Raw genomic sequence first — 57,466 nt, 5'->3', positions numbered from 1 at the left:
GTGGAACAAGATATTGTTCTCAAAGTTCAGATCAAAACTGCGCCGGTCCATGTTTGCTGAACCGATTAGCGTCATTTCGCCATCAATCGTCAATGTTTTCGCATGCAGCAGGCCGCCGACGTATTCGTGAATGCAGACGCCTGCACCCAGCAGTTCGGCATAGTAGCTACGGCTTGCGGCCCCCACGAACCAACTGTCATTGCGAGCCGGAAGCACGATGGTTGTCGGGATGCCCCGACGGGCGCTGGCACACAACGCGGCTTGCATGGCGTCATCAGGCACGTAATAAGGCGTTGTTATCACCAGTTCGCGCCGGGCGCTGAACATTAATGTGGCAAAAAGCTCTGGCGTTGCAGAGTAGTGGTTTTCGGGCCCAGTCCCTATCACCTGGGCCACGAAACCTGGCTCTGGCTGCGGCATGGGCTGATGTGCCAGTTCGCGAAAATCTTCATGGGTAGAGATTAGCCAATCGGTGAGAAAAAGCTGCTGATTCTGCCGGGCAATCGGGCCTTCAAAGCGGATTACCGCATCAACCCATGGGGCGTATTTTGCTTTGACCGCAAACTCAGGATCAGCGCAGTTCTGGCTTCCGCAATAAGTAATATGGTTGTCGATGACGACGATTTTGCGGTGGTTACGAACATCAACGCGCCCCTTCAAAATGCGAACCAGAATGTTGCCGATAAGTTGTGCGCGCGCCAGTTGCACGCCGGCACGGCTCATCGCCGACCAGTGTTCGCTACGGATAAAATCTCGTGACCCCAGGTCGTCAACGATGACGCGGCAGGTGACCCCACGTTTGGCCGCACGCACTATCGCGTCAACCACCTTGCGCCCGTTTGTGTCGGCTAGCCATATATAAAAAAGCAGGTGTACATGCTGCGTTGCCGCGTCAATATCTGCGACTAGGGCGTCAATCGTTGCGTTTGAATCATCCAGCAAATGGCCTTTATTGCCGCCAACGGGGGCAAAGCCACTGATCGACGCGCCTATCGCAAAACCCGGCCAAGCGTGTTCTGGAATAGTAGCGTCACGCGCGGCCGCATTGGCAGATAAGAACTGCGCAGAGTCAGGCCGCCTCTGCTGAATCCACGTGCCGGTTGGCCGAACTTCGCCCAACATCAAATACACCAATGCACCGAGGTAGGGCACGGCCATGATGAAAAGTATCCATGCTACGCGCGACGCCGGGTCGCGGTGCGGTCGCAGCAAAACGCGAACTGATAGCGCTGCGATGATGAAAAGGTGGACGATCAGCCACATGGTATTGCTCTCATTTCTGGTAGCGATGGGTTTACGGGGGATTACCCAATGACAAGGTGGCGTTCAGAGAGACTGGCACAGATAAGGCACGGGGTTGCTTGCACACTATTAGCCTAATTTCCCGGTTCGTTGGACGCTTACCGATTACGTCCGAGATCAACTTCTTGTTCCCGTCATAGGTTTCAACCTCATAATGCGTCTTGCTTCAAGAGGCTTTGGGGTCATCCTGTCAGTGAGGGGTACAGTATAGCTACTCCCCCATCATCTCAGAGTGCTGGCGCTGCGTTGAGCTATTCGGCACCAGTAATGGAAGCGTATGCTCACTAAGTAAGTCATATTGAGTGATGCTGACTGCAGCCGAGTTGGTCAGCCCACCGCTCACCCAATTTATCTGGAACAGTATCCATGCTTATCAATGCCGACTTCTCGCGCCGCGCCGTGGTGGCGCCTCATCAGTATCAATGGGTCGCCTCGCCCCAGCGTGGCGTGGAGCGCGTAATGCTGGACCGGGTGGGCGCAGAGCAAGCCCGGGCGACCAGCATTGTGCGATACGCACCTGATTCCTACTTCCCACGCCACGAACATCCAGGCGGTGAGGAGATTTTTGTGCTTTCGGGTACCTTCTCTGATGAAGATGGGGATTACCCGGCAGGCTGGTATCTACGCAATCCGCCTGGCTCGGGCCACCAACCTTTCAGCCGCGACGGCGCCATCATCTTCGTCAAGCTGCGGCAGATGGGGGTGCACGAACAGCAGCATGGCGTGCGCATCGACACCCGCGATCCAGCTGCCTGGCAATCTCAGGGCACCCGCGAGGTGTGTACGTTTTTTTCGGATGAGTTTGAACAGGTCTGTTTGCAACGTCTTGCGCCACATGAGATCCTGTTTGCTAAGCGGGTGGGCGGCGTTGAGCTGCTGGTGCTGGCGGGTGAGGTGGTAACGGACAAACAATCCTACGCCTATGGTAGCTGGATGCGCCTGCCTGCCTCCGAGTTGCCGGATATCACCGCTGGCGCCCAGGGTGCCACCGTCTATCTCAAGACCGGCCACCTGGGCGACGTCGTTGTGGAGGTCTAGCTATGCAGACCACAGGTGTCGCCATTGTGGGCGGCGGATTAAGCGGTCTTTACGCCGCCTGGTTGCTGGAGCGCCAGGGCATCCGGGATTATGTGCTGCTGGAAGCGCGTGATGCGCCCGGTGGCCGCATTGTATCGGTGTCTGCGTCGGGGCAACCCACCCCCGGCACGTCGGGGGCCATCGACCGATTCGACTTGGGGCCCACGTGGTTCTGGCCTGACTACCAGCGCGAGCTATACCGCCTTGTGGACGATCTTGGGCTTGAATGCTTCGAGCAGTTCGAGATAGGCGACATGATGATGGAACGCTCACCCGATGAGCCGCCCATGCGTACGCGCGGCTACGTAAATTCTCCAGCCTCCGTGCGCCTGATCGGCGGCATGGGTGCGCTGACCGACGCTCTGCGTCGCGCTCTGGGCCCGGAGCAGATATTCACCGGCCAGAAGGTGTCTCACTTGCGCCATACGGAGTCGCATGTTGAGCTGGACAGCATCGATGCCTTCGGCCACGTCACGACCTGGCGTGCCGAGCATGTGCTGCTGGCGCTGCCGCCGCGGCTGGCCGAGAACACCATTACGTTCGAACCTGCCTTGCCGCCGGTGCTGGCTCAGAAGTGGCGCGAGACGGCGACGTGGATGTCATCCCATGCCAAGTACATTGCCATCTATGAAACGCCGTTCTGGCGCGAACACGGCTTGTCCGGCGAGGCTCGCAGTGCACGCGGGCCACTGGGTGAGATCCACGACGCCTCCATGCCTGGCGGCAACGCGGCACTGTTCGGCTTTTTTGCCGTGCCGGCGAGCGTACGCAAGAACGTCGCCGATGTCGTTTTGCGCACGCATTGCCGCGCACAGCTGGCACGCCTGTTCGGGCTGCAGGCAGCTACGCCCCGTGCCGAGATTATCAAAGATTGGGCGCAGGATCCTTATACGGCCGCGGCCACCGATCTGAACGGGGCGAGCCATCATGCTCAAGCCCCCGTCGCCACGGCTGAGTCCGGTCCATGGCATAAACGCCTGACCGGCATCGCCAGCGAATGGTCGCCACAGTTTCCCGGCTACGTTGCCGGCGCTATTGAAGCTGCAGGCCTGGGTGTGCAGGCTCTGAAGTAACAGCTCTGGTCACGCGCCGCATACATGCGTACACTTCCTTACATGCTACGTATCCACAATCTCAGTAAGCGCTATCACGATCAATTAATATTTCAGGGGCTGACGCATAGGTTCTCCTCTGGGTGTATAGCGCTGTGCGAAGAAGACAGCACCGGCAAATCTAGTTTGCTGGGCATTATTGCGGGCGTTATCGCACCGGATGCCGGAGACGTCTGGGTCGATGGGCATTCGCTAACCCAAGCGCCACAACAAGCCAAAGCCCGCATAGCCTATGTGCCCAACGATTGCCTGGCGTTTCCTGCCCAGACGGGGCGTGAGTATCTCGAAAAAATAGCTGCAGAAAAAAACACAACACTCGACGATGCCGTGCTTGATCTGGCATACGAACTGGGGCTGGAACCGCATCTGGACAAGCGTTTCGAGCAGATGTCGACGGGCACGCGGCGCAAGGTTTTCCTGACCGCCGCTGCCTTGGGCGACCCGGCCGTCATTATTGCCGACGGCCCCAGCAACGGGCTAGACGCGCAGGCCCGCGCCGTATTGGCCGAGCAGTTTAAAACCTGGTCCCAAGATCGTATTGTGCTGTTTGCCAGCCACGATGCTGAGCTGGTACAGGCTTGCGGGGCAACGACAATGAATATTGCTGAACTGCGTTAAACGGCGGTGAAAGAGTAGCCTTGCGGCAGCTTTATGGAAAATGCCTGAGCAGATCGAGAGCACGTACGATGCTTTGAAGCGCCAATTCGGCAATGTGGGTCGTGTGTGGATCCTGTTCCAACAGATAATCATAGAGGCGAAGCAGATCGGACTCTGCATCCTCAGTAAAGCGGACTGAATAGCTTACTATACGCCGCGCTTTTCCTTGGCCTGTTTCAAACTTGACCACAGCTGATCCAGTACCGTGTCAGGCTCGACGTAACGCCCGGATTTATGCGACTTTTCACGTGACGCAAGGCCACGATTCAGAAACTCGGCTTGGTGTTTGCGCAATTCTATCTGGGCGCGGACGGAGTATTCGATTAGCTGGGGCAGGGTTTCGCCATCATACAACGCCTCTTCGGCATCGTGACGAAGCTGTGGGTCAACACCTAACGAAGGCAGTGTGGCAGTTTTCATTGCAAGCTCGTAAATGGAAATGTATTGCTTTTGCAAAGCATTTTGCTGAGTGGGTTCGGTTGTGGCAATGTTTGGAGGTTTACCAGGGTGGATGGCCAGATGCCAAGGCAAAGGGGCCGACCTCTCAGTCAGCCCCAAGTTATTAGCCTAACCGCCAAACTGGTTGATGTTGCACAATCAGGCAGCCGCTTACCGTGGGTCAGGCGTCATTCGCAGGTATGGCTTAAGTTCTTTGACGCCTTTTGGAAACATCTTTTTGGCATCGTCGGTGGAAACCGATGTGGAGATGGCGACGTCTTTGCTATGGCCTTCAACCCCCCAGTTTGCCGGTGTACCCACTTTGTGGTCATGCGTAAGCTGCAGCGCATCAAGCACACGTAGTATTTCATTGAAGTTACGGCCCACGCTCATCGGGTAGATGAGTATCAGGCTAATCTTTTTTTCGGGGGAAATCAGAAACACATTGCGCACAGTCTGGTTATCGACGGGCGTGCGTGTGGAGACATCTCCAGAGGCGCCGGCAGGCAGCATGTTATACAGCTTGGCAACCTTCAGGTCGACATCACCAATAATTGGATAATTGGGTGCCGTGCCTTGGGTTTCACCGATGTCTTGGGCCCATTTCTTGTGATCGGCTACAGAATCGACAGAAACGGCAAGAATCTTGGCGTTGCGTTTATCGTATTCTGCCTTTGTGCCAGCCATAAAGCCTAGCTCGGTGGTGCAGATCGGCGTGAAGTCTTTGGGGTGTGAAAACAATACACCCCAAGAGTTACCCAGCCATTTATGAAAACTGATTTTTCCTTCGGAGGTTTCGGCTTCGAAATCGGGTGCAATATCACCTATTCTTAACGACATGCTAACTACTCCTTTTGGTTATTAACAGCAAATTAGGTACTACTTTCCAACAGAGAAAACGATGTCTACTTCCGGCTATGTCTCCACGTATGACTCATCGAGACACCCGTAATAAGTGACTGTGCGTGCGATAAAGTCGACACCGTAGCGAATCACCCCTGCACGCCAGGAGGCCATCAAAAATTGTTCAAATGTGCGGTTTCCGGCCTTGTCCACGCGTAACGCCCTGATCAGTGCTGCTGGGTCAAATTGCGGTACATCAGCGGCACCGGATAACAATGGCGCGCCTTGAATGATCACCGGGCCTTTGACGGTCAGATATAAGCTTTGGCATGAGGGTAAGAACCACACGTTGCTTTGCACCCCTGCACGGCGAAGGGTCTCGGCCAAATACGGGAAACCGCCAACCTTGGGAAACGTGGCCATTGCTCGTTGCTCTGCCGCTTCCAGGTTTGCTATTGCCGTGCTCATTCAGTTGCCTCTAGAAAATGTGCCGCCATAAATTTGTTGCTTGCTTTGCGATTTAATCCACGGGAATGGTGCTGATACGATGAACATCCGCAAGCCTGCTTAACAAGCCGCGAAGCGTGGCTCGTTCGTCAGAACTCAGGGCGCCAAAAAAATGTTCATCATTTTGATTGGCAATCGCGGTGAGCTCAGGCAAAACCTGTACGCCTTTTGGTGTTAAAGCAAGATACCGAACGCGGTTGTCGCCGTCACTGGTCATGCGAGAGATCCATGCTTTCTCTTGCAGTTTGTCTAAAATTTTAGAGATTGCACCACGCGTTACACCCATGGCATCGGCAAGCTTGGCCGGGGTCATGTCTGCCCATCTTTGGATCTGATTTAGCGCGACCCATTCGGCTACTGAAACACTACGCTCTTGTAAGGCGCGAGCGAAGTTGCCCGATACATTGTTTGACACAAGCCGCAGCCAATACCCCAGGTGTATATCAAGCGTAGACGAGGACTGACCCGACGTTTTCTGACCGCACACAAAGCACCTTACCTGTTTGTTTCCATGGAAATCAATATAGTTTCTATGGAAACCTATGTCAAGGTACACGCGAGATTTGCATTGTTGCTATGACTCACTGGTTGACGGTTTCAGGCGAAATACGGATTGACGATGCGTGGATGATGGCTTCTACGTGGGTGAGAGTCGCTATAGATCAATCTCGGCTAAATCACGGTAGTACAAAATTATCGCGGTGGTATCCTGTAAAGGTAGATATACCGATGATGCCGTTGCCAGTAGTTTGGGCTAGCAGATCGAATATAACGGAGCGCGACATAATGAGTCGACACGGCAGGTACGGAGAAGGGTGGTGAACACCATGCCACAAGGCGCTCCTTTGCATGCTCAACCAGCCGTCTCACTTAGTGACGACACCCTGCTTGATTCTCTGCAACGTGCTGCGTTTGGTTATTTTTTGCAGGCGGTTAATCCGGTCAATGGGCTTATTGCCGACACCTCGCGTGAAAACTCCCCGTGCAGCATAGGTGTGGTCGGGTTTGCATTATCCGTCTACCCCATCGCCGTACAACGTGGCTGGATGTCTCGTGCCGACGCCATTGAACGCAGTGTCACCGTGCTAAGTTTTTTCCATGACAGTGATCAAAGTGGGAAGCCGCAGGCCACCGGTTACAAGGGTTTCTATTACCACTTTCTCGACATGCATAGCGGTACGCGCATGTGGAGCTCTGAGCTGTCGATGATTGACACAGCATTGCTGCTGGCTGGCGCGCTGACAGCGGCCAGCTTCTTCACCGAGCACACTGCCGAAGAAACCCGGGTGCGTAAGCTGGTCGACACGCTGTACAGGCGGGTCGACTGGTGTTGGGCGCAGGACGGCAAGCCGACGTTGCGACAAGGTTGGAAGCCTGAGTGCGGGTTTTTTCATTACGGTTGGGACGGTTACAACGAGGGCATCGTGTTGTATGTGCTGGCCTTGGGCTCGCCGACGCACCCCATTAACAGTGATCACTACGCGGCGTGGACGAAAACATACCAATGGGAAAACCTGTACGACATTGATTTTTTATACGCCGGGCCGCTATTTATTCACCAGTTTTCGCACGCTTGGCTCGACTTTCGCGGTATTCGCGATCAGTTCATGCGCGAGAAGAACTGTGATTATTTTGAGAATAGTCGGCGTGCAACACAAGTGCAGCGCGAATATACGCGACGCAATCCGCACAGTTTCCGGGGTTACGATGAAGATTGCTGGGGCCTGACGGCTTGTGATGGCCCTAGCCAGCAACAGCCTGAACTGGCGCACGAACGCCGCCGTTTGTTCGGTTATGCCGCGCGCGGCGTGCCATACGGCCCTGATGATGGCACGCTCAGCGGCTGGGCTGCGTTGGCATCGCTTCCGTTCGCACCCGAAGACGCTTTACGCTCAGCGCGGCGCATGCTGGCTCGCTATCCTGAGATGTTGCCCGCGGGGCAGTATGCCAGCAGCTTCAATCCAGGTTTGGCCAAGGCGGAACACGCCGCCTGGGTTTCGGCGGGCCACTATGGGCTCGACCAAGGCATTGTGCTGATGATGATTGAAAACTATCGCAGTGGACTCATTTGGCAACTGTTGCGGGGCTATCCCGCGATTCGCTCAGGTCTGCGCCGTGCAGGCTTTCGCGGTGGATGGTTATAGCGCATGCCTATCTGCGCAGCCTCTCTGGTTTCCGAACGTCTCACCGCCGCGCCGCCCGACGAGGCCGAGCGCGAGCGGCGCGCTCATGTACGCCCACCCGACTGGAAGAACCCGACACCGGCCACGCGCTATGACCTGGTGGTTATCGGCGGCGGCACGTCCGGGCTGGTGGCAGCCTATACGGCGGCGGCGCAAGGAGTGAAGGTCGCGTTGGTCGAACGCCGATTACTTGGCGGTAATTGCCTGAATACCGGCTGTGTGCCGTCTAAGGCACTCATTCGCAGCTCACGCTTGTACGCTGAAATGCGCGAGGCAGTCCAATTCGGCGTTGAGACACCAGCGAGCATCCCCGTCGACTTTGCCATGGTAATGCGACATATGCGAAAGGTTCGTGCTCGCTTAAGCCGCGGCAGCTCAGTGCAGGAGCTAGTGACGGCGGGTGTAGACGTCTTCTTTGGGCAGGCGCAATTTACCGGGCCCGCTGCACTGGAGGTGGAGGGGGCCGTGCTGCACTTTCGCAAGGCGGTTATCGCCACGGGTGCACGATCGGATGTGCCGTCGATTCCAGGCCTGGAAGCCGCAGGTTTTCTTACCAATGAGCACGTCTTCAATATTGTTGAGTTGCCGCCGCGACTGCTGGTAATAGGGGGTGGCCCCCTTGGTTGTGAAATGGCGCAAGCGTTCTGCCGTTTCGGCTCGCATACAACAATCGTGCAGCATTGGCCGCTGTTTCTGCCGAAAGAGGAGCGCGACGCGGCACAGATTTTGTCTGACGCGTTTTCTCGCGACGGCATCGAAGTGCGATTGAATACGGAAGTGGTCAGTGTGCGGGTGGAGGGCGGCCAGAAGCTGGTTGATCTGGTTAGTGACGACTACCACAGCACCATCGCGGTGGATGCGATTCTTACAGGCACCGGCCGTATGCCTAACGTCGAGGGCCTGAATTTGAAGGCGGCTGGTGTCAATTTTGATGATGATCGCGGCGTGCATGTCGATGATTTCATGCGCACGAGTAATCGCCAAATCTATGCCGCCGGCGATGTCTGTTTAGAGTATAAGTTTGACAATACAGCCGACGCCAGCGCACGCATCGCGGTGCATAACGCCTTACGTTTGAGCCGCCAGCGTTTCAGTAAATTGACCATACCCTGGTGCACCTACACCGATCCCGAGGTCGCCCATGTAGGCATGTATGTGCGCCAAGCGCGTGAGCGCGGCATTCCGGTAAAGACCTTTACTATTTTAATGCACGATGTTGATCGTGCAGTCGTCGACGGCGAAGAGGCGGGCTTTGTGAAAATTCATGTGCGCGAGGGCAGCGACGAGATTTTAGGCGCGGCGATTGTCGCTCGACATGCCGGCGAAATGATTAATGAGATTACCCTGGCGATGGTCGCCAATGTCGGTTTGCGCGGACTGAGCCGCGTGATGCATCCATACCCGACCCAGGCTGCGGCGATCACAAAGGCGGCGGATGCCTGCGAGCGTGCCTACTACCGACTGCCACTATGGGCACAGTTGCGACACTGGCTGCAGCGACGTTAATTGCTCGCTTGAGTGCGACTGCCCACGGGCGTGTAGTAAGCGCGCATCAAGTCATTAGCCAACCACCCGCCACGTCAAGAATCTGGCCAGTAACAAACCTGGCCTGATCCGAAGCGAAAAACATGCAGGCATCGGCCACTTCTTCGGGTGTGCCCAAGCGCTTAAGTGCCGTCACTTGTTTGACGGCATCGTTTGTTTCTTGCGATACGCTTTTTAATAGCGGCGTGTTGATTCTGCCGGGAGCCAGACCGTTGACGGTAATGTTGTACTCACCCAATTCAGCGGCCCAATGACGGGTGGCACCGATGAGTGCCGCCTTGGTGGCTGCGTAATGTGCTGCCACGATATCGCAGTACGCCTTTCCGGCAACCGACGACATGTTAATGATGCGGCCCTCTCGCTTTTGGATCATGCCTGGGGTGACCAGACGAGACATGTAAAAAACGCTGTTCAGGTTTACTGAAACAACCTTATCCCATTCTTCTGGTGGCATCTCCCATACTTTCAGAGCCCGACCATCATGCTTGGGCGAAATGCCGACATTATTTACCAAAATATCAATATCGCCCAATTTGTCTTTGATGGCGGCGTGGGCTGACTCGCACTCTGCAAAGTTTGCAACATTGGCGTTTACGTAAAAGACAGTATGGCCTGCTGCACTCAGCTCGTCCTGGAATTTTTTGCCGGCTTCAGCGTTCAGGTCTACCAGACCTACGCGCGCACCCTCGGCCACCAAGGCGTGAACAATGGCCGAACCTATGCCGCCTACTGCCCCGGTAACCAAGGCAACTTTATTGGCCAGCCTCATATAGCGTCCTTGATCTTCAGTGCGATTTTGCCAATGTGACGGCTGCTTTCCATGAGGTCATGGGCCTTGCTCACTTCGTTCATGGGGAAGACGGTATGAATGATCGGTGTGCACCGACCTTTTTCCATTAATGGCACCACCTGTTCGCTCAAGGCTTTAGCGATTTCTCCTTTGTCTTCATCGCTGCGTGGACGTAGCGTCGAACCCGTAAACGTCAAACGCTTGATCATTACAGGCAGGGCATCGATCTGCGTTTTGCTACCTTCAAGAAAAGCAATTTGAACCAGGCGGCCGTTGAGTGCCAGGCTATGAATGTTTCGGTTGATGTAGTCGCCGCCCACCATATCCAGAATGACGTCCATGCCATAGCCGTCGGTCATTTCTCGTACCACTTCCTTGAAATCTTGCTCTTTGTACAAAATGGTGTGTGCCGCGCCGGCTTTCTTGCAGGCCTCGGCTTTTTCACTGTTACCAACCGTGGTCCATACTTCGGCACCAAAAGCGTTAGCAAGCTGGATGGCAGTTAAGCCAATGCCGCTTGAGCCACCATGAACCAGAAACTTTTCGTCTTTGCGCAAGCTGCCACGTTCGAACAGGTTGGTCCAGACCGTGAAGTAATTTTCAGGGATGCAGGCAGCGCTCAGCATGTCCAGACCTTTTGGGATGGGCAGGCAGTGACGCTCATCGGCCAGGCAGTACTCCGCATAACCGCCGCCAGGGGTCAGGGCGCAGACTTCATCGCCTACCTTGCGGTCATGTACGTCGGGGCCAACGGCGGTGATTACGCCAGAAACTTCCAGGCCTAAATAGGGCGATGCACCGGGTGGGGGTGGATACATCCCCGAGCGTTGCAAGATATCAGGGCGGTTTACTCCGGCGTAATGCACTTGGATCAGAACTTGCCTGCCTGCAGGCGCAAGCATGTTCTGTTCTTTAATTTGCATGCAATCAGATGCACCACCATTGCCATGATCAATAAATTTAAATGTAGACGACATGTTTTTCTCGGTTAACGAATAATTAATGGCCCAGATAGGCTTTCTTGATATGGGCATTGCCCAGAAGCTCTGCACCTGTGCCGGTCATGACGATGGCACCGTTTTCAAGTACATAACCTCGGTCAGCCAAACGCAGCGTTTTGAATACGTTTTGCTCAACGAGCAGAACCGTTACGCCGTGGTTGGTGATGTCGCGCACAATATCGAACATCTGCTGCACCAGTATGGGTGACAGACCCAGAGAGGGCTCATCGAACATCAGCAGTTTGGGGTTGGCCATCATGCCGCGCGCAATGGCAACCATTTGCTGCTCGCCGCCCGACAACGAGCCGGCCAGCTGATTCAGGCGTTCTTTCACGCGCGGAAAAATCTGCAATACTTCGTCCATTTTCTGGTGAACAATAGGGCGCGCAGATCGTTTGAATGACCCCATGATCAGGTTGTCGCGTACGGTAAAGTGAGGAAACAACTGTCGACCCTCAGGGATCATGCTGATGCCGCTTTCGACCACGTCATAGGTTGAGCTTCCGGTTATGTCCCGGCCTTCAAACTCAATTTTTCCCGATGTGGGCATAATCACACCGCACAGCGTCTTAAGTGTGGTCGTTTTTCCCGCGCCGTTGGCACCGATCAGTGTGACGATCTCGCCTTTGTTTACTTCGAAGTTAAGACCGTTGAGCACCTGGGTTTTGCCATAGCCCGACTGTAAGTTTGATACTTTAAGCATCGGCGTACTCCTTGCCCAGATATGCTTCGATGACGGCAGGGTTTTCGACCACCTCTTGAGGAGGGCCGCTGACCAGGACTTTGCCTTCATTAATAACAATGATTCGGTCTGACAGTGCCATCGTGGCCTGCATCATGTGTTCAATCAGCAAAATAGACACACCAGAATCGCGTATGCGACGCAACATCTGTACGGCTTTCTCCACGTCTGATGGGTTCAGGCCGGCCATGACCTCATCGAGCAACAAGATATTTGGTCGAATAGCCAGTGCTCGGGCGATTTCCAGGCGTTTCATGCCACCGACGGTCAGGTTGCGGGCTTCGGTATTCAGGTACTTGGTCAGATCAGTTTGTTCTGCAATATCGAGTGCGGCCTGCTCGGCTTCTTCTCGATCGGCCGTGTTAATGAACGCGCCAAGCATAATGTTCTCGAGTACTGTCAGGCCCGTGAATGGTTTGGCCGTCTGAAAAGTGCGGCCGAGCCCTTTGTGAGCAAACTCGTCAGGTGATTTGCAGTGAACCCATTTGCCATCTCGGTCGAGCAGCGAAACCGTGCCCTTGTCGGGCGCAAGAAAGCCGGACATCTGGTTGAAGACCGTGGTTTTGCCCGCGCCGTTGGGCCCGATAATGGCGAGTATCTCGTTTTTGTAGAGTTCCAGCGATACATTGTTGGTCGCCTTCAGACCGCCAAAGCTTTTGTATAACCCTTCAGCTTTTAATACAGGCATGCCGGGTTTAAGCGTATGGCCGCTTTCCATCTCGTGCAAATATTTCTGCTTGATGGGTCTTGTGCCAATATAGGGCAACCTTGCCAGAAACTTTTCTACTCTGGGGCCAAATGCGCCCGCCAGCCCATGAGGAATGGTCAGCACAACGACCACCAGGATAATGCCGTAGACCAAACCGTGCATACCATTGCCGACGCTGCTTAGCCACCCGCGAGCCAGCTCGGCAATGGGCAACACCAGAAATGCGCCGGCGATAGGGCCCGATATAGTGCCTAAACCGCCGATAAGGGCGAACATGGCGATCTGTATCGATAGCTCAAGGGAAAAGGCTGAGGCGGGTTCAACAAAGGTCAGATAGGTAATGTGGAACGTGCCGATAACGCTGGTGAGCATGGCAGAGATGACCGCTGCCCGGATTTTCATTTTTGCGGTTGCGATACCTACTGCCTTGGCGGCATCTTCGCGTTCTCGGATGGCAATCAGGTAATGGCCCATGCGCGACTTGCGTACATACCACGAGGCCCAAACCACCATAATAAATAAGAAGAAAGCGATATAGACGTAGTTGATTTTTTCACGAAAAACAATCCAGGCCCAGCCGATATTCAACGGAAGGCTGATGCCGCTGGAGCCGCCTGTCCAGCTTTCTTCGTGAATGACTAACAGGCGCACAACTTCCAGAATGGCGATGGTCGCTAATGCAAAAAACGGACCTTTCAGGCGCAGTGTGGGGTAGCTGATAATAATCGCAACCACGCCCGAAATAGCCGCCCCGACAAACATGCCGATCCAGGGAACTATGCCAAAGTTCTGGGTTAACAGCGTGGAGGTATAGCCGCCTATTCCGTAGAACACGGCATGACCCAGAGACAGCTGGCCCGCATAACCGCCTACGATGTTCCAGGCTACTGATAGCGCCGCAAAAACAAAAAGCAGCACGAATAGGTTGGTCCAGAATGAACTGCCCATGACCACAGGGATCAGGAGCATGATGGCCAGCAGTATTACGCTGACATAGGCCTTGGGGCTACGAAAATCAGGAAACAAGGCTCACTCCTTTTATTCTGTGCCGAAGCCGAAAAGGCCGTTCGGACGCACAACGAGTATCAGCAGGAAAATGCCGAAATAAACAACTTCTTTTAAGTCGGGAGCGATGTAGTATCCGGCCATTGTGTCGATAACACCAATAATCATGGAGCCCGCGACGGCACCATAAAGGCTGCCCATGCCACCGAGCACCACAATCACAAAAGCTGTGAGCACAAAGTAGGTACCCACGGTAGGGAAGACTGGATACTGCGGCGCCAGCAGGCCGGCCGCGATGCCTACAAAGGCGGTGCCTAGGCCAAACGCAACGATATATACCGTTTTTACGTTAATGCCCATTAGCATGGCCGCATAGCGATGCTGCGCAACTGCACGAAGTGCACGGCCAAGATAGGTGCGATGCATAAACATGTGCAGCAGTACGGCCAGACATAGCGCGACAACGAATGTGACGATTTGGCCGGTTACCATGGTGAAGCCGCCCACCGTAATGGCACTCGTACCTGTTTCAACGGAGGCCCGATATACGTTTGCACCGAACAGCACAAGTGCCAGATTCAGCAAAATAGTCGAGAGCCCGACGGTAGCAAAAATCTGTATGTGCTCATCAGCGTCGAGCAATGGCTCAATGATGATCTTTTGCGTCAAACCGCCAAGCGCGAACAGGACGATGGCAACCGGGACCAAGCCCACGTACGGGTGAATGCCAAAATTGGCAGCCAACAGATAGATCATGTACATGCCGATCATCAGAAATTCGCCGTGTGCGAAATTGATCACCCGCACTACACCGAAAATCAATGTAAGCCCCAGGCTGATAATCGTGTAAGCCCCACCTAGCAGCAGTCCGTTAATGAGCAGCTGAATAAAAATATCCATGGCGCAACCTTATGAAGCATGAAAAAACCAGGCATCCAAATGGATGCCTGCTTTTTTTCAACGGGCTATCGTTATTTCTTATTGAAAATCGGCTTGCCCAAGGCTAGGTTTTCAGGCAATACCGTAACCAGTTTGCCGTCTTGCCATTGCATGGTGTAGAACGTAGAAGCCTTGTTTTGGCCATCTTCGCCAAAATCAAAGGCCCAGCCGTTAGCGGTAGATCCAGCGGGCTTCTTGTATGCCAATACAGCTTCACGGATTTTGTCCGCATTGGTCGACTTGGCATTGGCCATGGCTTCAAGAAAGGCTTTTGCACCAACATAGTTGGCCAGGCTGTGCCCCGATTGCGGTCCGCTGTTGTAAGCGGTCTGGTAATCACTCAAGAATTTTTCAAGACCGGGGGCGCCAGCGGGGTTGATGGACGCCTGCGGAAAGTCCAGGTCAAAGACGCCGTTGATGTCAGGACCGACAGCTTTGGCGGTGTCTGCTAACGAATAGCCGCCACCTGCACCAACGATGACATCAGGGTTAAATCCGGCGGCTTTGGCCTGGCTGAAAAACAGAATGGCATCGTTCTGATACGCGGTATGCAGCACGACGTTTACGTTTGCACCTTTCAGTCTGAGAATCAGCGAAGACAGGTCGACGGTCTTGTTCGAATAGGGCAGTACTTCTGCTACTTTGTAGCCCAGTTCACCGGCGCGCTTTTTCTCGGTGGCGCCGACGTCAGTGCCGTAGGGGCCGTCTTCGTGGATGATCCCGATGACGATATTATCCTTGTTCATGCCCATGCCTGGTGCGATGGTTTTATCCAGTGCATCAACGACGGCTACACCATAAAGGCCTGTATTCGGGTTGCTGCGAAACAGGTATTTATAGCCGCGCGTAGTAATCTTGTGCGCCGTAGCGCCCAGTTCAAAATACGGAATGCCTGCCAGCTCAGTGACAGGGGTGGCAGCATACGAAATGCCTGATGCATAGCTGCCGAACACGGCAACAACGCCTTCGGAAGTTAGGCGCTTGGTCTCAGAAACGGCCTGGGTAGGATCAACCGCGTCGGCCTTCAGTATGACAATTTTTTCGCCATTCAGTCCACCGGCAGCGTTCGCTTCGTTAACGGCAATTTCCAGCCCGCGAAAGCTTTCTTGTCCCAGAAGGGCAAGGGCACCGCTAAATGGGAATACGGCACCAACCTTTACATCAGCTGATGCGGCGCCTGTAACCAGAACACTGCATGTCGCGAAGGCCAGCGCTATTTTGTTCAGTTTAAACATGTGTGTAGGCTCCTGCTTTTATGTGTAGGAATCAGAGGGCGAGCCCATTGTCTCCGGGCTGGAAAATATATGATATATGTTGTTGAAAGCGAAAACGCCTCCGTGCCATTCTAATTATCAGGGGTCATTGGCGAATCAGTGATTTCCCTAGCTGCGGGAAATGAGTGGCTCGCGTGTGCGCTGATGCGAGCAGCGATTTTGGCTGAAGGGTTTAAGGAGTGAGTTTTTTTCTAAGCCCGGGCATGATCTGAGCCTGCTCTTTTTCACGTTCGGCGAGCCAGTCGATCATGATTGTGCTGCCCCATAAGATGTCAGCCTGTATGGCTTTGGCGGCCGCATCGGAGTCACGTGCTTTCAGGGCATCAAGCACGGCCTGATGCCGGTGCTGCCCACCCGAGTAATCAAGCCCCGAGGTTTTGACATGAAATATTTTCAGAATGGGGCCGGTCATAACCCAAAAAGACTCCACCGTACTGATCAGCATGGGCATACGGCTGGCTTCAAGGATGGCAAAGTGAAATTTTCGGTTTAGATAGCTGGCACGTTTGGGGTTGATGGAAGTAAGGCTGACAAATTCTGCTTGCAGGGCTGCCAGATCATCGAGTTCTTTAGGCGTTATTTTTTGCGCAGCTTCGGCCGCGCCCATTCCCTCTAGAGGGAGTCGTATTTTTTGAATTTCGGCCAGACGCTCAGAATTGAGAAAGGGTACATACACGGCGGTAGCTGCCTGCATTTCAAGGCCCTGCTCACTGATCAGGCGAAAAATGGCTTCGCGTACCGGTGTTATGGATACGTCCATCTCGCGTGCGAGCTCGCCTATGATAAGACGTTCGCCAGGTTCGTACTGCCCGTTGATAAGCGCTTCGCGTATCTGGGTATATACCTTTACGGAGAGGTTTTCTTTTTTTACGGGCTTGAGACTGGACATGTCAGGTTGGTCATAGGGAAGATAGCGCAGATTCTATCCGCATGTGGCCATTTTGCAATCAACGCAGTGTATTATATATCATATATCTTTAAAGACGCGGGTGGTTTATCTAGTGCTCAAGCTGGCAGTACGCGGAGTGATCATCACAGGTTATGTACGCTGAAAAATTATTAAATCGGGATATGGAAAGCAGATCATGAAAGAAATTACAGGCGAAACAAAGCTGTTCGGAATTTTGGCTGATCCTATACATCACGTGAAAACGCCGCAGCGCATGAACGAGCATTTTGTCCGTGCCGGCTACGATGGTGTGTTGGTGCCGTTCCATGCGCGCTCAGATAACCTGGCCTCGGTGGTAAATGGTTTGAAGCGGTTGGAAAATCTGGTTGGCCTGATCGTTACGGTGCCCCATAAAACCGCCATTCTTGGCCTGTGCGATGACGCTTCTGACGTCGCCAAAAAAATTGGCGCTGCCAATATTGTTCGTCGTGAAGCAGACGGGCGGTTAACCGCCCATATGCTGGATGGCGAGGGGTTTGTACGCGGTCTGCAGTCTTGCGGGCACGAAGTTAAAGGCAAGACGGCCTACATGGCAGGGGCAGGTGGCGCAGCCAATGCGATTGCGTTTGCTCTAGTTCAGTACGGTGTAAGCAGCCTGACGATTGCCAATCGCACAACCGCCAAAGCTCAAGATCTGATGCAACGCGTTCTCGACCTCTACCCTCAGGCCCGTATCAACATTGGTACCCACAACCCTTCGGATCACGACATCGTCGTCAATGCCACGTCTTTGGGCTTGAACGAGGGCGACGCCTTGCCCATGGACACGTCGGCGCTAACGTCAGATCAACTGGTTTGCGAAATTATCATGCAACCCAAAGACACGGCCTTGTTAATCGCTGCTCAAGAACGCGGTTGCCGGGAGCATTACGGCGCGCCTATGCTTGCCAGCCAGATTGAACTGATGGCGGAGTTTCTTGGCGTCACCGCTGCCCGCTAGTTCACACTTATGCCCGGCGGCGTATGAGTATTCAACGAGAACCAGTCATGGCTGATTACGACTTCATTATTGTTGGTGGCGGTACTGCTGGCTGCATTCTTGCCAACCGTCTGACCGACAGCGGTCAATACCGTGTTTTGTTGCTGGAAGCGGGGGCGGATGCCTCGTCGATGTGGATTCCCATCCCGGCGGGCTTTAGCAAATTGATGACCAACCCCCGATTCAACTGGGGGTTTGAAACCGAGCCGGAAGACAACGTGTATGGCCGCACGATCGCCGTGCCGCGTGGCAAGGGCCTGGGCGGTTCGTCATTGATTAATGGCATGATTTACGTACGCGGCCAGGCCGAGGACTACGACGCCTGGCAGCAGGCTGGTGCAACGGGCTGGGCCTATCGCGACGTAGAGCCTTATTTTCGCAAGCTAGAGTGTTACCCGCAGGGAAGCGATCGGCGCGGCAAGAAGGGGCCCATGCATCTGGAGCAGGTCGCCGAGCGATTTCCTATCGCCGATGCCTTTTTGAAGGCCGCTGTGCAAGACGGGCAGCCCTACAACGATGACTATAACGATCAGGATCAGGAAGGGTTTGGGTACTATCAGGTTCTTCAACATAAAGGCCGCCGCTGGAGTATTGCCGAAGGCTATCTGAAACCTGCGCGAACACGCAAAAATCTGACGATTCAATCTGGCGCTCATGTGGTGCGTCTTGTGTTCGAAGGTAAGCGTTGCATGGGCGTGGTCTACCTTAAAGACGGGCGCGAGGTTAAGGCCAGGGCTCAGCGTGAAACACTTGTGTGCTTGGGTACGGTGCAATCGCCGCAATTGCTTGAATTATCTGGGGTGGGGCGTCCCCAGCTACTGCAAGAGCATGGCATATCGGTGGTCCACGAGCTAAAAGGCGTGGGCGAAAACTACATTGAGCATTTCGCCACGCGCATGAACTGGCGGGTAAAGAACACCATCACGCTAAATGAGATGTCCCGCGGGCTAACGCTGGCGGGTCAGGTGGCCCAGTATTATCTGCAAAAGACCGGCATCCTTACCTTAGGAACAGGGCTGGTTCACGGTTTCGTCAAAACATCGCCAACGCTCGCAACCCCAGACGTGCAGTATTTTTTTGTACATGCCAGTTATGCAAATGCGGCCAATCGAGTGCTGGACAAGGAACCGGGCATGACGATAGGTGTGGCCCAGTTGCGGCCCGAGTCGCGTGGCACCATACATATCAAATCAGCCGACCCCCACCGGGCGCCCGCTATCCGACCTAATTTTCTGGATGCGCAGGTTGATCAGCAGTCGTTGGTTAAAGGTATGCAAATAGCACGTCGTATCGTGCAACAGCCTGCGCTGCAGCACTATATTGCGCACGAGACCAACCCGGGCAAGAGCGTTAACAATTTCGACGAATGGCTGGACTTTGCCCGCCACACGGGGCAGACCATTTATCATCCTATAGGCACGTGTCGCATGGGTGTGGATGACGATGCCGTCACCGATCCTCGCTTGCGCGTACGTGGTATTGACGGGTTGCGCGTCGTGGATGCATCGGTGATGCCGTTGATGGTGTCAGGCAATACACAGGCCGCTGTCATGATGGTGGCAGAAAAGGGTGCTGACATGATTCTGCAAGATGCCAAGGCTTGATCGCCTCGTATTACGCCTGCAAACAACACCTTTACAAGGTGGGTTGTGCCATATAGGTACTTAGCCGTGCCGCGGCGTTGCGCAGATGGGATTCTGCCGCTTTGGCAGCAGCGTCTGGGTCGCGCGCTTCGATTGCCCGAACAATGGCCCTATGTTCTTCTTGCACGTGTTCTACCAAGTTATGGTGATACTGCGCCGTGTTGCTGCGGGCCTTGCGGATGAGGCGCCGGATATGTTGCTCCAGGTATTCGTTAAAAGTGATCAGGTGCGGGTTATGGGTGGCATCGACAATGGCCTGATGAAAGGCATAGTCTTCCGCGTCGCCGAGTTGGTCGTGCACAATGGCATATTCCATGCCCACGAGCGCCTGCTTAATTTGTTTAAGGTTGTCAGGCGTATGCCGCAATGCAGCTAGCCGGGCCGCAGTCACTTCGATAGCGCTGAGTAACTCAATAACGTGACCAACGTCTTCGATATCGTCCAGGCGCGTAGGGTCGAGCCGAAATGTTTGCCGGGCACCCCGTTCATTGACGAATACCCCGCGCCCCTGCTGCGAGCTGACCAAACCGTCAGATTTCAATTGTGATACGGCTTCGCGCACCACCGAGCGGCTAACGGAAAACTGTTCGCACAGCTGTTTTTCGCTGGGCAGTTTGTCGCCAGGCTGAAGATGGCGTTGCTCGATCTCTTGTGTCAGCCACATGACGATGGGTGTGGTCAGTGACTGCGTGGGCGAAGGCGTTTGGGTGTCATCCATAGGGTATGCCTGGTTTCGAAGGTTGGCTTAGTACTGAAAAAATCTGAACACGAGTTACCTAGACGATGTATAGCCCGCCATTTACGTGCAACGTTTCGCCATTAACAAAACTGGCCAAGTCGGAACATAAAAACATAATGACATTAGCCACTTCGTCGGCAGTGCCAAAGCGTTTGAGTGGTGTGCTGTCGAGCAAGGCCTGACCTTTTTGCTGCAACAGGCTGGACGCCATGGGGGTGTCAATAATGCCAGGCGACACAATATTGACGCGGGTTTTTGGTGCAAGCTCAAGAGCAAGGCTTTTGCTCAGGCTGGTTACCGCGCCTTTGGATGCCGAATAGTGTGCATGCGAATAGCTACCGCGATGGCCGGCCATGGATGCAAGGTTCACTATTGAACTGTTGTCGGCGAGGTAAGGTATGACAGCACGACACATATAAAAAGTGCCGTCCAGATTGATGCTCATAAGTCTACGCCATTCAGCATCGGTCATGTCGGCGACCATTTTCTCGGGATAGATGCCCGCTGAATGAACCAGGTGGTGTATTTTGCCGTAGCGTGCAGCAACGTCTTGTGCAGTCTGCTCGCATGATTGAGCGTCTGACACATCGGTGGTGTGAATGCTGACCCGAGCGTTATCTTTGGCAAGTTCTTTGTGTACGGCGTTGAGTGCTTCTAGGTTGACATCACTTAACGCTACATTGGCACCCAGAGCGAGAACTTTAGAGGCAAGTGCGTGACCAATGCCGCCTGCGGCGCCTGTGATAAGAATGGTTTTATCAGCAAAAGAAATCATGATTTGTTCATACTGAGGTTAACCCCTAGATGTTCCATGGTATTGATTTTAAATAAGAAATATCTATAAAACTAAAATTTTTGACGATGCCTGCTACGGGGCTTTGACACTCATTTTAGGCGCGCGTAGAATTTTGCTGAAACTTGTCTGATAAGTTTCAAATGTTATCAGACATCAATTGAAATCAGAAGGGCTGTGTGTAGCTGTGACCCGAGTTTTTTTGCCGTACAACGGTTCTGGAGACTTTGTAGTGCACTGTAAAAAATTAACACTGGCCAATTCGTCGTACGGGCATATGGCGAGGCCGTCTGCCCCCGCAAATCTAGAAAACGACCTGGTAAGTTTCAATGAATCAGGCATGGGTGGGTTGTATGACTGACTCGCTTTCTGCAGACATGCTTGCGCGCCTTGCACAGGGCAAAACCTTTCAAGACCTTGCCAACAAAGTGGTGTTTATCACCGGCGCAGGCAGTGGTATTGGCCTGGCGATGGCGCGCGCGTTTGCAGCATGTGAAGCGCGTCTTGCATTGCTCGATATGGATGCGTCGGGCCTTGATCGGGCGGTCGCGTCGCTGCGTGCAGAATTCCCCGCTGCGCAGGTGCATGCGTGTGTGGCGGGCGTTACTGATGAAGCCGCCGTTAACGAAGCGTTTTCTGCGGTCCACGCAGCCTTTGGCCGTATTGATGTGCTGTTGAACAACGCTGGAATTTCCATGAATGTTCCCACCCTTTCATTGACGGGGGAGCACTGGCGTAAAGCGATGGACGTCAACGTCAATGGTGTCTTTTATTGTGCGCAGGCCGCAGGCCGTTATATGTCTGAGCAGGGGAGTGGCGTCATTCTGAACATGTCATCCATGTATGGCTTAGTTGCTGCGCCCGAACGTGCTGCCTACTGCACGAGCAAGGCTGCTGTGGCCATGCTGACCAAGGTGCTGGCAATCGAATGGGGCAAGCTGGGCATTCGGGTTAATGCCATTGCGCCCGGTTACGTGAAAACAGCGTTGGTTGATGATCTGGTTAAGGCGGGTCGTATGGACCTGGACGCGCTGACCAAGCGCACGCCCATAGGTCGTATGGGCGAACCGCATGAAATCGCAACGCTCGCCTTGTTCCTGGCCTCAGAGCACGCGTCGTTCATTAATGGCCATGCTGTGGTGGCCGACGGCGGATGGTCCGCCTACAGCTATATCTGAATTCACTTATTAGTCCGTTGGGGGGACCACTTGTATGCCAAAAATTATTGACCTCGCTTCCGCATCCAGATGGGTTGAGCTGCGTACGACTAAAAGCGACTGGAAAAAAGCCGACCCCAAGTTGCTGGGCACGCTACTGACGCATCTGCACCTCATACGGGCGTTTGAAGAAACGGTTGTTGAACTGGCACTGGACGGGCTCGTGCATGGGCCTGCCCACTCCAGTATTGGCCAGGAAGGTGCGGCCGCAGGATCAATCGTGCCGTTGACCACAGCAGACCAAATCAATGGCTCACACCGCGGTCATCATCAATTTCTAAGCAAGGCATTGGGCTATATCACGTCTGGTGGTGTTGATCCAAAGCAGGCCCTGAGTGCAGAAGTTGATACGTTGTTGCAGCGTACGCTGGCAGAGATCATGGGCCTGTCGCAGGGCTTTTGCCGTGGTCGTGGCGGATCCATGCACTTGCGGTGGGCCGAGGCTGGGGTGTTGGGCACTAACGCCATCGTCGGTGGCGGTGTTCCGATGGCTGCAGGGGCGGCCTGGGCGCACAAGCACGCAGGCACGGATGCGGTAGCCGTCACTTACTTTGGTGATGGTGCGGTCAACATTGGTTCAGTGCTAGAAACCATGAACCTGGCTGCGGCCTGGAAACTGCCGTTGTGTTTCTTCATTGAGAACAACCTTTATGCGGTTGCCACCCATGTGGAAGAAGCAACCGCCGAGCCACGCCTTTCGGCACGCGGGCAGGCCTTTAATATTCCCAGCTGGAAAGTCGATGGCATGGACCCGCTGGCCGTGCACATGGCGATGGAGCAGGCGCTGCAGCATATGCGGGCCGGGCATGGCCCGGTGATTATCGAGGCTGATGTCTACCGCTATTTTCATCAGAACGGGGGGTTTCCAGGCAGCGCTTTCGGGTATCGCAGCAAAGAAGAAGAGCAGGCCTGGCGTCAGCGTGACCCGCTCGACCTGTTGGGCGATCAGATGATGCAGCGTGGCCTGATTACCGCGAAAGAAATTTCTACATTGCGTGAGCGTTTGCAGGCTTCCATGAAGCAGGCAACTGATGCGTTGACCGAGCCGGATCCGGACGGCAAGCGTGGCAAAAAGCGTATTCGTCCCGAGCTTTGGCCCCGAGCTGACTTCCGCGACGTCGGCGTTCGCGGCGATTTAAGCGAACTGGAAGGCGCACGCACAGAAGAAGAGGCAACCTACCGGGGCAAACTGGAAGACCGCAAATTTATTGATGTGGTGGCCGACGTCATGGCGCGTCGTATGGAAACGGATGATGGTGTCATCGTGTTGGGTGAGGATGTGCATCGTCTTAAAGGCGGCACCAATGGTGCAACCAGGGGGCTGAAAGACCGCTTTCCGGACCGTGTGCTGGGCACCCCCATTAGCGAGAATGCGTTTGTAGGACTTGGTGGTGGCGTTGCGATGGACGGGCGTTATAAACCGGTCGTCGAGTTTATGTACCCAGACTTTATGTGGGTGGCGGCTGACCAGGTTTTTAACCAGATTGCTAAGGCGCGCCACATGTTTGGCGGCGAAATCAACATGCCACTGGTGCTGCGCACCAAGGTGGCGATGGGTACCGGTTACGGCTCCCAGCACTCTATGGATCCGGTCGGCATTTTTGCCACGAGCCCAGGGTGGCGTATTGTGGCACCCACCACACCCTTCGATTATGTGGGCATGATGAATGCGGCGCTGAAATTGAATGATCCTGTGCTGGTGATTGAACACGTAGATTTGTACGCCACTAGCGGTCAGGCGCCGGTGGACGATCTGGATTATCAAACGCCTTTTGGCAAGGCTGCCGTGCGCCGAAGCGGCAACGACTTGACTGTATTGGGCTATCTTTCCATGGTCGGACATAGTCTGGAAGCGGTTGAGCAAACAGGTGTCGACGCAGAGGTTATTGATCTGCGCTGGCTCGATCGCGCCAGTATTGATTGGGAGACCATCGGTGCCAGCATACAGAAAACCAACAATGTGCTAATTGTCGAACAAGGGTCAAGCGGCACATCTTATGGGGCCTGGCTGTCGGATGAAATTCAGCGTCGCTATTTCGATTGGCTGGATCAGCCTGTGCAACGGGTTACCGGCGGAGAGGCATCGCCCAGTATCAGCAAAGTGCTTGAGCGGGCCGCATGCGCTCGTACCGAAGAAGTTGCTGAAGCACTGAAAGAAACCATGCGCGCGCAGGGCATAACTGGCGAAAAAGTGTAAGGAGAGCACAATGAAAATCAAAATGACAGCACCGCTAGAAGCAGGTATTGCCTGCCGTGACTTAGGCCGTTCGCGCCACTTCTATGAGCACATTTTGGGGCTAACTTTTATTAGCGAGCATAAGGTGCCGGCTGATAAGGCAGCACAATCGGGCCTTTCTGGTGGTGGTTACACCGTGGTGCGGCTGCAGACCTCGAACGGCGAGCGTATTAAGTTGCTGGCCCCCGATACTGCCCTGCCTGCTGCCGTACCCGCCACATTTATTCTGGATAAGCCAAACGCCGCCTACCTGACATTTATTGTTGAAGATATTCACGGGGCCATTGCCCGTTTGTTGCAGGAAGGCACAGCGTTCATCAGCGGTGAAAAGCCTGTTGAGGTTCGCCCAGGTGTGCATCTGTCGTTTTGCCGCGACCCAGATGGAAACGTACTGGAGCTAGTTCAGTATGAAGACATCTCATCCTACCGCACAGACTTGCAGCAAAGGAATGGCTGAAATGGCAATACTTATACGTATGCCCGAGGTTGCCGCCAATACGGATTCGGCCGTGATCGTTGCGTGGTCCAAGCAGGAAGGGGATATTGTTGCGCAAGGTGATTGTCTGGCCGAAATTGAAACCGAGAAGGCTGTTATCGAATTTGGTGCAGAGGCGTCAGGTGTTCTTGGCAAGATTCTGGTTCAGGCGGGTAAGGACACTGAAGTAGGTACACCCATAGCCGTCCTGCTGGCTGAAGGTGAAAAGAAGGTAGACATCGACGCATTGCTGGCTGAGCAGGATAAAAGCGTCGATGAAACGCCGGCCGCTGGGGCTGCACTGGCTAACCAAGTGGCTCCGTCTCGCATCGACTCATTGGCACCTGATACTGCGCCTATCGGTGAAGGCCGTGAGCGCATCTTTGCCAGTCCCTTGGCTAAGCGGCTGGCACGTGATGCTGGTATTGAACTGGCTGTTCTGAAAGGCAGTGGCCCGAAAGGCCGCATTGTGAAGCGTGATGTGCAAGCCGCACAGTTAACGCCGCCTGCGGCAACGCCCGTTGGGTATTCTGTATCGCCGGTTGGGGACACTGCTACTGTTTTGCCTGACGTGTCATACACCGACGTGCCGCATACCGGCATGCGCCGCACCATTGCGCGTCGTCTGAGTGAAAGCAAGCAGACTGTGCCGCACTTTTATCTGCGTGCTGATTGCCGCATGGACGATTTTCTGGCCCTGCGCACCCAAATCAATAACGCGTCGTCATGCAAAATCTCCATAAATGACATCATCGTGAAGGCGGTAGGCGCTGCATTGCGTCAAATGCCCGAGATGAACGTCAGCTGGACAGATACCGCTTTGCGTTATTACGACGCGGTGGATGTGTCGGTAGCGGTGTCCACGCCCACGGGTTTGATGACTCCGGTTGTAAAGGCTGCTGATGCCAAAACCTTGACGGCCATCAGCCACGAGATTGCCGACCTGGCGCATAGGGCGCGTGATGGCAAGCTCGCTCCCCACGAGTATCAGGGCGGCAGCTTCACAGTCAGCAATTTAGGCATGTACGGCACGCAGGAGTTTGCTGCCATCATCAATCCACCACAGGCCGCTATCTTGGCGGTGGGCGGAACAGAGCGCCGACCGGTGGTGAATAAGAATGGAGAGCTTTGCGTTGCTTCGGTCATGACAGTGACCTTGTCAGTGGATCATCGTGCCATTGATGGCGCAGTGGCTGCAAAATGGCTGGGCGTGTTCAAGGCCATCATAGAAAACCCGCTGTCGGCCCTAATTTGAGTGCAAGCAATGAAAACAGATCCATTTGACGTGGTCGTTGTTGGCGGTGGCCCTGGAGGTTATGTGGCGGCAATCCGCGCCACACAACTTGGTCTGCGCACTGCGTTGGTCGAGAAAGCAGAGCTTGGCGGTGTTTGCCTCAACTGGGGTTGTATCCCCACCAAAGCGTTGCTGCGCTCGGCCGATGTGCTGCGTTTGCTGCGTAAGGCCGATCAGTTCGGTATTAAGGTGTCTTCGCCCGCCCCCGACCTGCAGGCGATGGTTGCGCGGTCTCGTGGCGTGTCTGCACAGCTTCAGCGCGGAGTCGTGCACTTAATGAAAAAGAATGGCATTACAGTATTTAATGGTCATGCGCGGCTGGCAGACAAGGGGCTATTGCGCATAATGGGCAGCACGGGCGAGTCGGAAATTGCGGCTAAACACATCGTGTTGGCGACGGGTGCGCGTGCGCGCGTCTTACCTGGTCTGAGCACAAGCCCCGACAGTGTTTGGTATTACCGCGAGGCGTTGACGCCTTCGCATCTGCCCAAGCGTTTGCTGGTCATTGGGGCGGGTGCCATTGGTATTGAGTTTGCCAGCTTTTATCATGCGATGGGCGTACAGGTAGATGTTGTCGAGTTGGCTGACCGCGTGTTGCCGACGGAAGACGCCGAGATATCTGAGTTTGTCGGACGCGAGCTTCAGGCACAAGGCATGACTCTGCATCTGGGTAGTGGCGTCGCTCAGACTCAACGCCGCGGAGACAAGTGGGAGGTTCAACTTAGCGGCGCCAACGGCAAGAGGCTTGAAGTGGATGTTGTTCTGGTTGCTGCCGGCATCGTAGGTAATGTGGAGAATCTGGGCCTTGAGGGCACGCGGGTCAAGGTGGAGAAAAGCCATATTGTTGCTGATGGATATGGCTCTACGGGCGAACCCGGTGTGTATGCCATTGGCGACGTGGCGGGGGCTCCCTGTTTGGCACACAAGGCTTCGCACGAAGCGATTGTCTGTATTGAAAAGATAGCTGGCCAGAACCCGCGCCCCATCGATGCACATCGTGTTTCGGCGTGTACCTATAGTCACCCCCAGGTTGCCCATGTGGGGTTGACTGAACAGCAGGCGCGCGCCGCAGGGCGTGCAATTCGTATTGGTAAATTTCCGTTTGCGGCCAACGGTAAAGCCATCGCCATGGGGGAAACAGGGGGTTTTGTGAAGGTCGTGTTTGATGACGTGACGGGTGAGCTGATCGGTGCCCACATGGTGGGTGAAGAAGTGACTGAATTGATTCACGGATATGCTGTGGCGATCGAGCTCGAAACAACTGAAGCAGAGTTAATGCACACGATTTTTCCGCATCCGACTCAATCCGAGGCCATGCATGAGGCGGTATTGTCTGCCTACGGCAGGGCTCTGCATAGTTAAAAGCGGCGTCACGTTTTACCTGCCCATGTGTATAGGGCCTGTTTACTTCTCTTTACAATGTAGTCTGCGTCCCTCCTTGATATGAGCATATGAAAACCAAACTACGTTGGCTGCGTGTCACTTCACGCGCTTTGTTCCTCATTGTTTTGAGCTTGTGCTGTGTATACCCTGCCTATTCAGAGCCCATTGCAGACCGAACAGAGCGACTGGCGATAATCTCGGCATTCGAGCCCGAAATCACTGCGCTCTTGAGTCGCGTGCAAGGCGCCAAAACTGATCGAGTCAACGGCGTAACCTTTACCACAGGCGTGTTGGAAGGCCATCCGGTTGTTTTGTTTTTAAGCGGCGTCAGCATGGTTAATGCTGCCATGAACACTCAGCTTGCTTTGGACAGGTATGCGATCAGCCACATTATTTTCAGTGGTATAGCCGGGGGCGTGAACCCAGCACTTCATATTGGCGATGTTGTCGTTGCTGAACAATGGGGGCAATATCTTGAGGTGTTGATGGCGCGTGAAACGGGTATCGACCAATTCAATTCGACCGGCAAGGATGACAGCATTATTCGGCCAGGTTTTGGCATGATGTTTACCCGGTCCGTCAAAGTGCGATCAAATGCCCACCCTGATACGGTAAAACGGTTCTGGTTTCCGGTAGACGCAAAAATGCTTGCCGTCGCTAAAACGCTTACGCCAGTTGAGCTAGCAAGTTGCGACCAACAGAAGCAGTGCCTCGCGAAAACTCCCCGTCTGGTTGTCGGCGGAAATGGGGTGTCAGGGTCTGCCTTTCTGGATAACGCCGCCTTACGAGAACACATTTACAAGGTATTTGAAGCCAATGTGATCGACATGGAAAGCGCGGCCTGCGCCCAGGTGGCCTACAGCAATGGTGTGCCGTTTATTGCGTTTCGGTCATTAAGCGATTTGGCCGGTGGTGGCGAAGGCGCGAATGAAATGCATACGTTTTTGGCATTGGCAGCCCATAACTCTACGATGGTGTTGCTTCAGTTTTTAAGGGCCTGGCCATGAGTGCCGATGTGCAAAAATTAATTGATCGCTTCGGGCTTGAGCCTCACCCAGAAGGCGGCCATTACAGCGAAACATACCGCAGCCGTACACGTATCCAGGGCTCCAACGGGCGGGCTGCTGATGCATGTACAGCCATTTATTATTTGCTGCATGCCGGAGCGTGGTCGGCGTGGCATCGTATTGAGGCTGACGAAATCTGGCATTTTTATTCTGGTGTGCCGGTAAACATACATGTGCTCGATAATCAGCAAGGGCTTATCACACACAAACTGGGCGACTCCTTGCAAACGGCTGACACGAGTTATCAGGTTGTAATCCCCGGGCGAAGCTGGTTCGCGGCCGAGCTCTCGCACCCTGAAGGCTACGCCCTGGTGGGGTGTACCGTTGCCCCCGGTTTTGAATTTAGTCTGTTTGAACTGGCCAACACAGAAGAACTTGCACGGAAGCATCCTGACCATAAGCAGCTGATACAGCGGCTCGGGTAGCTTCTTTAAATTCGCGAGTAATGGCTTGCGGGGCTGCCTACTGGCGGCTATATGGTCGATTTCATTCTAATTTTGCAGTGAGGCAGTCGTTTTTCTGCCCGCTTCCGTAAGTTGATACACTTGCAAACGGCTGTTCGGCTTATCAGGAATAGTCATTTCCAGAAGCCCTTGCCCAGCGTTTTGCTCTCAGGTTGTTGCAGGAGAGCGGGCGTTGGAGAACTCATTGAATAGCCCTTTTGAACAACATGGGTTTCACTTCTTCTTAGTTACTGATTGCCAGTCACAGAGAAGCGTTTTTTTTACCCTAATTTCAGGTCGAAAGCCAAGCCATTAAACTCGGCGTTGATCGTCTGTAAGACGCCAGGGATTGGCGATTATGCGGTCGCTGGTTCAGCGATTCGGACCTGCGGCATGTCGCGCGTCGAGACTGCCCCGGCGTCTTTGTTGGGGACACATACCGGTCAGGTATCGCCGGAGGTGCTGGGCCTCACGCGAAGGCGGCCATGATCTCGAAGCCCCTCGCACTACCGTACACCCGTCAACACGCAGATAGCCACTGGTAAATCGAGGGCAAAATTTCATCGATTTAATCGATATCATCACTTTATCGTATATTCCGATATTTGACTCTTATCGTGATAGTCGATAATATAAAAATATCGAAACTTTCGATATTCAGCTCCTATGTACAAATTATCTACCAGTGATCAGATAGGCCAATTGCTCACGGCCAGGCGTAAGGCCCTAGGGCTCACGCAGGCAGAGGTCGCAGCACGCTTGGGCATCAGTCAGAACCGCCTGTCTGAGATTGAAAACCAACCTGGCGTGCTGACAGTTGAACGTTTACTTGCGTTGACGGGTATTTTGGGGCTGGAGGTGGGGTTGCAGGAGCATGCCCAAAAGATTCCGGCACAGGGTGAGTGGTAGTCATGGCACGGAGAGCCAGAACACGAAGTCTCGCGATTTGGGCTAATGGTGTACGAGTAGGGCAATGGCAGATGTCTTCGGGTGGCGATACCTTAATTTACGACTCCCAGTGGGTAGCTTCGCCGGTGGGGCGCGCTTTGTCGTTGTCCTTGCCCTTCACTCTGGATAATGCGCCATTGCACAGCCCAGCAGTGCACCACTATTTCGACAACTTGCTGCCTGATAGCGATGTTATCCGTCGTCGCTTGCAGATGCGGTTTCGTACCTTGAGCGTGGATGCCTTTGAGTTGCTGGCTGCCATCGGCCGCGATTGTGTGGGGGCGATTCAACTGATGCCCGAAGGGCAGATGCCTGAAGACGTTTTTACCGTACAGTCTCAGCCGTTGACCGAAGCACAGGTCGCGAACCTTTTGCGGGCTACTGTTTCAGCACCTGCCACTCTCGGCCAGCATGATGTGCTGGACGAGGATTTCCGTATTTCCATTGCGGGGGGGCAAGAGAAAACCGCATTGCTTTGGCATCAGGGGCAATGGTGCCGGCCACTAGGAGCGACGCCTACTACGCACATCTTCAAGCTGCCTTTAGGGTTGGTAGGACACCGCCAGGCAGACATGCGTACTTCTGTTGAGAATGAATGGTTGTGCTGCGACATTATTCGACGCTTTGGGGTTCCTGTGGCTGCTTGTGACATAGCGCGGTTTGAGGACCAGAAGGCACTGGTGGTCGAGCGTTTCGATCGCAGTCTGGCTGAAGGTGGGTATTGGCTGCGTCTGCCGCAGGAAGACTTCTGTCAGGCTACAGGTACTCCCTCTGGCGCCAAATACGAATCCGATGGTGGGCCGGGGTTGGTCAACATTGCCCGTATCCTGCAGCAATCAGAGACCAGAGAGCAAGACTTACGTACTTTGCTGATTGCGCAACTGCTGTTCTGGATGATGGCGGCGACTGATGGGCACGCCAAGAATTTTTCTATCTTCTTGCTGCCGGGCGGTCGACATCGTTTAACGCCTCTGTACGATGTGTTGTCGGCGTGGCCGGTAACAGGCACCGGCGCCAATCTGCTGGATGCTCACCGCTTGCGCCTGGCCATGGCTGTAAAGGGAAAGAACTCACACTATCGGTTAAAAGAAATACAGCGCAAGCACTTCAACCATACAGCACGCTTGTGTGGTTGGGGAGCTAATATGGAAAACCTGATCGTGGAGGTTTTGGATCGCCTGCCTTCGGTACTGGAGGCCGTGGGCGCCAGCCTGCCCGCTGGTTTTCCGGAAGATGTGTTTACTGCCGTGCAAGCAGGAATGCAAGGCGCTTCGGACCGTATGGCGAGAATGCCTACCGATTGAGCAAAGGGCCGCCGGCATTTCGCTTGCCCCATCTATTGCTACCATCTCACTAACCCGCCGTGAGCAAGCACTTGTCCCACTAGCGATACCCCACGATTTATGGAGAGAACCGTATGAGCAGCAGTCTGACCAACGAAGCCATTTATGTGGCATCAAGGCCTACCGGTATTCCTACCGCCGAAAACTTCCGCAAGGGCACTCACCCAGTGTCTGAGGTCAGCCCAGGCGAAATGCTGGTTCGTAATGAGTGGTTGTCGGTGGAACCTGCCATGCGTGGCTGGCTGGCCGATGCCAATAACTACTCCAGCGTAGGGGTTGGTGAGGTGATGCGGTCGTTGTGTGTTGGCACCGTCATAGAGTCAAAAGCTGAAGGGTTTAACGAGGGTGATCGTGTCATGGGGTGGTTTGGATGGCAGCACTATGCCATGGTAAAGCCACGCGCCATTGTTCAGAAAATAACCTCTACTGATATACCGCCTTCTCTGTATCTGGGTGTGCTGGGTCTGAACGGCGCTACCGCCATCACAGCACTCGAAACGATTGGTGCTCCCAAGGCGGGTGAAACCGTTGTGGTGTCTACCGCTGCCGGTGGCGTAGGCTCTTGTGTCGGGCAGCTGGCCAAGGCCTTGGGCTGTCGCACAGTAGGGCTGACCAGCACGCCCGAGAAGGTTAAAGCCTGTTATGAAGAGTTTGGCTATGACCACGTCATCAATTACAAAACGGATGACATCGATGCCGCACTGAAAGCCGCCTGCCCCGAAGGCGTCGACGTTTACTTCGACAATACCGCCGGGAATATTTCAGATTCAGTTATGCAACACCTTGCGATAGGGGCACGGGTTATTGTGTGCGGCACGGCTTCTATTGCCAAATGGGACCCAGTGCCCATGGGGCCGCGTGTCGAGCGCATTTTGCTCACGCGCCGGGCACGCATGCAGGGCTTTATTCTGTTTGACCATATGGATACCTATGCGTCGCACATCAGCAAGCTCGAGCAGCTTGTCAGGGCGAACACGCTTACTTACCGCGAGCACGTGACGCAAGGCCTGGAAACAGCCCTGGGTGCGATTGCAGAGCTGTACCGGGGTGAAAATCTGGGCAAGCGGCTGGTTCGTTTGTAGTGCGCCCATTGCCCAGACTGAAAGACGGCACTCTGCGTCAGCCGTCATCGTCATCCAGATGAAATCTATGCACCAGCCTGTGCGCCAGTGGTGCCAGAACCACACCCAGCGTACCAACAAACACCAGACCCACCAGCATGCCGTAACCCGCAAGAAAAAGCTTGCCAGCCCCACTGGTGGGCAAAATGTAAGGGCCGATGCCGGCAACGATGAGCGAGGTGTTTAACAACGCATCGTGCCAGTGCAAAGGCTCCAGCAACAGGTGGCCCAAGACGCCAAGCGCCATTGTCGCCATCACAATCAACGCCGCCAGACCTAGATGGTGCAGCATGCGCAGCGCAAAACGTGCTTTGGGCAACAGAGGTTCATTTTTTGATTCGTACACGCTTATGGTCTCCAGCATGCAAGGTAATAGAAGACGATACCGCTCGGGAATTAAATGGCAATGGCTTCGATAACCGCAGAATGTTACGTATTGCCTAAAAATAAGAAGTAATTGTCGCTTTTTGCAATTATTGTTAATGTAATGCAATAACTTTGATCGGCCATCCCTTGCCAATCATAACCACTGGTCTGGATAAAGGAACGAACAGTGAGCTTGCTATTTCAAGTGCCCATCGCCGATGCATGTCGTGCGGGCGCCGCCGTGGTGTTGGGCATTGCAGGGCTGATGCCTCTAAGCGCCAGCGCAGACTCGACCGCGGACGCTAAAACCTCACATACTTTGCCCAAGCCGACCGGCCCTGTCATTCTGGTTGTGGACGGCGCGATCGAGCATACTAACTTTCCGGGTGAAGCTCGTTTCGACATGCAGATGATCGACAGTCTACCTGCTCACACAATAAGTACCACCACCTCAGTGACCGATGGCGTGCACAAGTTTGATGGCGTCCGGATGCAAGACCTTATGGATTCTGTAGGCCCCACCGGCAAAAAGGTTGTGGCTTCGGCACTTAACGACTACCGGGTCAACATCCCAATTGCAGATTTCGCTGACTATGGCGTGTTACTGGCAACCAAAATGAGCGGGGAGCGTTTGCAGGCTAATGACAAGGGGCCTCTCTGGATCGTCTACCCGCGTGACGATTACAACCGGTTGATGGATATACGGTATGACGTGCGATGGGTTTGGCAGCTAAAGCGCCTTACCGTTGAATGAAGTTTATACGGTCACGTTTTCTGGGCTATGGCGTGCCCGTAATTGCCATTCTCGTCCTTACCGTGTTGCTTACAATTACCCTGTTGCGGCTAACCGATATTCAACGCAGCATGCGCAACACAGCCAATGCCGATATGGTTTGGGCGCTGTCCCAGGCGCACATTGAAAGTGTGTTGCTTAGTAGCGCCATTTTTGGTGTGGTGGCGCAGCCTGACCGGCCCCACGATATTCGGTTTCGTTACGACATACTCATCAGTCGCATCAATTTGCTTATTCAGGGGCCGCAAGCCCGGTACCTGAAGAAAATTGGGGCGAGCGATCTGCTCACGCCTCATTTTCAGGCACTAAAAGCGTTGGGTAGCAACATTAACGATATTGACGCAGGAAACTTTGCATACCTCTCTTCTGTAGAGAGCACTCTGCTGGAGTTTCATCGCGCCGTGTCCGCGGCGTCGGCGCAAGCGCTGATTGCGCAGTGGGACGAAATCGGCGAACGTCTCGACAAGTATCGAAATGCCGTACTTACGGTAATCTTTTTGATGCTGGGTATATGGCTTTGCAGTGCAATTGTTTCTATACAGCTCTTGTTTTCAGTAAGAAAGGCCGAAGAAAACCAGCGATCAAGGCAGCGTGAAGTCGAACTAAAGAGAGAACTGGAAACCGAACGCAAGATTAGCCAACTTTATCGCAGTTTTGGCGGGATGATTTCGCATCAGTTTCGAACACCCCTGGCTATTATTGATGCCACCACCCAGCGGATGATCAGGGCGCGTGATCGTATGGATTCGAACGAGATTGCCCGTCGCGCCGACATAATAAGAGACGCCACGCAGCGGCTTACAGTACTTATCGATGGTATTCTCAACGCTGACCGATATCTTGACAAGGTCGATGTAAAAAAGCAGCGCTGTCTGCTCTTGGATCTGGCCAGTGAGGCCATGGTTGAACTGCAGTCCTTGGCGCCGGGTCGGCGTATCGTTTTGACGGATGAAACGGGTAATGCATCATGGGTAGAGTGCGATCCCTTACTGACGACGCAGATTATTTCCAATTTTCTGTCCAACGCCGCCAAGTATTCGGAACCCGATACACTCATCGAGATGCGAATTTTTCGTGAGGGGCGAATGCTCTCGTGCTCGGTCACCGACCATGGTCGGGGCATATCACCTGAAGAGCTTCCCCATGTATTCGACAGGTACTTCAGGGCCAGGACGGCGGCCGATGTAGTTGGAACAGGGATTGGCATGCACATTGCGTCGCAGTTGGCCTCGTTGCAAAATGGAGAAGTATCGGCGTATTCGTCTTTGGGCAGAGGGTCTACGTTCGTCATGCGACTGCCCGCGCCAAAAGCAGATGCCCGGAAGGTGGTGGCTCCAGAGGATCAAAACTAAAACTATGAGGCAATCAGGTTTGGCTATGCAAATGACCGAAAAAAATTCAGATTATCCACATAACGCGGGCAAGCTTGCCAAGCCCGTCATTCTGTTTGTCGAAGACGAACAGGATCTGAGGGAGGTGGTGGCAGAAGAATTGATCGACGCGGGTTACGACGTGGTTCAGGCGTGCGATGGCGAAGAGGCAATGAGCTTGCTTGCCACCACGTTGCCCAATCTAATCCTTTGCGACATCACCATGCCCAGAATGGATGGTTATGAGCTGCTGCGAACAGTGCGCGAAACACGGGCTGACTTACTCGATGTTCCATTTGTGTTTTTGACTGCGCACGATGGGTCGGAGAAAATCGTACAGGGCAAGCATGCCGGGGCAGACGACTACCTGGTCAAGCCCATTGATTTTGATTTAATGCTGGCGACGGTCGCTGCGCGCTTGCGCCAGATGACGCTGGTGCGCGACAAAATCGTTGCTGACATTCATAGTGTGGGTCAGAGCGATGTCCAGGCTCATGATGCGATTGCCCGAAAGGCGTTCAATAGTGTCATCAAAACATTTGATCTGGTCAGCTCGGGTATTGTCCTGTTTGATGTTCTGGGTGGTGTGCGGTTTGCCAACCAGGCGGCCAAAAGTCTGGTTGCCGAAGGCATTACCCCTGCGCTCGACGCCCTTACACCGGTAAGCAGTGCGCACTTCACCCGTGCGTTTTCGGTGTTAATGCAAGAGGCCATCTTGGCGAGTCAGGAGGGGCGTGATTACACCGAAGTATTGTCACTGGCACAAACCGACGGCGTACGTAATCTGGTTGTGACCATTTGCGCGCTTGAGGCGACCGGCACCGAAAGCTCTGATGAGCCCGCTGTTGCCGTCTTTCTTTCTGGTGGCGACCATGGCCAGCCTGCACCGATCAAGTCGTTGCAAACTATGTTTGACCTGACGCCTACCGAGTCGCGGGTTGCCTGGGCGTTTGCACAAGGTTTGCGGCCAGAAGACATCGCCCGTTCGTTTGGTATTTCGGCCACCACAGTTGCGTTCCACAAGCGCAATATTTTCCAGAAAACGCATACCAATCGCCAAGCTGACCTGATCGCTCTATTGCTGACCATGCCTGTATCCGCGCAAGAGGCATAAGATGGTCTTATGTATGCCTGTACGCGCGCAGCGAGCATGAGGTGGCCCCATCTGTGCCTGTATCCGCGCAAGAGGCATAAGATGGCCTCATCCATGCCTGTACCCGCACATGGGGCATAAGACGGCCCCATCTATCCCGGTCTCCGGCATATAGCCACTTGGTGCCTGTGGTCTATCCCCCTGAGTAACTAGTTCTCTTGCCGTTCCCCTGCTGTTCATGTGGGGAATAGGCGAACGCGCTGCCCACATCTAAGCTGTATCTGTGTCGATCCGTAGATCCAACATAGGTAGCAAAGACCATGAGCAGTGCATCCTCCCATCAACGGAAATCCATTTCCGTCCTTGCCTCCAGTACATTTGCCTTCACCATCTGTTTCGCAGTCTGGATGGTTTTCGCGGTGCTGGGTGTTCCCATTAAGGCCGAGCTCGGTCTCTCAGAAACACAGTTTGGCCTGTTGGCCGCCATGCCCGTGCTGACGGGATCGCTGGTACGCGTGCCGCTGGGCATCTGGACAGACCGCTATGGTGGCCGCGTCGTCTTCTTTCTGACCATGGCGGCTGCAGTAGTGCCCATCTGGCTGCTGGCCTACGCCACAAAATATTGGCACTTTCTGGTGCTCGCACTCTTTGTAGGCTTGGTGGGTGGGTCGTTTTCAGTGGGCACCCCTTATGTTGCGCGCTGGTTCGAGCGTGACCGCCAGGGCTTTGCCATGGGGGTGTTTGGCGCGGGTAATTCTGGCTCGGCATTGACCAAGTTTGTGGCGCCTGCACTTATTGTTGCCGCAGGTGGCTCCTGGACCATAGTACCCAAGGTGTACGCTGTAGCTCTGGCAATTACCGCCGTACTGTTCTGGGTATTCTCTGCAACCGACCCCTCCCACAAGAAAACCTCCAGCGTAGGCTTTAAAGAGCAGATGAAAGTGCTCAAGGACCCGCGCGTATGGCGTTATTGCCAGTATTACTCGGTGGTGTTTGGGGGTTATGTGGCGCTGGCCTTGTGGATGACGCAGTACTACATCGGTGAGTATGGGTTTGATATCCGCGTGGCGGCATTTCTGGCGGCCTGTTTCTCATTGCCGGGCGGCGTGCTGCGCGCAGTCGGCGGCTGGGTGTCTGACCGCGTCGGTGCCTACAAAACAACCTGGTGGGTAATGTGGGTGTGCTGGGTGGCCTTCTTCCTGCTCAGTTACCCCAATACCGAGTTCACCATCCAGACGGTCAGCGGCCCCCAGACTTTTCACATTGCATTGAGCCCTACGGTGTTCACGATACTCATGTTTATCGTGGGCATAGCAATGGCGATAGGCAAGGCATCGGTGTTCAAGTTTATTTCGGATGATTTTGATGACAACATCGGCGCAGTGTCGGGCGTGGTTGGCCTGGCGGGCGGGATGGGGGGCTTTGTGCTGCCCATTATGTTCGGTGCCCTCATGGACATCACCGGCATTCACTCCAGCGCCTTCATGCTGCTTTACGGCACAGTCTGCGTTTCGCTGATCTGGATGCACTACAGCTTCCGTCAGAGCCCGGCCCGCCAGGCCAACCACGCCGTACCAAGCGGATCGGCTGTCGCCACAGATGCTGCAGCATCCTGAACCTTCACAGGTGGGCAATTTCAATGGCTTTCTGGCGGTCTTCATTGCCCGTCGCAACGCGGCCATGCCCTGCTGATAGAGGAAGAGGGGAAGTGTGGCCTAGTTCGGAAGAACTAGGCCATAACGATCGGCTAGGCCTTGTCACCCCCTTCGTGAGAGGAATGGTTTCCGGTGATACGGAAACGTAAAGTAAGTGTATCGATCAATGTAGCGCCGCCACAGACTGGCGAACCCTGGAGATTTGTATGAGTCACTTTCTCGACCGACTGAATTTCATGTCGCGTGTTGCGTCCACGTTCTCGGACGGGCATGGGGAAGTCGTTAATGAAGACCGAACATGGGAAAACGCCTATCGCTCGCGGTGGCAGCATGACAAAATCGTGCGTTCCACCCACGGTGTGAACTGCACCGGTTCCTGTTCATGGAAAATTTACGTAAAAAACGGCTTGATCACTTGGGAGACCCAGCAGACCGACTATCCACGCACCCGGCCTGATCTGCCCAACCATGAGCCGCGCGGGTGCCCTCGGGGTGCCTCATACAGCTGGTATGTGTACTCGGCCCAACGCGTCAAATACCCCCTGATGCGGGGCCGCCTTATGGAAATGTGGCAAGAAGCTCGCAAGACCATGGACCCGATTACGGCATGGGAATCCATCAGCCAGAACCCCGAAAAAGCGCGCCGCTATAAGTCAGTACGTGGTCTGGGTGGCTTTGTGCGGGCTGAATGGGACACGGCTACCGAAATTGTGGCGGCCGCCAATGCCTTCACTATTAAAAAGTTCGGGCCAGACCGCATCGTTGGTTTTTCGCCGATTCCGGCCATGAGCATGATTAGCTATGCAGCGGGAGCCCGCTACCTGAGCCTGATCGGGGGCGCCTGCCTGAGTTTTTACGATTGGTATTGCGATCTGCCGCCCGCCAGCCCGCAGGTCTGGGGTGAGCAGACCGACGTGGCCGAGTCGGCCGACTGGTACAACTCGACCTATCTGCTGGTCTGGGGCTCGAACGTACCGCAGACCCGCACGCCCGATGCCCACTTTTATACCGAGGTGCGCTACAAGGGCACCAAGACTGTCGCCATATCCAGCGACTACGGCGAAATGGTCAAGTTTGGCGACATCTGGCTTGCACCCAAGCAAGGTACAGACGCGGCACTGGCGCTGGCCATGGGCCATGTAATTCTGTCCGAGTTCCACCGGCCTGGTAAATCGGATTACTTCCGTGATTACATCCGTCAGTACACCGACATGCCCATGCTGGTTATGTTGAAAGAGGCCAATGGTCGTCTGGTGCCTGACCACTTCTTGCGTGCTTCGCATCTGGCCGGCGACCTGGCACAAGGCAATAACCCCGACTGGAAGACGCTGCTCATTGATGAGCAAACTGGCGATCTGGTGGTGCCTAATGGCACCATAGGTTTGCGTTGGGGCGAAGGCGCCAAAGAGGGTGGCAGGCCAGGGCGCTGGAACCTCGAGTTGCGCGACTCTGTCTCCGACCGTGAAGTTGTTCCCTGCCTCAGTCTGCTGGAAACACGCGATGAGGTGGCGGAAGTTGGCTTCCCGTATTTTGGTGGTGAGCACGAAGATGTGCTGATGCGTCGTGTGCCCGCCCGGCGTGTCACGCTGGCCGATGGCAGCAGTGCGCTGGTGGCTACGGTATACGACCTGCAGATGGCCAGCTATGGGGTAGATTGCGGCTTGGGTGGCACCAATGTTGCCAGCAGCTACGACGACGATGTGCCCTATACGCCTGCATGGCAAGAAAAGCACACCACGGTGCCACGTCATCTTGTTATTCAGGTGGCACGCGAGTTTGCACAAAACGCCCATGACACACAGGGCAAATCCATGGTGATTGTGGGTGCAGGTTTAAACCACTGGTACCACATGGACATGGCCTATCGCGGCATTATCAATATGCTGGTTATGTGTGGCTGCGTCGGCAAGAGCGGCGGTGGCTGGGCGCACTATGTGGGGCAAGAAAAGCTACGACCCCAGTTTGGCTGGGCTCCTCTGGCGTTCGCGCTTGACTGGACTCGGCCGCCGCGCCAGATGAACGGTACATCGTTTTTCTATGCCCATACCGGGCAGTGGCGTCATGAGCAGTTGGCGGTAGATGAAATACTTTCGCCCACGGCTGAACGGTCTGCCTTCGACGGCATGAGCATGATAGACCTGAACGCCAAGTCTGAGCGCATGGGCTGGTTGCCTTCGTGTCCGCAGCTGCAGACCAACCCGCTTGATGTAGTGGCACAGGCTGAAGCTGAGGGTATTGATCCGGTGGAATACACCGCGCGCAACCTGAAAAACGGCTCGTTAAGCATGAGTTGCGACGACCCTGATAACCCGGCCAACTACCCGCGCAATATGTTTGTGTGGCGCTCTAACCTGTTGGGCTCCAGCGGCAAAGGCCACGAGTACATGCTGAAGTACTTGCTGGGTACGCAAAACGCCGTGTTCAGCCAGGAGAAAGACGGCATTAGGCCTTCGGAGGTGCTTTACCGCGATGAGGACGCCGACGGCAAGCTTGACCTGCTGACCGTGCTTGATTTTCGTATGAGTACCACGTGTCTTTATGGTGACGTCGTATTGCCCACTGCCACCTGGTATGAAAAAGATGACCTCAACACCTCTGACATGCATCCCTTCATCCACCCGCTCAGCGAGGCGGTTCAGCCCTTGTGGGAGAGCAAGAGTGATTGGGAAATTTACAAGCTGATTGCGAAAAAATTCAGCGAAATCGGCGGTGAGTACCTGGGTGTGAAAAAAGACATTGTGCTGACACCGCTCATGCACGATACCCCCGGAGAGCTGGGTCAGGCTTTTGCACCACAAGACTGGAAGCATGGCGATTGCGACCTGATACCGGGCAAGACAGCCCCTGCCATGACCGTGGTTGAGCGCGATTATCGCGATATCTACCGCAAGTTCACCTCCATAGGGCCTCTGCTCGACAAGCTGGGCAATGGCGGCAAGGGTATTAACTGGAACACCGAACATGAAGTCCGCGAGTTGGGCGCGTTAAACCACGTGGTGCGTGAAGAAGGCGTGAGCAAAGGGCGACCCATCCTGGACACAGCCATCGATGCGGCAGAAATGATTCTGACGCTGGCACCAGAAACCAATGGCCATGTGTCGGTCAAGGCATGGGAAGCGCTTGGCAAGATTACCGGGCGCGAACACGTGCATTTGGCCAAGGGCCGGGAACACGACAAAATCCGTTTCCGCGATATCCAGGCACAACCACGCAAGATTATTTCTGCGCCGACCTGGTCGGGTGTGGAAAGCGAAGAAGTCAGCTACAACGCTGGTTACACCAACGTGCATGAGCTGATTCCATGGCGCACGCTGACCGGCCGCCAGCAGCTGTATCAGGATCATCGCTGGATGTTGGACTTTGGCGAAGGCTTTTGCGTGTATAGGCCGGCGGTTGACACCAAAACCATCGAGCCCATGCGCCGTTATTCCAACGGGCAGCCCGAGCTGGTGCTCAACTGGCTGACGCCGCATCAAAAATGGGGCATTCATAGTACCTACTCTGACAACCTGCGCATGTTGACGCTCAGTCGCGGCGGCCCGCATGTGTGGATATCTGAAACAGAGGCTAAACAGGCCGGCCTGGTGGACAACGACTGGGTAGAAGTCTTCAACGTTAACGGTGTGGTCACTGCCCGCCTGGTCGTCAGCCAGCGTGTGCCTATCGGTGTGTGTCTCATGTACCACGCCCAAGAAAAAATCGTGAACGTCCCGGGTGCACAGCTGAGCGGCAAACGTGGTGGCATTCACAACTCGGTCACGCGTGCCGTACTCAAGCCTACGCACATGATTGGTGGTTATGCCCAGCAAGCCTATGGCTTCAATTACTACGGCACGGTAGGCAGCAATCGTGATGAGTTTGTGGTGTTGCGCAAACTGGCCAAGGTTGATTGGCTCGAAGGGGCGCTTGATGAATCAAACAATGAAGGAGCCCGATAATGAAAATCCGTGCACAAGTGGGCATGGTGCTCAATCTGGACAAATGCATCGGGTGTCATACCTGTTCCGTAACCTGCAAGAACGTCTGGACCAGTCGCGATGGTGTGGAGTACGCCTGGTTTAATAACGTAGAAACCAAGCCTGGTGTGGGTTACCCCAAAGAGTGGGAAAACCAGACCAAGTGGAAGGGTGGTTGGGTGCGCACCAAGTCTGGCAAGCTGCAGCCACGCCAGGGCAGCAAGCTGCGCATACTGGCCAACCTGTTTTCCAACCCCAACCTGCCACAGGTTGATGATTACTACGAACCGTTTACCTTCGACTACGAGCACTTGCAAAACGCGCCGCTCAGCGAAACGCCGCCCACGGCCCGTCCTGTTTCGTTGCTGACGGGCAAGAAGATGGAAAAAGTCGTCTGGGGCCCAAACTGGGAAGACGACCTGGGTGGCGAATTCAGCGCGCGCAGCAAGGATGCCTTGTTTGAAAACGTGCAAAAGGAGATGTACTCGACCTTTGAAAACACCTTCATGATGTATCTGCCCCGGCTATGTGAGCATTGTCTTAACCCCACCTGTGTGGCCAGTTGCCCGTCGGGCTCGATCTACAAGCGTGAAGACGATGGCATCGTGCTGGTTGACCAGGACAAATGCCGCGGCTGGCGCATGTGTATTTCGGGTTGTCCGTACAAAAAGGTGTACTACAACTGGGAAAGCGGCAAAGCTGAAAAATGCACGTTCTGCTACCCCCGCATTGAGGCGGGCGAACCCACCGTATGCTCGGAAACCTGTGTAGGCCGTATTCGCTATCTGGGTGTGCTGCTGTACGACGCCGACAAAATCGCAGAGGCTGCCGCCACACCTGATGAGCAAGATCTGTACGAAGAGCAGCTTAAGGTGTTTCTTGACCCCCATGACCCTGAAGTCACTGCCGAGGCCAGGCGCCAGGGCATTCCCGAAACCTGGCTGGAAGCGGCGCGCACTTCGCCGGTTTACAAAATGGCCTGCGAATGGAAGGTAGCCTTTCCCTTGCACCCCGAATATCGCACCTTGCCTATGGTCTGGTATATACCGCCGCTGTCGCCCATACAGTCTGCCGCTGAGGCCGGCCGCATGCCGCATGCAACCTTTGGCAAAAACGGCGTCATTCCAGACGTCGACAGCCTGCGCATTCCGGTGCGCTATCTGGCCAACCTGCTAACTGCGGGCAAAGAAGCGCCCATTTTGCTTGCGCTTAAACGCATGCTGGCCATGCGCGCCTATATGCGGTCCAAGTCGGTGCATGGTGAACAAGACCTGGAAGTGCTTGATCTGGTTGGTCTGGATGCCGCCACGGTCGAAGACATGTACCAGATCATGGCCATTGCCAATTACGAAGACCGCTTTGTGATCCCGACCAGCCACAAAGCCACGGTTGAGGACAGCTTTAGCGAAAAAGGCAGTTGCGGCTTTACGTTTGGCAACGGTTGTTCGGACGGAGCGTCATCGCCGGGTTTGTTTGGCAGACCTCGCGCCAAGGCGGGGGGCGAAGGCGCCTTTGTAGAGAAAAGACGTAGCCGTGCACCCACAGTGGTGCCGCGCAAGCCCACAAAACCGGCGTTTGCCGGTAACTAGACAGGAAGCTGACAATGCGACTTTATAAAATCCTTTCCGTCTTGCTTAATTATCCGCAGCAAGAATTGCGAGATGCATTGCCTGAAATTCAGACTGTTCTGCAGGCATGGCCCAAGGCACACGAGACACTGCAACCTTTGCTTGCCTACCTGTCGGAAGACACGCTGATCAAGGTTCAGGAAAACTATGTGGCCACGTTTGACCGCACACCATCGCACTCGCTGCATTTCTTTGAGCACGTGCATGGTGAAAGCCGTGATCGTGGGCAGGCCATGGTCGATTTGCTGCAAGAGTACCGCAAGCATGGCTACGACCTGGCCAGTGCCGAGCTGCCAGACCATGTGCCGGTGTTTCTGGAATTCCTCAGCGAGGTTCCCGCAGAAACCGCAGAACATTTGCTGGACGAGGCCATACACGTGCTGGCAGCCATAGGCGACCGCCTTACACGCAAAGAAAGCCCGTATGGCACGATCTTTTCGGTGCTGCGCAGCTTGACGATGGTTGAACCTTTGCCTCAGATCGAAGCGCCCGTGCGCGACATGGATGAGGCCATGGAAACCTTTGGTGTGGGGGCAGATGGCGTCGAACCGTTATTACGGCCTTCCATGCAACAAGAAAAAACGGTGCGCTTTTACCCGCGCAGCGAGATTCATTGATTATTCGGGAGCATCAGCATGAACACCGTGCATCAATTCTTGTTCGGCATATATCCCTACATCGCGCTGGCTATCTTTCTGTTGGGCAGCTTCATACGGTTTGAGCGCGAGCAGTACACCTGGAAGAGCGACAGTTCGCAGTTGTTGCATCAGGGCAATCTGCGACTGGGAAATATTCTTTTTCACGTAGGCATTATCGGCCTGTTTTTCGGGCATCTTGTAGGGCTGCTTACGCCCGTCATTGTTTGGGACACGCTTGGCCTGTCTCACACCGCCAAGCAGATATTTGCCATGCTTGCCGGTGGCGTTCTGGGTGTCATGTGCCTGATGGGTCTGGTGATACTGCTGCATCGACGACTCACTGACCCGCGCATAGCGGCCGTAACTCGCACGGGCGATAAGGTGTTGCTGGCCTGGCTGCTGCTAACCCTGTTGCTGGGCCTGAGTACGCTGTTTGTGTCGGCAAGCCACCTTGACGGCCACATGATGGTGCAGTTGATGAACTGGGCACAGCACATCGTTACCTTTCGTGGTGATGCGGCAGGCTACATTGTTGACGCCCCAATGCTGTTCAAGGCACACCTATTCATGGGCATGACACTGTTTGTGATCTTTCCCTTCACACGGCTGGTGCATGTGTGGAGCGGTTTCGCCTCAGTGTTTTATCTGGGTCGCGCATGGCAACTGGTTCGCCCGCGCGTCCGTTCCTGAACCCATACGGAGCTAGACCATGACGGTTACTGTAAATGGTGTTGAGGTTACCGATGCTGACATGGAGGTCGAGCTGGCCTTCCATGAAGGTGCTGGCAACCCTGTCGATGAAGCCATGATCACGCTGGTGCTCAAACGCGTGCTGCTCGACGAAGCCGCTAGGCTGGGAATCGGCGGAGGTAATGATGAGGCCGTCATTGACGCTCTGCTGGAACGCGAGGTACAGGTGCCCGAGGCCGACGAGGCCACCTGCCGGCGTTATTACGACAGCAATCCAGATCGGTTTACGGTCGGTGAACTGGTAGAGGCCGATCACATTCTGTTCCAGGTAACGCCGGGTGTAAGTCTTGATGCCTTGCGCGAGCGGGCGCAGGCGGCGCTAAACACAGTTCTTGGTGACATCTCGTGCTTTGGCGACATCGCAAGAACACTTTCCAATTGTCCTTCCGGGTCACTGGGTGGCAACCTGGGCCAATTAGGCCGGGGCGACACCGTGCCTGAGTTCGAGCGCGTTGTGTTCGGGTTGAAGGAGGGCGAGGTGCTGTCGCGGTTGCTTGAAACCCGGTTTGGCTTGCATATCGTGCGTGTGCGCCGGCATGTGGCAGGGCGTTTGCGCCCTTACGACGATGTGCGCGACGATATCGCCGCAGTGCTCGCCGCCGCAAGCCGTGATACCGCGTGGCGCCAGTACGCCTCGTATCTGGCCGGGCAGGCCGACATACACGGCTACGAATTGGAAGGTGCAGATAGCCCTTTACTACAGTGAAAATCAGTGATGCACGACGTCGAACGGTTAGACGGTCGTTCCCAGCGCTTTCAGCATGCGTTCCTTAAGAGGCTGCCGTGCTGTGCAGCCTCGTCAAAGGCAGAGCAGGCAAGCGACTGATAGCCTGTTGTGCTGCCTGGGGCGAGCCCGTCGCGATGGAGCAGTGCCCGCATGTTGATGCAATAGTGTTCGTAACGTACCTTCTCATTTCGTCGCCGACAAGGGTGCAGGGCTCTGATATCCAAAAATGTATACTTGGATAGCCCGTCGTTCTTGCCGGAGGCCATAGGCGTGGATCTGACTACCTTGTCTTTCGATCAACCGCCTGTGCGTAACAGGCTTTCTACCCGCATCATCGCAAGCTCCGCCGTTGCATTGCTGGTTGTACTCAGCATGATAGGCTGGACGCTGTGGCTGTCCTGGCAGCTTGAAGGGGCAGGCGCAGCCATTAATGACGCGGGCAGTTTACGCATGGGTGCCGGTCGCGTGGCCGTCGAGCTTGTCAGAGAACCGATAAATGGCTCCCAAACACGTGCCGACACAGTGCTTGCATCTGTTCAGGCACAAGACCAAATATTTGCTGAGCTTAAACGCGGAGACCCTGCGCGTCCATTGTTGCTTCCTGCAGAGCAAGCCGTGCTGGCGCAGATGGCGCGGGTATCTGAAACCTGGAAACAGCAACTCAAGCCCGCCGCACTTGCGGCGTTAGACGGCGGGCTGCCGGGCGCTTATCTTGATCTGTTGCCTGTGTTTGTTGCGCAGGCTGACGTGCTGGTTCGCATGATAGAAAACGTCAGCTCCCGCAAAACATCCATGTTGCGCATATCGCAAAGCATTCTTATCGTCCTTGCCTGTATCGGAACACTGGCACTAATTTATTTGCTTTATCTCTGGATCATTTTTCCGGTTCTTCAGTTAAGCGATGGGTTGCGGCGCATGACCCGCCGAGATTTCTCCGTACGGCTACCGGTAGAAAGCCAGGATGAACTCGGTGCGCTGGCATTGGGCTTTAATAAAATGGCTGATGAGCTTGAAGGCTTGTATTCAGAGCTTGAGGGGCGGGTTGAAGAGAAAACTGCCGAGCTGGCCAGCCGCAACGCCGTACTGGCCACCCTGTACGACATTGCCGCTTTTTTGAACCAGCCCAACAATATCGAAAATGTATGCCAGGGTTTTCTTGATCGCGTCATGCGTCAGTTTGATGCGGGCGGCGGAAGCGTTCGCACGCTCAACCCCACTGGTGACAATCTTAGTCTTGTACTGTCGCAAGGGCTGTCAGCCCGTCATGGCGAAGAAGAGTTCTGTATGAAGGCAAACGATTGCTTTTGTGGCAAGGCGACCCGCAAAGGCCCAGTGGTTATCCGCGATATCGAACAAATGCAGGAGGTGCCTGCACGGTTTCATTGTGCCAAAGAAGGGTTTCGCAGCCTTGCCGTGTTTCCTATCCAGGCTCAGGATGAAGTGCTGGGTTCTTACTCGCTGCATTTTAATCAGCCGCGAGCCATTGGCGCCGAAGAGCGTCATCTGCTTGAAACGCTAGGTCGGCATTTGGGCATTGCCCTGCAAAACCGGCGGCTCGGCGTGCAGGCACGCCAACTTGCCATGGAGCAGGAGCGCACACTCATGGCCCAGGGGTTGCATGACAGCATTGCACAGGGGCTTAATTTTCTGAATCTGGAGTTGCAGGTGCTTGAGCAGGCGGTTACGCGTGAAGACATGGGCGAAGTGCGCGACATCGTGCCCTTGCTGCGTACCGGGGTGACGGAGAGCTATCAGGATGTGCGCGAATTACTGAATAACTTTCGCACCAGATTGGGTGAAGGCGGTGACCTGCTCGGTGCCGTTGAAGAAACCGTGGCGCGCTTTCGGCGTCAGACGGGTATTGACGTTGCCCTTGAAGTCGGAGACCTGTCCGGAGGTGCTGCGCTTTCGCGAGAACAGCAATTGCAGGTACTGTTCATTTTGCAAGAGGCCTTGTCCAACGTGCGTAAGCATTCTCAAGCCAGCAAAGTTGATGTGCGCATGAGCAATGGGCAAGACTTCCGTCTGCTTGTAGCCGATAATGGCATTGGTTTTGACGAGGATGTGGTTGATGGCCTTGAGGGGCACCTCGGCAGGAAAATCATGCAAGAGCGCGCCAATCGCATGCGGGCTAAGCTCCACATCGACACGGCGCCCGGTCAGGGCGTGGCCGTGTCGCTGGTGTTGCCGGCAAGCGCGCGGCAGGCAGCCTGACGGTAGGGTGGCAAGCAGGCATGCCAGAGCGTGGCGGCTTCGCTGTTGTTGCCTGCAAGTGCACGGTAGTCGGCTTGACGGTAGGGTGGCAAGCAGACATGCAAGGGCGTGGCGGCTTCGCTGTTGTTGCCCGCCAGCGCACGGCAGACGGCTTGATGGTAGGGTAGTAAGCAGGCATGTCTGCCAACGGCCGTGCGTTTGCGCGGAGAACTGTTTTTGATCATGGAGTGGCAAAATTACGAGTGCCGTCTACGCGCTGCGCGTGGCAGCACAGTGTGAGCCCTGCTCAACGATGACGATAAAAATACTGCTCATAGACGATCACAGCCTGTTTCGTTCAGGCGTACGCTTTCTGCTGCAAAAACAACCAGACTTTGATGTTGTGGGCGAGGCGGCAGACGGGTTGGAGGGCATCAAGCGAGCCAAGGCGCTTGCACCCGATGTCGTCTTGCTTGACCTTAATATGCCGGGGCTCTCGGGCCTGGAAACACTACGTCTGCTTATGCAAGACATGCCTGACTGCGCCGTTGTGATCCTGACGGTGTCCGAAGAGGCCGACGAACTCGGGCAGGCCCTGCGCGATGGTGCAAGGGGCTACCTGCTTAAAAACATCGATGCAGCGTCATTGACGACCGCCATACGGCGTGCAGCGCAGGGTGAACCTGTTATCGCCGAGCCTATGACCAGCAAGCTGGTGGCGCAGTTTCGGGCGACCAGTGAGCCAACCCCAGCACCAGAAACTTCTTCGCGCGTGCATCTGACAGCGCGCGAAATGGATATCGTCCAGTGCCTGGTGCGCGGAGAAAGCAACAAGGTTATTGCGCGCAGTCTTGATGTGGCTGAGAGTACTGTCAAGATCCACGTGCAGAACATACTTAAAAAGCTAAATCTGTCGAGCCGCGTGCAAATAGCGGTATATGCCGTAGAGCGAGGCCTGTTTCACGACGATTAAGCCGGGTGCGGGTTACTTGCCAGCGTGAAGCAAAAGGTCTGGTGTCTATGGGCCGATTCTGGCATGACTGCGCGTGTGGGGCCAATTGCTTGTTCGGGTCGAAGGTCGGGCTGTATGCTGTCGCAGATTGCGCAGTGAATACAATGTGTACCAGAACAAGGAGATTGCTTGATGCAGAGACAAAAGGGTTTAACTATACATAGCACTGCCGCGGCGCTGGCGGTGGCAGCCCTGTTTGGCGCGGCGACCGTACACGCGGCACCAGAAAGCCCTGTGGCGGCAGACGCGGCTACCAGCGCGCAAGAGGGGCCGGCTTCAAAACAGCCGGCTTCGACGGTTGCGTCGCAGCCCTCATTAACACCGGCTCCCATCCAGGCAATCACTTTGTCTTCGGGAGGTTTGGCCGAAATTACCCGCAGCGCTCAGGTCGACAAAGGTCAGTCTCTCGTCCTTGATGTGCCACTGGACCAAGTCAACGATATCCTGAAAAGCCTTGTGGTAAGCGACCCTTCAGGGGGCGTAGGTGCCATCAGTCTCGACGGGCTGTCGCCGGTGCATGAAACATTCAGTCGATTGCCTTTCACGCCTGAACAGTTGCGCAGCATGCCGCAGTTACTGCAAACCCTGCAAGGTGTTCACGTGCGCGTTTCTTCCGGAGGGCGTAGTGTTGAAGGGGCTGTGTTGGGGGTGGATGATCAATGGTTGCGGTCTCAATCTGCAACAGACAGTCGTTCCGCACCTGTTCTGTCTGTATTGAACCAAGAAGGCAACATTGCGGTGCTCACACTGGGTACTGATGCGGTGCTGGATATCAAAGACACGGCCATGCGCGAGCGTGTTGGCCGGGCGGTGGCCGCCAGCAGCCGGTCCTTGGGTGAAGACATGCGGCGTATCGCCATCAAGCTGGAGAGCGACGACGCCCGCAAGGTGGGGTTGTCGTACAGCGTGCCAGCGCCAGTCTGGAAAACCGCATACCGGGTGATTATGGGGGAGCAGAATAAAGCCCGAATGCAGGCCTGGGTTGTACTTGAAAACGCCACAGGCGAAGACTGGGACAAGGTCGCAGTTACCTTGTCGTCAGGTGCGCCTGTTACGCTCGCACAGCAGCTTTTTCAGCGCTACTGGCACACCCGGCAAGAGGTGCCGGTTATTGCACAAAGCACGGCAGCGCCCATGCCTGATAATGAGTCAGCCTTTTCAGGCGGTGATCAGTCAATGCGGGCGTTCGAGCCTTCTGCCCGGGCCATGGCAGCTGCGCCAATCCCGACGTTCAAGCGGGCCCAGGCGGGCGCGGGTGGGATGGCCTCCCCTTCACGTGCAGCCAACGAAGCCGTGACCGCTGAGGGCGACATCAGCGCTCAATATCGTCTGCCGGAGCCCATTAGCCTGGCTGCCGGGCAAACCTACTCAAGCCCATTCATTGATGTACAGGCTGATGCCGAACGTGTTTCCGTTTTTAACCCTGGTAGCGATACTGTGCATCCGGTAGCGGCTGTGTTCCTCAAAAACACCACGCAGGCCAGCCTGCCGCCGGGCATTCTTACTGTATATGATGAAGCGCAGGGTTATGTCGGCGATGCGCAATTGTCAGGCATACCTAAAGGCGAAAGCCGCATGGCAAAGTTTGCCAGCGACCGCAAGGTAACCGTCGTCAGCGAAACCACGCCCGAAGAGGAAATCGGCCAGATCTCCATCACAGATGGGGTATTGCATGCGACCCGCGTCGCGCGCATGGTCACTGTCTACGCCGTAAGCGGTGCTGAAGATGGGGCGCGTACGCTTATCATCGAGCATCCGCGACGCGAAGGCTGGCAGTTCTCTTCTGATTCGCTGGCAAGCAGCACAGCGTCCAGTCATCGCCTTCGTCTTTCACTCAAGGCGGGAGCATCGGCCAAGGTCAAGGCGGTGGCCGAACAAAAGCGTGGCGAAACGTTTGCACTGGTGGATGCCGATCAGCAAGAACTGCTGCACTGGTCTGGCATGGCTAACGACTCTGATACCGCTGAACGGCTCAAAAATCTGGCCCAAATGCGGGGGGCGGTGGCAGAAGTCGAATCAGCCCTGGAAAAACTCAATGCCGATACGCAGCGTGCCGTTGAAAACCAGGCACGTATACGCGCCAATATGGCCTCGGTACCCGATCAGAGCGCACTGGGTCAGCGTTATGTGTTCATGCTTGAGCAAGAAGAAGACTTGATTGCAGAGCTTGATAAAAAAATGCATGAAACCCGCAAGCAGCTTGCCCAAAGCCAGGAAGACATGTCGGCCTTAATTCGCACGTCGGACTCAAGCCGGTCTTAAGCCCAGTCCACGGCACGTTGCATCACAATGGTGCGTAGTGTGTCGTGGAGCAATCATGACCAGTGCGGTGTTCGTAAAGGGCGAGTGCCATGGGGCATACAGGCCAACGTTGGGGGAGCCTCAGTTGGCAACGTAAACATGGGGTGTGGCGATTAACGCACCTTGCGAAACGTAAAGTTGATGCGTTCACTGCCAAACAGGGGGTGGGGCTGATCGGTCAGCGGCATGACGCCGTGGTAGCGAAGGCGGTCTTCACCGCCCCATACCACGACATCACCGTGTTTGACGGGTACGCGCGCAGTTTTGTCGGATCGGGCGTGGCCGCCAAATAAAAAGACAGCCGGCATGCCCAGCGACACCGACACGATGGGGGCAGACAGGTCGCGTTCATTTTTGTCTTGATGCAGCGACAGCCTGGCACCAGGCACATAGCGGTTGATTAAACAGGCGTCTGGCACGAAGTCTTCAAAACCAGCTGTTTGCGCAGCCTCGCGAGCAATCGTTAAAAACAGGTTTGGCAGGGCAGGCCACGGCAGGCCCGTCATCGGATCTATGGGCGAATAACAGTAGCCGTGCTGGTCGGTTGTCCAGCCCAGCGTACCGCAGTTGGTCAGGCCTACCGTCATGGTATAGCCGCCCGGCGTTAGCATGTTGCGAAAGGGCGATTGGCCGGTAATGGCCTGAATGAGCGTTTGCAGTTGGGCTGTATGGGGCAATACAAAGCCGTGCAGCAAAAACGCCGATGGCCCGAGTGGGGTGCGCTCGCCGGCTTGGCCAAAAGGGAAAAGTTCAAGTGACATAAAAGCGGGTGCGGCAAACCCTTGTGGGAGCCTGCCGCAGTAAGGCTAGATTTCGACCTGGGCGCCCAGTTCGATAACCCGGTTGGCCGGCAAGCTGAAGTAATCAGAAGCCGAACGTGCGTTGCGCGCCAGCGTGGCATATAACACCTCACGCCAGTGTGCCATGCCCCCGCCCATGGTGGCAATAACCGTTTGACGGGCAATATAGAACGAGGTGTCGAGCATTTGAAACTCAAGGCCATAGGGCTCACACAACGCCAATGCCTTGGGTATGTCGCGATCTTCTTGGAAACCAAAGCGCATGTCGACCTGATAGCAGCCGTTGCCCAGATTTTCGACGCTGACGCGGTATTTCTCGTGGACATAGGGCACGTCGCGATTCAAAACCGTAAGGAACACCGTGCGCTCGTGCAAAATTTTGTTGTGCGACAGGTTGTGCAGCAGAGCATGGGGTACCCCGTCGCCTTCCGACCTGAAAAAGATGGCCGTGCCAGGTACACGCGTAAGTGGATGGCCAAAGAGATTAGAAAGAAAGTCTTCGAGTGGAATACGGTTTTTATACAGATTGGCGGCGACCAGACGGCGGCCGGTGCGCCAGGTAAGCATCAGTACGATAATTATCGCGGCCAGCAGTAGCGGAAACCAGCCGCCGCTGGGTATTTTGAGCATATTGGCACTGACGAGCATGAGGTCAATGAACATGAACAGGCCGGTTACAGCCAGGCACAGCGCCAGATTTATATGCCATTTGTACCGGATCACAAAGAACGTGAGACAGGTAGTGGCCAGCATGGTGGTGGTGACCGCAATACCGTAGGCCGACGCCAGATCGCTGGATGAGCCAAAACCGATAACGACCGACAGCACAAGAACAAGCTGCAGCCAGTTGATGAAGGGAATATAAATTTGCCCGATATGCTCGTCAGAGGTGTATTGCACCTTGAGCCTTGGGATGTAACCCAGGGCAATGGCCTGACGCACAATGGAGAACGTACCGGATATGGTGGCTTGTGACGCAATAATGGCCGCAGTCGTTGCCAGCGCGACCAGTGGGTATACCGCCCAGTTGCCGAGCTGATGATAAAACGGATTGGCAACGGCACTTGGTTGAGCCATAAGCAGTGCGCCCTGACCAAGGTAACTGAGTGCCAGCGCTGGAAACACCATGGTTAGCCAAGCGATACGTATGGGTTTGGCACCAAAATGGCCCATGTCTGCATAAAGCGCCTCGGCACCGGTTACAGCCAGCACTACGGCACCCAGCGCCAGAAAGCCTACCCAACCCGTTTGAGGCAGAAACATAACCGCATGTAGAGGGTTTAGCGCCTGCAATATAAGCGGTTGTGCAACGATATTAATAAGCCCCATGACGGCAAGGGCGGAAAACCAGATCACCATGATAGGGCCGAACCACCTGCCTATGTGCGCCGTGCCCTTGCGTTGCACCATATACAGTGCCAGAAGGATGACGACGGTAACCGGTACAACGTACTCACTGAGGGCAGGTGTGGCAATGCTAAGCCCCTCAACCGCAGAGAGCACTGAAATCGAAGGTGTAATAATGCCATCGCCAAAAAACAGCGCTGTGCCGATAAGGCCGATGAGAACCAGCACCGTATAGCGACGCGTACCGTGTTTGAAGGGTGAAAGGGCCAGGGCCAGCAGCGCCATGATGCCGCCTTCGCCATCGTTATTGGCCCGCGTTACCAGTAGCACGTACTTAAGGGTAACGACCAGAATCAACATCCAAACGATTAGCGAGACGACGCCCAGAATATTGCTTTCGGTCAGGGCCAGGCCATGTTCGGGCGAGAACGCCTCTTTCATGGTGTAGAGTGGGCTGGTGCCTATGTCGCCGTACACAACGCCCATGGCGCCTAGGGTTAGTGCTTTTATACTGGTCGACGAGGTATTGGGGGGGCTCAAAGAAGGCTCGGTGTTTACAGTCAGAGACTAATATATGATTTTACGGAGTTTCTAACTCTTGCTGCAATGTAATTGTTACGTCACAGCAACATAATCGTGTGGCACCAAGGCATGCTTAGATGGCTTTCGGGGTTGGGAGCCCCACAACGCAAGGTTGAACAAGAGCTGGCCCTGATTACCGACGAGGTATGGCACAGGGCCATTATGGGTCATTTTTTTCTTGCGGGCCTTAAGCCCGACGAGGATCTGGCGTTAAAACAGCGCACGGCTTGGCTTTTGGCCAGTAAACAGTTTAGCGGTGTGCAGGGGTTGGAACTTACCCGCGATATCATGTTGTCGGTGGCCATACAAGCCGCGCTGCCCATCATGCAGCTTAGTCCACGCCTTTATGAAGGTTGGACGGAAATCATTCTGTACCCCAGTGGGTTTCTCATACCCCGCGCCGAAGTCGACGAGAGCGGTGTGGTGCACGAGTACATGATGGAGGCGTCTGGCGAAGCCTGGGACGGCGGGCCGCTGATTCTTTCCTGGGAAGACGCCGAGCCTGGCTTGGTGTCTCGCGCCAATGTTGTCATCCACGAGTTTGCCCACAAGCTTGATCTGTACGGCAGCGATGCTGACGGCATGCCGTCATTGGGGGCGCATCCAGATATTTCTGTGCGTGAGTGGCAACATGTTCTGCAGGCCTCATTCGACGAATTCAGTGCTAGCCTGGTTGCCGCAGAAGATGCCATTCCGTCTTACGTTGACCCAGAGTCGGCCGAGGCCGAACCCTGGCTTGCCAGCTTACCGCTTGACCCTTATGCAGCCACCGACCATGCCGAGTTTTTTGCAGTAAGTACTGAGGCATTTTTTGTTGATCCAGCGCGGCTGGCACAAGGGTTACCGCAATGGTATGCATTGCTTGCCCGCTATTACCGTCAAGACCCGTACCGGCGTATGACGGTTAGCAGCGTCTGACGGCCGAGGCCGACCTCAACGCCATGTGCCTGGGCTGCAAGGGCGACGGTTGCGGTGCTGGCGTCCAGCTCAATGGTTTTTATGCCAGGGGCATGGCTTGTGAAGAACGCCTGGACTGCTTCGATAGTCATGGGGATACGACCTGTTTGGATAAAAAATACGGCTTACTTTGATTGATACAGATCAACTTGAAATTGTGCAATACAGACCTATATTTATGACAGGGCACAGAAAGGTTCTGTACCACGAGCTGAGGCGGTCGTTTACGACCAGATCAACGCTCCCAATTCATCTGGTTATTCAGATTTAATTTATTTGTGAGAGGTTGAAAATGGCAAATAATCTAATCCGTTTTAATCCATTTGGCGATCTGGCACGCTTTGACGCGTTGCGTGACTTCGATGATCTGTTCAAGGGCTTTAGGCACGCGGGCTCACTTGCGGCCGATGGCGCCCCGCGACTAAATATTGAAGTCAGCGAAAATGAGCAGTCTTACACCGTCAAGGCAGATGTGCCAGGCGCAAAAAAAGAAGACGTCAAAGTTACCGTGGACGGCAATACGGTCTCGATACGTGTAGAAACCCGGCGTGAAAGCCAGCAGAAAGACGGCGATACGCTACTGCACAGCGAGCGTTATTATGGCGTGCAGTCGCGCAGTTTTGTGCTGGCGCAAGACATTGACGACGCCAAAGCCGAGGCTCACTACACTGATGGTGTGCTGGCGCTAACCTTGCCAAAGAAAGCGTCAAACAGTGGTGCCAAGGTGCTGCAGATCTCGTAAGCACAATGGGGTACGGGCGAGCGCGATGGCATCACGCGCATCGCCCGCCACCGCCAGGCAGAACAGGTTGTTGTATTGGAAGAAATCATACGTTTACGGTGGCTAGTTGACAGACCCGTGTGACAGCACTTGTGTACAGCACCTATGCAACAGCCCCTGTGTGACCGCACGTGTCTACAGCACCTGTGCAACGGCGCCCATGCTGCATTTTTGTGCGTTGGCACCATCACTTTGGCAGCTAACCGGCACCGTGCCCAAGATAGTGCCTACAATCAGGTCCTACAGTTTTTGCGCTGCGGCATAAGACAAGATTTTTTCCCATCGCTTAGCCTGCTTGCGCCCATTCATGGGTATTAACCAGTCTGCGCTGGCCTGATGTCTTAGGGTCAGGTGAACAGCCCAGCCGTCGTCTTCAAGCAGGGCCTGCGCTTGCGTGATATCGGCAAATATAAAATTGGCGTTTGCACCTTGCAGCGTCATCGTGCCTGATTTTTCACCGACATTAAGGCGCAACGCGCCCCAGTTGCCATCTGTTGACAGCACACGCTGGCCCTGTATGTTTGTGCCATGTATGGCGCGATACCGACGCAACAGCCAGGCTATCAAGGCCACAAAGGCAGCAATAACGGCCACAATTGCGCCAAACCCAGCCAGCGACCCCAATACACTGGCTACCTGGCTGTATAGCCAGACTGCCCCCAAAACCAGGGCGACCAGCAGTAAGGGTAAAAGTAATAAAGGCACACATCATCCCTGAAAAACTAATCTAGACGCCATTTTATTACCTCTGGTCAGAATGCGCGGTAAACCTCGTCCAGGTGATTTGCTTGTGAAGCAACCGCCAGGCAACGCCGCCGACATGACTACGTGTGAGCCTGCTCGTGCGTACCGCCGTAGTGATCGCCTTTTTTCATGCGGGCGAAGAAGCCAAAGCTATGATGATGGGTAAAGTACCCATCATCTGAAAAAAGCGGGATAAATCATTATTCTATGAATCACGAATTATCCCGTAGTGACATGTTTTACCAGGAGTTGCGATTCTGGTAATAACTATTCGAGTAGCCTCTGTTTCTGGAGTCATTTTGATAATGGCGCCGGTTGTAGTGTGAACGGTTGTTGTTATACGAGCGCCCGCCATCGTGATACCGGTTATCTTGGGTCAGCACGTTGCCAAGCAAGCCACCTGCGAGCGCGCCGCCCAGCATATAACCAGGGTCCCCACCTCCGACGATGGCACCCGCTGCCGTGCCTAGCCCGGCTCCAAGCACGGTGTTATTAGTGCGACGGTCGTAGCCCGCACAGCCTGCCAGAGAAATGGCAAGTAGGCCGATCAGTGAAACTCGCGCAAGATTGCCAAATACTTTCATGACGGTGCTCCCATGCATTAGTCATAATCAGCGTAATCCCGGACGGTACGGCATACAAGATCATTTCTGTAGTCTGCAGTGCATTGAAATACTTATGGTTTTTTACGGCCTGCCTGTAATGTTTCAGCATTACTTTTGAAGCTTCGCAGCAACGATAAGGGCTGGCAGGCCATCGTATTTAGGCGTGCTACGTCTTTTTCAAAAATCGTTACAAAAAAACTATGGATTATTCAATATATCTCAAAAAAATCTAAGGTGAAGATTGACGCATTACGAATGGTGGGGCACTATTCTTGGCATTCAGTTTCGTTTAAGGTTTCCATATGCGTCCAACTTTACTCGTCGCCACACTGGCAGCCGTTTTGGCTCTACCAGTGGCCGTTCAGGCCAAAACCCTGCGTTGGGCCAGTCAGGGTGACATCCTCACACTAGATC

At 54.8% G+C, this 57,466-nt stretch carries 52 protein-coding genes and 1 pseudogene (2 of these 53 only partly in view); 32 read left to right on the top strand and 21 right to left on the bottom strand.

Translation table 11 applies throughout. From position 1 onward, the window contains the following. Nucleotides 1–1,263, bottom strand: partial view of a cardiolipin synthase gene (gene cls, locus FQ179_RS12365; protein WP_149397573.1) — the 5' portion only. The gene continues 147 nt to the left of window position 1, outside the view; the window shows 1,263 of its 1,410 coding nt (coding positions 1–1,263); it begins with the start codon at nt 1,261–1,263; its stop codon lies off the left edge, out of view. Nucleotides 1,264–1,668: 405 nt separating this feature from the next. Between cls and FQ179_RS12360 the strand changes: the two genes are divergently transcribed. Genes FQ179_RS12360 through FQ179_RS12350 form a run of 3 tightly spaced genes read left to right on the top strand, consistent with a single transcriptional unit; the run spans nt 1,669 to nt 4,109 of the window. Continuing rightward, nucleotides 1,669–2,340: a cupin domain-containing protein gene (locus FQ179_RS12360; RefSeq protein WP_149397572.1), complete on the top strand. Its 672-nt coding sequence runs from the start codon at nt 1,669–1,671 to the stop codon at nt 2,338–2,340. A gap of 2 nt (nt 2,341–2,342) precedes the next feature. Next, nucleotides 2,343–3,452: an FAD-dependent oxidoreductase gene (locus tag FQ179_RS12355; RefSeq protein ID WP_149397571.1), complete on the top strand. Its 1,110-nt coding sequence runs from the start codon at nt 2,343–2,345 to the stop codon at nt 3,450–3,452. A gap of 42 nt (nt 3,453–3,494) precedes the next feature. Further along, nucleotides 3,495–4,109: an ATP-binding cassette domain-containing protein gene (locus FQ179_RS12350; RefSeq protein ID WP_149397716.1), complete on the top strand. Its 615-nt coding sequence runs from the start codon at nt 3,495–3,497 to the stop codon at nt 4,107–4,109. 186 nt (nt 4,110–4,295) lie between these two features. Here the strand turns inward: FQ179_RS12350 and FQ179_RS12340 are convergent, their stop codons facing one another. The 4 genes from FQ179_RS12340 to FQ179_RS12325 all read right to left on the bottom strand — a co-directional run bounded on the left by FQ179_RS12340 (nt 4,296) and on the right by FQ179_RS12325 (nt 6,351). Then, nucleotides 4,296–4,568, bottom strand: a complete 273-nt coding sequence (locus FQ179_RS12340) for a prevent-host-death protein (RefSeq protein WP_149397569.1) — start codon at nt 4,566–4,568, stop codon at nt 4,296–4,298. A gap of 189 nt (nt 4,569–4,757) precedes the next feature. Next, nucleotides 4,758–5,426 (bottom strand): peroxiredoxin, encoded by a 669-nt coding sequence (locus tag FQ179_RS12335; protein ID WP_149397568.1) that lies wholly within the window; start codon nt 5,424–5,426, stop codon nt 4,758–4,760. A gap of 75 nt (nt 5,427–5,501) precedes the next feature. After that, complete coding sequence (locus tag FQ179_RS12330; protein WP_149397567.1) at nt 5,502–5,897, bottom strand: DUF1398 family protein; 396 nt, start codon at nt 5,895–5,897, stop codon at nt 5,502–5,504. Nucleotides 5,898–5,949: 52 nt separating this feature from the next. After that, nucleotides 5,950–6,351 (bottom strand): MarR family winged helix-turn-helix transcriptional regulator, encoded by a 402-nt coding sequence (locus tag FQ179_RS12325; protein WP_255474968.1) that lies wholly within the window; start codon nt 6,349–6,351, stop codon nt 5,950–5,952. 412 nt (nt 6,352–6,763) lie between these two features. Here FQ179_RS12325 and FQ179_RS12320 point away from each other — a divergent pair, with 412 nt between their 5' ends. Both FQ179_RS12320 and FQ179_RS12315 read left to right on the top strand, forming a co-directional pair. Next, nucleotides 6,764–8,080 (top strand): glucoamylase family protein, encoded by a 1,317-nt coding sequence (locus FQ179_RS12320; protein WP_149397565.1) that lies wholly within the window; start codon nt 6,764–6,766, stop codon nt 8,078–8,080. 3 nt (nt 8,081–8,083) lie between these two features. Continuing rightward, on the top strand, nt 8,084–9,625 hold the full coding sequence (locus tag FQ179_RS12315) for a mercuric reductase (RefSeq protein WP_149397564.1): 1,542 nt from the start codon (nt 8,084–8,086) through the stop codon (nt 9,623–9,625). A gap of 46 nt (nt 9,626–9,671) precedes the next feature. On the opposite strand, the gene FQ179_RS12310 is transcribed toward FQ179_RS12315, so the two are convergent. The 7 genes from FQ179_RS12310 to FQ179_RS12280 all read right to left on the bottom strand — a co-directional run bounded on the left by FQ179_RS12310 (nt 9,672) and on the right by FQ179_RS12280 (nt 17,013). Further along, complete coding sequence (locus FQ179_RS12310; protein ID WP_149397563.1) at nt 9,672–10,433, bottom strand: SDR family NAD(P)-dependent oxidoreductase; 762 nt, start codon at nt 10,431–10,433, stop codon at nt 9,672–9,674. Then, nucleotides 10,430–11,431 carry an NAD(P)H-quinone oxidoreductase gene (locus tag FQ179_RS12305; protein ID WP_149397562.1) on the bottom strand — a complete coding sequence of 334 codons (1,002 nt, stop codon included), beginning with the start codon at nt 11,429–11,431 and terminating at the stop codon, nt 10,430–10,432. Before FQ179_RS12305 ends, FQ179_RS12310 begins: the two co-directional genes overlap by 4 nt. A gap of 22 nt (nt 11,432–11,453) precedes the next feature. Further along, nucleotides 11,454–12,158: an ABC transporter ATP-binding protein gene (locus FQ179_RS12300; protein ID WP_149397561.1), complete on the bottom strand. Its 705-nt coding sequence runs from the start codon at nt 12,156–12,158 to the stop codon at nt 11,454–11,456. Next, nucleotides 12,151–13,932, bottom strand: a complete 1,782-nt coding sequence (locus FQ179_RS12295; protein ID WP_149397560.1) for an ATP-binding cassette domain-containing protein — start codon at nt 13,930–13,932, stop codon at nt 12,151–12,153. Before FQ179_RS12295 ends, FQ179_RS12300 begins: the two co-directional genes overlap by 8 nt. A gap of 12 nt (nt 13,933–13,944) precedes the next feature. Beyond that, nucleotides 13,945–14,811, bottom strand: coding sequence for a branched-chain amino acid ABC transporter permease (locus FQ179_RS12290; RefSeq protein WP_149397559.1), 867 nt, complete (start codon nt 14,809–14,811; stop codon nt 13,945–13,947). 71 nt (nt 14,812–14,882) lie between these two features. After that, nucleotides 14,883–16,085 carry an ABC transporter substrate-binding protein gene (locus FQ179_RS12285; RefSeq protein ID WP_149397558.1) on the bottom strand — a complete coding sequence of 401 codons (1,203 nt, stop codon included), beginning with the start codon at nt 16,083–16,085 and terminating at the stop codon, nt 14,883–14,885. A gap of 211 nt (nt 16,086–16,296) precedes the next feature. Continuing rightward, complete coding sequence (locus FQ179_RS12280; protein WP_149397557.1) at nt 16,297–17,013, bottom strand: GntR family transcriptional regulator; 717 nt, start codon at nt 17,011–17,013, stop codon at nt 16,297–16,299. Between the two features lie 196 nt (nt 17,014–17,209). Between FQ179_RS12280 and FQ179_RS12275 the strand changes: the two genes are divergently transcribed. Together FQ179_RS12275 and FQ179_RS12270 are read left to right on the top strand one after the other, a co-directional pair. Next, on the top strand, nt 17,210–18,013 hold the full coding sequence (locus tag FQ179_RS12275) for a shikimate dehydrogenase (protein ID WP_149397556.1): 804 nt from the start codon (nt 17,210–17,212) through the stop codon (nt 18,011–18,013). Between the two features lie 47 nt (nt 18,014–18,060). Continuing rightward, nucleotides 18,061–19,656 carry a GMC family oxidoreductase gene (locus tag FQ179_RS12270; protein ID WP_149397715.1) on the top strand — a complete coding sequence of 532 codons (1,596 nt, stop codon included), beginning with the start codon at nt 18,061–18,063 and terminating at the stop codon, nt 19,654–19,656. Between the two features lie 31 nt (nt 19,657–19,687). Here the strand turns inward: FQ179_RS12270 and FQ179_RS12265 are convergent, their stop codons facing one another. Together FQ179_RS12265 and FQ179_RS12260 are read right to left on the bottom strand one after the other, a co-directional pair. Then, a complete protein-coding gene (locus FQ179_RS12265) occupies nt 19,688–20,413 on the bottom strand; it encodes a FadR/GntR family transcriptional regulator (protein WP_149397555.1) in 726 nt (241 codons plus the stop codon). 58 nt (nt 20,414–20,471) lie between these two features. After that, nucleotides 20,472–21,209: an SDR family NAD(P)-dependent oxidoreductase gene (locus tag FQ179_RS12260; RefSeq protein WP_149397554.1), complete on the bottom strand. Its 738-nt coding sequence runs from the start codon at nt 21,207–21,209 to the stop codon at nt 20,472–20,474. 371 nt (nt 21,210–21,580) lie between these two features. Between FQ179_RS12260 and FQ179_RS12255 the strand changes: the two genes are divergently transcribed. The 7 genes from FQ179_RS12255 to FQ179_RS12225 all read left to right on the top strand — a co-directional run bounded on the left by FQ179_RS12255 (nt 21,581) and on the right by FQ179_RS12225 (nt 29,324). Next, complete coding sequence (locus FQ179_RS12255; RefSeq protein WP_149397553.1) at nt 21,581–22,405, top strand: SDR family NAD(P)-dependent oxidoreductase; 825 nt, start codon at nt 21,581–21,583, stop codon at nt 22,403–22,405. Between the two features lie 34 nt (nt 22,406–22,439). Beyond that, nucleotides 22,440–24,641, top strand: coding sequence for a thiamine pyrophosphate-dependent enzyme (locus FQ179_RS12250; protein ID WP_149397552.1), 2,202 nt, complete (start codon nt 22,440–22,442; stop codon nt 24,639–24,641). Nucleotides 24,642–24,651: 10 nt separating this feature from the next. Then, nucleotides 24,652–25,137, top strand: coding sequence for a VOC family protein (locus FQ179_RS12245; protein ID WP_149397551.1), 486 nt, complete (start codon nt 24,652–24,654; stop codon nt 25,135–25,137). Nucleotide 25,138: 1 nt separating this feature from the next. Further along, nucleotides 25,139–26,410 (top strand): pyruvate dehydrogenase complex dihydrolipoamide acetyltransferase, encoded by a 1,272-nt coding sequence (locus tag FQ179_RS12240; protein WP_149397550.1) that lies wholly within the window; start codon nt 25,139–25,141, stop codon nt 26,408–26,410. Between the two features lie 9 nt (nt 26,411–26,419). Further along, on the top strand, nt 26,420–27,811 hold the full coding sequence (lpdA, locus tag FQ179_RS12235; protein WP_149397549.1) for a dihydrolipoyl dehydrogenase: 1,392 nt from the start codon (nt 26,420–26,422) through the stop codon (nt 27,809–27,811). Between the two features lie 89 nt (nt 27,812–27,900). Beyond that, complete coding sequence (locus tag FQ179_RS12230; RefSeq protein ID WP_149397548.1) at nt 27,901–28,839, top strand: 5'-methylthioadenosine/S-adenosylhomocysteine nucleosidase; 939 nt, start codon at nt 27,901–27,903, stop codon at nt 28,837–28,839. Beyond that, the gene (locus FQ179_RS12225) at nt 28,836–29,324 is read left to right on the top strand and encodes a cupin domain-containing protein (protein ID WP_149397547.1); all 489 of its coding nucleotides are present in this window, start codon (nt 28,836–28,838) and stop codon (nt 29,322–29,324) included. The genes FQ179_RS12230 and FQ179_RS12225 overlap by 4 nt, the downstream gene beginning before the upstream one ends. Nucleotides 29,325–29,390: 66 nt before the next feature. Here the strand turns inward: FQ179_RS12225 and FQ179_RS22925 are convergent. Then, nucleotides 29,391–29,489: pseudogene (locus tag FQ179_RS22925) on the bottom strand (Fic family protein); the annotation flags it as partial. Nucleotides 29,490–30,008: 519 nt separating this feature from the next. Between FQ179_RS22925 and FQ179_RS12215 the strand changes: the two are divergent. The 3 genes from FQ179_RS12215 to FQ179_RS12205 all read left to right on the top strand — a co-directional run bounded on the left by FQ179_RS12215 (nt 30,009) and on the right by FQ179_RS12205 (nt 32,715). After that, a complete protein-coding gene (locus tag FQ179_RS12215; protein WP_149397546.1) occupies nt 30,009–30,251 on the top strand; it encodes a helix-turn-helix domain-containing protein in 243 nt (80 codons plus the stop codon). A gap of 2 nt (nt 30,252–30,253) precedes the next feature. Then, nucleotides 30,254–31,594, top strand: coding sequence for a type II toxin-antitoxin system HipA family toxin (locus tag FQ179_RS12210; RefSeq protein ID WP_149397545.1), 1,341 nt, complete (start codon nt 30,254–30,256; stop codon nt 31,592–31,594). A gap of 113 nt (nt 31,595–31,707) precedes the next feature. After that, complete coding sequence (locus FQ179_RS12205; protein ID WP_149397544.1) at nt 31,708–32,715, top strand: NADP-dependent oxidoreductase; 1,008 nt, start codon at nt 31,708–31,710, stop codon at nt 32,713–32,715. Nucleotides 32,716–32,752: 37 nt separating this feature from the next. On the opposite strand, the gene FQ179_RS12200 is transcribed toward FQ179_RS12205, so the two are convergent. Continuing rightward, nucleotides 32,753–33,100 (bottom strand): two pore domain potassium channel family protein, encoded by a 348-nt coding sequence (locus FQ179_RS12200; RefSeq protein ID WP_149397543.1) that lies wholly within the window; start codon nt 33,098–33,100, stop codon nt 32,753–32,755. Nucleotides 33,101–33,307: 207 nt separating this feature from the next. Between FQ179_RS12200 and FQ179_RS12195 the strand changes: the two genes are divergently transcribed. The 12 genes from FQ179_RS12195 to FQ179_RS12140 all read left to right on the top strand — a co-directional run bounded on the left by FQ179_RS12195 (nt 33,308) and on the right by FQ179_RS12140 (nt 51,197). Beyond that, nucleotides 33,308–33,874: a molybdopterin-dependent oxidoreductase gene (locus FQ179_RS12195; protein ID WP_255474967.1), complete on the top strand. Its 567-nt coding sequence runs from the start codon at nt 33,308–33,310 to the stop codon at nt 33,872–33,874. Beyond that, a complete protein-coding gene (locus tag FQ179_RS12190; protein ID WP_149397542.1) occupies nt 33,871–35,265 on the top strand; it encodes a sensor histidine kinase KdpD in 1,395 nt (464 codons plus the stop codon). Before FQ179_RS12195 ends, FQ179_RS12190 begins: the two co-directional genes overlap by 4 nt. 31 nt (nt 35,266–35,296) lie before the next feature. Further along, on the top strand, nt 35,297–36,397 hold the full coding sequence (locus tag FQ179_RS12185) for a response regulator (protein ID WP_188074596.1): 1,101 nt from the start codon (nt 35,297–35,299) through the stop codon (nt 36,395–36,397). Nucleotides 36,398–36,696: 299 nt separating this feature from the next. Continuing rightward, nucleotides 36,697–37,992, top strand: coding sequence for a nitrate/nitrite transporter (locus FQ179_RS12180; protein ID WP_149397540.1), 1,296 nt, complete (start codon nt 36,697–36,699; stop codon nt 37,990–37,992). A 245-nt stretch (nt 37,993–38,237) separates the two neighbouring features. After that, nucleotides 38,238–41,969: a nitrate reductase subunit alpha gene (locus FQ179_RS12175; RefSeq protein WP_149397539.1), complete on the top strand. Its 3,732-nt coding sequence runs from the start codon at nt 38,238–38,240 to the stop codon at nt 41,967–41,969. Next, complete coding sequence (gene narH / locus FQ179_RS12170) at nt 41,969–43,576, top strand: nitrate reductase subunit beta (RefSeq protein WP_149397538.1); 1,608 nt, start codon at nt 41,969–41,971, stop codon at nt 43,574–43,576. The genes FQ179_RS12175 and narH overlap by 1 nt, the downstream gene beginning before the upstream one ends. Nucleotides 43,577–43,590: 14 nt before the next feature. Further along, nucleotides 43,591–44,232, top strand: a complete 642-nt coding sequence (gene narJ, locus FQ179_RS12165; protein WP_149397537.1) for a nitrate reductase molybdenum cofactor assembly chaperone — start codon at nt 43,591–43,593, stop codon at nt 44,230–44,232. Between the two features lie 18 nt (nt 44,233–44,250). Next, complete coding sequence (gene narI / locus FQ179_RS12160) at nt 44,251–44,943, top strand: respiratory nitrate reductase subunit gamma (RefSeq protein ID WP_149397536.1); 693 nt, start codon at nt 44,251–44,253, stop codon at nt 44,941–44,943. A gap of 19 nt (nt 44,944–44,962) precedes the next feature. Beyond that, a complete protein-coding gene (locus FQ179_RS12155; RefSeq protein WP_149397535.1) occupies nt 44,963–45,709 on the top strand; it encodes a peptidylprolyl isomerase in 747 nt (248 codons plus the stop codon). A 291-nt stretch (nt 45,710–46,000) separates the two neighbouring features. Next, nucleotides 46,001–47,944, top strand: coding sequence for a type IV pili methyl-accepting chemotaxis transducer N-terminal domain-containing protein (locus tag FQ179_RS12150; RefSeq protein WP_255474966.1), 1,944 nt, complete (start codon nt 46,001–46,003; stop codon nt 47,942–47,944). 292 nt (nt 47,945–48,236) lie between these two features. After that, nucleotides 48,237–48,896, top strand: a complete 660-nt coding sequence (locus FQ179_RS12145; RefSeq protein WP_149397534.1) for a response regulator transcription factor — start codon at nt 48,237–48,239, stop codon at nt 48,894–48,896. A 171-nt stretch (nt 48,897–49,067) separates the two neighbouring features. Then, complete coding sequence (locus FQ179_RS12140; protein WP_149397533.1) at nt 49,068–51,197, top strand: DUF4139 domain-containing protein; 2,130 nt, start codon at nt 49,068–49,070, stop codon at nt 51,195–51,197. Nucleotides 51,198–51,349: 152 nt separating this feature from the next. Here the strand turns inward: FQ179_RS12140 and alkB are convergent, their stop codons facing one another. Together alkB and FQ179_RS12130 are read right to left on the bottom strand one after the other, a co-directional pair. Beyond that, complete coding sequence (gene alkB / locus FQ179_RS12135) at nt 51,350–51,997, bottom strand: DNA oxidative demethylase AlkB (RefSeq protein WP_149397532.1); 648 nt, start codon at nt 51,995–51,997, stop codon at nt 51,350–51,352. A gap of 45 nt (nt 51,998–52,042) precedes the next feature. Next, nucleotides 52,043–53,869: a potassium transporter Kup gene (locus FQ179_RS12130; RefSeq protein WP_149397712.1), complete on the bottom strand. Its 1,827-nt coding sequence runs from the start codon at nt 53,867–53,869 to the stop codon at nt 52,043–52,045. 165 nt (nt 53,870–54,034) lie between these two features. On the opposite strand from FQ179_RS12130, the gene FQ179_RS12125 reads away from it, so the two are divergent. Further along, nucleotides 54,035–54,883: a zinc-dependent peptidase gene (locus FQ179_RS12125; protein ID WP_149397531.1), complete on the top strand. Its 849-nt coding sequence runs from the start codon at nt 54,035–54,037 to the stop codon at nt 54,881–54,883. Here FQ179_RS12125 and FQ179_RS22720 read toward each other — a convergent pair. After that, the gene (locus FQ179_RS22720) at nt 54,844–55,014 is read right to left on the bottom strand and encodes a hypothetical protein (RefSeq protein ID WP_188074595.1); all 171 of its coding nucleotides are present in this window, start codon (nt 55,012–55,014) and stop codon (nt 54,844–54,846) included. The genes FQ179_RS12125 and FQ179_RS22720 overlap by 40 nt on opposite strands. A gap of 200 nt (nt 55,015–55,214) precedes the next feature. On the opposite strand from FQ179_RS22720, the gene FQ179_RS12120 reads away from it, so the two are divergent. Further along, nucleotides 55,215–55,664, top strand: coding sequence for an Hsp20/alpha crystallin family protein (locus tag FQ179_RS12120; RefSeq protein WP_149397530.1), 450 nt, complete (start codon nt 55,215–55,217; stop codon nt 55,662–55,664). Nucleotides 55,665–55,943: 279 nt separating this feature from the next. Here the strand turns inward: FQ179_RS12120 and FQ179_RS12115 are convergent, their stop codons facing one another. After that, nucleotides 55,944–56,408, bottom strand: a complete 465-nt coding sequence (locus tag FQ179_RS12115; RefSeq protein ID WP_149397529.1) for a hypothetical protein — start codon at nt 56,406–56,408, stop codon at nt 55,944–55,946. 278 nt (nt 56,409–56,686) lie between these two features. Beyond that, a complete protein-coding gene (locus tag FQ179_RS12110; protein WP_149397528.1) occupies nt 56,687–57,031 on the bottom strand; it encodes a hypothetical protein in 345 nt (114 codons plus the stop codon). A 323-nt stretch (nt 57,032–57,354) separates the two neighbouring features. Here FQ179_RS12110 and FQ179_RS12105 point away from each other — a divergent pair, with 323 nt between their 5' ends. Beyond that, nucleotides 57,355–57,466 carry the beginning of an ABC transporter substrate-binding protein gene (locus FQ179_RS12105; RefSeq protein ID WP_149397527.1) on the top strand. The gene runs 1,460 nt beyond the window's last position, so the window shows 112 of its 1,572 coding nt (coding positions 1–112); it begins with the start codon at nt 57,355–57,357; its stop codon lies off the right edge, out of view.

It is taken from the genome of Pusillimonas sp. ANT_WB101, from assembly GCF_008369125.1.
Lineage (GTDB): Bacteria > Pseudomonadota > Gammaproteobacteria > Burkholderiales > Burkholderiaceae_B > Allopusillimonas.
Note: the sequence above shows the minus strand (reverse complement) of the source record. Positions and strands in the feature narration are given on the sequence as shown.

Excerpts from the sequence above, each read along its gene's own strand:
- FQ179_RS12360 (WP_149397572.1), top strand. The coding sequence starts at position 1,669 with ATGCTTATCAATGCCGACTTCTCGCGCCGCGCCGTGGTGGCGCCTCAT.
- FQ179_RS12355 (WP_149397571.1), top strand. The coding sequence starts at position 2,343 with ATGCAGACCACAGGTGTCGCCATTGTGGGCGGCGGATTAAGCGGTCTT.
- FQ179_RS12350 (WP_149397716.1), top strand. The coding sequence starts at position 3,495 with ATGCTACGTATCCACAATCTCAGTAAGCGCTATCACGATCAATTAATA.
- FQ179_RS12340 (WP_149397569.1), bottom strand. The coding sequence starts at position 4,568 with ATGAAAACTGCCACACTGCCTTCGTTAGGTGTTGACCCACAGCTTCGT.
- FQ179_RS12335 (WP_149397568.1), bottom strand. The coding sequence starts at position 5,426 with ATGTCGTTAAGAATAGGTGATATTGCACCCGATTTCGAAGCCGAAACC.
- FQ179_RS12330 (WP_149397567.1), bottom strand. The coding sequence starts at position 5,897 with ATGAGCACGGCAATAGCAAACCTGGAAGCGGCAGAGCAACGAGCAATG.
- FQ179_RS12320 (WP_149397565.1), top strand. The coding sequence starts at position 6,764 with ATGCCACAAGGCGCTCCTTTGCATGCTCAACCAGCCGTCTCACTTAGT.
- FQ179_RS12315 (WP_149397564.1), top strand. The coding sequence starts at position 8,084 with ATGCCTATCTGCGCAGCCTCTCTGGTTTCCGAACGTCTCACCGCCGCG.
- FQ179_RS12310 (WP_149397563.1), bottom strand. The coding sequence starts at position 10,433 with ATGAGGCTGGCCAATAAAGTTGCCTTGGTTACCGGGGCAGTAGGCGGC.
- FQ179_RS12305 (WP_149397562.1), bottom strand. The coding sequence starts at position 11,431 with ATGTCGTCTACATTTAAATTTATTGATCATGGCAATGGTGGTGCATCT.
- FQ179_RS12300 (WP_149397561.1), bottom strand. The coding sequence starts at position 12,158 with ATGCTTAAAGTATCAAACTTACAGTCGGGCTATGGCAAAACCCAGGTG.
- FQ179_RS12290 (WP_149397559.1), bottom strand. The coding sequence starts at position 14,811 with ATGGATATTTTTATTCAGCTGCTCATTAACGGACTGCTGCTAGGTGGG.
- FQ179_RS12285 (WP_149397558.1), bottom strand. The coding sequence starts at position 16,085 with ATGTTTAAACTGAACAAAATAGCGCTGGCCTTCGCGACATGCAGTGTT.
- FQ179_RS12280 (WP_149397557.1), bottom strand. The coding sequence starts at position 17,013 with ATGTCCAGTCTCAAGCCCGTAAAAAAAGAAAACCTCTCCGTAAAGGTA.
- FQ179_RS12275 (WP_149397556.1), top strand. The coding sequence starts at position 17,210 with ATGAAAGAAATTACAGGCGAAACAAAGCTGTTCGGAATTTTGGCTGAT.
- FQ179_RS12270 (WP_149397715.1), top strand. The coding sequence starts at position 18,061 with ATGGCTGATTACGACTTCATTATTGTTGGTGGCGGTACTGCTGGCTGC.
- FQ179_RS12265 (WP_149397555.1), bottom strand. The coding sequence starts at position 20,413 with ATGGATGACACCCAAACGCCTTCGCCCACGCAGTCACTGACCACACCC.
- FQ179_RS12260 (WP_149397554.1), bottom strand. The coding sequence starts at position 21,209 with ATGATTTCTTTTGCTGATAAAACCATTCTTATCACAGGCGCCGCAGGC.
- FQ179_RS12255 (WP_149397553.1), top strand. The coding sequence starts at position 21,581 with ATGACTGACTCGCTTTCTGCAGACATGCTTGCGCGCCTTGCACAGGGC.
- FQ179_RS12250 (WP_149397552.1), top strand. The coding sequence starts at position 22,440 with ATGCCAAAAATTATTGACCTCGCTTCCGCATCCAGATGGGTTGAGCTG.
- FQ179_RS12245 (WP_149397551.1), top strand. The coding sequence starts at position 24,652 with ATGAAAATCAAAATGACAGCACCGCTAGAAGCAGGTATTGCCTGCCGT.
- FQ179_RS12240 (WP_149397550.1), top strand. The coding sequence starts at position 25,139 with ATGGCAATACTTATACGTATGCCCGAGGTTGCCGCCAATACGGATTCG.
- lpdA (WP_149397549.1), top strand. The coding sequence starts at position 26,420 with ATGAAAACAGATCCATTTGACGTGGTCGTTGTTGGCGGTGGCCCTGGA.
- FQ179_RS12230 (WP_149397548.1), top strand. The coding sequence starts at position 27,901 with ATGAAAACCAAACTACGTTGGCTGCGTGTCACTTCACGCGCTTTGTTC.
- FQ179_RS12225 (WP_149397547.1), top strand. The coding sequence starts at position 28,836 with ATGAGTGCCGATGTGCAAAAATTAATTGATCGCTTCGGGCTTGAGCCT.
- FQ179_RS12215 (WP_149397546.1), top strand. The coding sequence starts at position 30,009 with ATGTACAAATTATCTACCAGTGATCAGATAGGCCAATTGCTCACGGCC.
- FQ179_RS12210 (WP_149397545.1), top strand. The coding sequence starts at position 30,254 with ATGGCACGGAGAGCCAGAACACGAAGTCTCGCGATTTGGGCTAATGGT.
- FQ179_RS12205 (WP_149397544.1), top strand. The coding sequence starts at position 31,708 with ATGAGCAGCAGTCTGACCAACGAAGCCATTTATGTGGCATCAAGGCCT.
- FQ179_RS12190 (WP_149397542.1), top strand. The coding sequence starts at position 33,871 with ATGAAGTTTATACGGTCACGTTTTCTGGGCTATGGCGTGCCCGTAATT.
- FQ179_RS12185 (WP_188074596.1), top strand. The coding sequence starts at position 35,297 with ATGACCGAAAAAAATTCAGATTATCCACATAACGCGGGCAAGCTTGCC.
- FQ179_RS12180 (WP_149397540.1), top strand. The coding sequence starts at position 36,697 with ATGAGCAGTGCATCCTCCCATCAACGGAAATCCATTTCCGTCCTTGCC.
- FQ179_RS12175 (WP_149397539.1), top strand. The coding sequence starts at position 38,238 with ATGAGTCACTTTCTCGACCGACTGAATTTCATGTCGCGTGTTGCGTCC.
- narH (WP_149397538.1), top strand. The coding sequence starts at position 41,969 with ATGAAAATCCGTGCACAAGTGGGCATGGTGCTCAATCTGGACAAATGC.
- narJ (WP_149397537.1), top strand. The coding sequence starts at position 43,591 with ATGCGACTTTATAAAATCCTTTCCGTCTTGCTTAATTATCCGCAGCAA.
- narI (WP_149397536.1), top strand. The coding sequence starts at position 44,251 with ATGAACACCGTGCATCAATTCTTGTTCGGCATATATCCCTACATCGCG.
- FQ179_RS12155 (WP_149397535.1), top strand. The coding sequence starts at position 44,963 with ATGACGGTTACTGTAAATGGTGTTGAGGTTACCGATGCTGACATGGAG.
- FQ179_RS12145 (WP_149397534.1), top strand. The coding sequence starts at position 48,237 with ATGACGATAAAAATACTGCTCATAGACGATCACAGCCTGTTTCGTTCA.
- FQ179_RS12140 (WP_149397533.1), top strand. The coding sequence starts at position 49,068 with ATGCAGAGACAAAAGGGTTTAACTATACATAGCACTGCCGCGGCGCTG.
- alkB (WP_149397532.1), bottom strand. The coding sequence starts at position 51,997 with ATGTCACTTGAACTTTTCCCTTTTGGCCAAGCCGGCGAGCGCACCCCA.
- FQ179_RS12130 (WP_149397712.1), bottom strand. The coding sequence starts at position 53,869 with ATGGGCGTTGTGTACGGCGACATAGGCACCAGCCCACTCTACACCATG.
- FQ179_RS12125 (WP_149397531.1), top strand. The coding sequence starts at position 54,035 with ATGCTTAGATGGCTTTCGGGGTTGGGAGCCCCACAACGCAAGGTTGAA.
- FQ179_RS22720 (WP_188074595.1), bottom strand. The coding sequence starts at position 55,014 with ATGACTATCGAAGCAGTCCAGGCGTTCTTCACAAGCCATGCCCCTGGC.
- FQ179_RS12120 (WP_149397530.1), top strand. The coding sequence starts at position 55,215 with ATGGCAAATAATCTAATCCGTTTTAATCCATTTGGCGATCTGGCACGC.
- FQ179_RS12110 (WP_149397528.1), bottom strand. The coding sequence starts at position 57,031 with ATGAAAGTATTTGGCAATCTTGCGCGAGTTTCACTGATCGGCCTACTT.